We start from the raw sequence: 57,671 nt of genomic DNA on the forward strand, positions 1-57,671 counted from the left end.
GAAGAATAATAAATCTCTTTTGGTATACTTTCTTTAGTTTGGAAATGTGCTTTAGAGTACTTTACATAATGGTTTTTAACAACTTTTGCTTCTGGAACAATAGTGTTTTTTTGTTCTAATTTTGGCCTAGCACTAGAAGGGGGTATGAATTTTACATTGTCTTGGTAATTAGGATCTAAGGTGTCAGCTTGTACACTGTGTGACGAAACAAAGGTGCTTAGACTACTTCCCGCGATTAAAGTTGCAAATACTAACTTTGAGAATTTTGTTAATCTACTCATTCTATAATCTCCTTTTTATTATTTTGTAAGGTATCTCCTTACACCTCACAGTCTATATCCACTACAAAAGGGTGTACATACATATTGATAGACAAAATTCTACAAAATACCGCATGTTTTTGGGATTTATGTATAATAATCCAATGTCTAATAATCTATTAAAAGTAAGAAGATAGGTCTTATATAAAAGAAAATGAATAATTTATGCAGGTAATGTATATGGGATTATTGTTTAAATATTCTAAAATGAGTTGATAAAGATGTTGGTAGGTTTTTTGGAAAACAAATAATTCCCTAGGTGAAATTTGGAAGGAAGATTCTCTGTTAGAGTTTTTATAAGGGAATTCATTTTCGTAGATTCAAAATGTAAAAATAACTAAAAGAGCAAGTGTTTCAATGGGTAAAAAGCTATGTTGAGTCTTTTTTCTCTGTCGGTGGTCGTCTAATCAATGAAATGACGGATGCTTATGATAGTTTGTGTCTAGCAACATTCGTGTATAAACGAATGAATTAAGAAAAGGGTGAAATATTGGATAACTCGAAATGGATGCCTTTAAGTAATGTTGATGAGGAAATTTGGATAGGAGCAAGAGTTAGGTTGTACAATGTTGGTATGAATAGAGAAGATAAAGAAAATAATTTCTATGAATATATTATTTCTTATATCTACGACAACACTAACTACTTACAACTAACTAATTTAACAACAGGAAAAGCAGGTTATATTATTTGTGTCATTGAAAAAGAATTACCAAATAATTATGCTTTGGGCAGAACATTAAAGCAAAGAATAGGTTTAGAAAATACCTATTTTAGATTTGAATAATCAACAAATAAGGGAAGCACCAACTCTAAGGTGTCTTCCCTTATTTTATACTTTTTATCAATAATCAATATTAACAGACCCTAATTGATGAAAGTGAGAAAAATGATAAACACTCTTCTCACTTTCATCAATTAGGGTGGCATATACATAAATATGCGTTTGGGTGGATTTTGGATGAAAAATCCACATGCATAGTATAACAAAAAAATTATGGCTTTTCGCATGTAATATTGCATATGAAAAATAGTAAAGTTTTAAATTTTAATATTAACAACTTATATATATGTGTTACAATGTAATTCTCTAATTTATTTTATTCTCCTATTTAGAATTTATAGTTTAGTGATTCAATAATACAAAAGTGGTTGTAATAAATAGATAAAACGATGAAATAATACAGTTAGAATGGTTAAAAGGCAGTTAAATATAAGTATTGAAAGAAATAAATTTACTTATTTATGTTTAGTGAATGTAATATGGTAAGAATTTCATCCGATTGGATTAGCGCTAAACTAGATTTTTATCCAAACAAATCCAATAATTATTTTTTAAATGAAGTATATGTTGCATCAAGTTTATTTGGAATAATTCGTAGTCTAATAATTGCTGAATCTAGAAAAATAACATATTCGAAAGGAGAGCAGATAAAACTCTGTCTGTGAAAATTAAATCTCTAAATTATAAAGTACGGATAATAGGATGTAATTGTGGTTTCATTTCGAATGGTACCATAAATGAATGTGGAAAAGTAAAGGAGAAAAATTTAAATAAACTATATAAGTAGTAAAAATGAAAAGGAGAAGTAGCTAGTGTTTAATATAAAAGAAAGATTGGGGCAAATAAAGCTTAAAACGAAGTTGTCTATGGCATTTATAGCAATATTAATTATACCAAGCCTTATCGTAGGAGTATCATCTTATAATAAAGCAAAAACAGATCTTAATGAAACAATTCTACAATCAGCAAAAGATAATATAAGTATTTTAGATAAGATTGTTGATGATGAATTAGAAAATAAGCATACAGATATCACTCATTTTGCAAAGGTACTCACACAAGGGGATTATAATCCTGAACAATCGCAAAATGTACAGAATAAATTTGATCAATATATACAGTTACATCCAGAGATAGAAACGATTTATACGGCATCCAGTAACAATCAATTTATTCATGCACCTGTTGGAAAAATACCAGAAGGGTTTAATCCGCTAGAAAGCAGTTGGTACAAGGATGCAGTAAAAGCAGATGGAGAGATTATTGTTTCATCTCCATATAAATCAAAGTCTACAGGAAATATGGTAATTGCAATTGCAAAGCAGAATGCAGATAAAAGTGGTGTCATTGGCGTAGATTTGAATATTAAAGATATCGTAAAAACATCCAAAATGATAAAAATTGGGAAGCAAGGATTTGTATCTATAGTTAGTCAAGATAAAACTATAGTTGTTCATCCATCACTAAAACCTGGAGAGAAATTAGATAAAACTTTAGTGGATGAATTGTACAAGACAGAAGATGGAGTAATTACTTATAGCCTCAATGGTGAAGATCGAAACATAAGCTTTAAGACAAATAAAAAAACAGGTTGGAAAATAGCTGGCGTAATGCCTACGAAAGAAATTGAAGAAGCTACCAATCCTATTTTTTATAAAACGCTCACTATAATAGGTGCTTCATTATTGTTAGGTGGAATTGTAATTCTATTCATACTCAAATCTATAATTACTCCACTAAGACAATTAGTCATTTCAGCTCAAAGAATTAGTCAAGGAGATTTAACCGAGAAAATAGATATTCGTTCAAAGGATGAACTTGGTCAATTAGGTGGTAGTTTCAATACAATGGCAGAGTCGTTACGTAATATTATTTCTCAAATTAACACATCTGCAGGACATGTAGCTGCGTCTTCTGAGGAACTAACTGCTAGCGTAGAGCAAGCAAGTGTTGCGACAGAACAAATTACAAAAGAGATGGAAGAAATCTCGAACAGTGCAGAGGTTCAAAATAATGAAGTTGAGTCTGGAGCTGAATTAATTGGTGAGGTAACACGAAATATTCAATACGTAGCTGAGAATGCTTCTGAAGTATCGGCTTCATCCATATACACTAAACAAAAAGCCAATGAAGGTGAACAATTAGTAGAACAAACTGTAACACAAATGCAGTCTATCCATCACTCTGTTTCTCAATCCGATAATGTCATAAAATTATTAGATAAGAAATCACAGCAAATTGGCAGTATATTAGAAGCGATTCAAAATATTGCGGAACAAACAAATTTATTAGCATTAAATGCAGCGATTGAAGCAGCTAGAGCTGGGGAACAGGGGAGAGGGTTTGCAATTGTTGCCGATGAAGTTAGAAAGTTGGCGGAGCAATCATCCGGATCTTCAATGGAAATTGGAAGTTTAATTAAGGAAATACAAGCAGACGTACATGAGACTGTAAAAGCTATGAATGAAGTAGGCGTAGAAGTACAGTCGGGAATTAAAGTTGCTAACGATACAAAACAAAGTTTTTATGAGATTTCAAAATCTGCAAATGATATTGTGTCAAAAGTGCATGATATGGTGGAACTATCTAATACAATGACTACTGATGCAATGAAAGTCGATACATCGATTGATCAAATAGCTATGGCTGTAAAAGAAAATTCTTCAAGTATGCAAACGATAGCTGGTTCATCTGAGGAACAACATGCTTCTATGGAAGAGATAAATTCTTCAGCAATACAATTAGCACAGATGGCGGAAGAACTTCAAGAGTTAATTGGTGGATTTAAGATTTAAGTTGAGATTCTAGGAGAGAATGCTAGAATCTTGTTACAGAGTGGAAATGAAAAATCTTATAACATAGTAAATAAGTATAATATGTACTCTCTATGCGTATTGAACAGGCAGATAAGCCATTTAAAAACCCTCCATTTGGAGGGTTTTTAAATACATTTACATTAAATTTGTGGTGGTGCACCACCATAATCGCCAACACTATATGAAGGAGCAGGATAATGCCCATGAGTAGCAAGCTGATCTGTTTTAGAAAACTGAAAAATTCCCACCGTTAATACCCCAATAAAAGCAATGCTTGATAATAATAAGCTAATTTTTTTCATTATTTTAACACTCCTTTTGCGATTGATTTTTGTCTTGCTTGATAACAAATATGGAAATAGTCACTTACTTTTTGGTGGTTCTCTAATTGTCTACATTTTGTGGCAAATAATTCGGCGTATTCGACAACATATTCCCATAATTCTTCTTCCTCAAAGTATAAGATTCCTTCTTGAATGATTTTTTCTAATTCTTCCAATGGAATATTTTCATTTAATTTTTTTAAAATAGAGAAGTGGTGTGTATATTCTTCGTTATGAATCTCTCTGCAAATCTGTAGTCCCTTATCAATGAGTTGGCTGGCCGTTGATTGTTCTCCTAACTTATAATGTTCCTTAGCTTGTAGGAAGATGGCCTTGAAGTGTGTAGGGATTTTCTCTGTTACTTCTGAAAGGTGACGAATAGCTAAAGTAGACATACTTTGATCAGAATACAGCCACCCCATAGTATTTTTTACGTATAACAAGGAATCTTCTTCCCTATTTTTTTGTAGTAAATCAATTGCACAATGTAGATATTCTTCTGCTTGTTCGTACTGTTTTAAATAGATGCAGCAACCACCTAGCAAACTATTACAAAAGGCTGTTTTTACTTCATAACCTTCGTACTTTGAAAAGATTGCTCTCGATTTATTTGCGTATTCGATAGAAGCGAGATTGTTATAGGTATGGTGATAGAAAGTAGCAATTCTATAGTAAAATTCGGCGTGTTCAATTTCATCTGGTATAGCTACCAATATTTTTTCTGCTAGTTTATAATGTTCCTCTGCCTCAGTATAATTTGATATAAAAGTGGAATGAATGGATTTGAAAAAATGATAATAGAATTGTAGAAATTGATCTGTAGGCATATCATAATCGCTAATAGTATCAAAACTATTTTGTTGAATACCAAGGCTATCTGTTAAGACCTTGTAACGAAATTCGAGTAGTGAATAGTATAGTAACAAATTTTGATCCTGATGCTCTTGATTCGGTTCAATGCTTAACTTATTAATTTTTTCATCAATTTTCTTTTTTAGATTAGTAGCTTTTATAACTTGCTGAGATAGCATAGATCGATACCAGTCGTTCAATAGAGAGGTTAATTGCTCATTTCCTTTTACTGAGACACTCATAATATACGCCCCCATTTTCTAAAAAAATCCTAATCCAATTTAATTATAAACATCATAACAAAATAGAAGAAAAAATGGAGTGATATTACAATATTTTTCAAGAAAATTCATAAAAAACAATCAATTTGTGTCGAATATACGTAGAATAAAACATCCAAAAATAATCAAAAGATGATATGAGTCTTTATACGTTCTATTAGGTGAACTAAGAAACTGTGATTGAAGATTTATGAAATTTCTTTTTCTTAAAACGATCAATTATGTGTTAATTTTTAGATTATTTTATCGGATAAATATAGTATGTATCACCACCAAATGTATAAATCTTGCGTATGTAAATAAGAAGAGAATAAAGGAAATAAAAAAGAACTTGTAAGAATTCCTACAAGTTCTTTTTTAGATAATGTAAAAGGTGAAACAGACTATGTCATTATTTGTAATAGTAAAATTATCTTACGTATGGTTTTATTTTATAGAAGATGTACTATATTGAAGATTTGTTCTTATTGTTGATTAAAGGGAAATTTAAGACTGGTAAGGGGAAAGTGCATAAAAGAGAAAGTCTCCTTTATTTATTCTGAAAAGATAATTCAAAAAGCTATTTGTGTATAGAATAAGCTATGCATAAATTTATCAACATTGGTGATAATAAATAAGAGAATCAATATATAAGCATAAACTTGTTAAAGCTCAGTGTAATTCTATAAATAGTAGATATAATTATCTGAAAAATAACATTATTTACTTTTCAAGTAGGATAAGTGAAAAAAAAAGGAAGTTTTTCTTTGAAGAAAGCTCTTTTGACAGGAATAGATTTTTTCATAACTAGAACAAATAAATTAATAATCACATATACTGTATTGTCGTTAAAGCAAGACATTATTTTCTCAGAACAAGGGAATCACTAGAAAAATACGTGATTCCTTTATTCTTCAATATAATGTAAATAGTTGATTTGAAATAACCGAAGAAATAAAATTTTTGTTAATGGACAATCACATAATTTTAGGTATAGTAGGTTTATAATTTAGACTATAAAAATTAATGTATCTTTTATTATTTTAGCCAAGAAGACTCCCTGCATAAGGAACTCACAGCAAGTATGGGTAAGTGGGAGTAGTTCAAAGCATGCAATATTGTTTGATTTGGCTAATACATAGATTTCTCATCTCAGAACTGGTGTAAGAATTATAATGTTTATACCATTCTATTGTATTTTCTAAAGTCTGTTGTAGGGACCATTTTGGCTGCCAATTAAGATTGAATTTTGCTTTGCTAATGTCAAGGTTTAGTAAATTTGCTTCATGAAAATTTATTGGACCTATATTTTCTGCTGTCCAATCCCCGCAGCCCCAAATATCTAGTAAACTGGTCACTAATTTTTCTACTGAAACAATATTGCTTAGGGATGGCCCGAAGTTCCATGCTCCTGAAAAAAGGATACCATTATTTATAATTTTTTCTGTAAGGAGTAAATACCCGCTTAAAGGTTCTAGTACATGTTGCCAGGGTCTAATAGCAGTAGGATTTCTAATAATAATCTTTTTGTTTGATTCTAATGCTCGTATACAATCGGGAATAATTCTATCTATTGACCAATCACCACCACCAATTACATTACCAGCTCGAACACTTGCAATTATTTTCTTGTGTTGAGAAAATTTTTCTTCTGAAAAGTAAGAATTACGATAGGAAGAAATTAAAAGTTCGCAGCATCCTTTGCTTGAGCTATATATGTCATGGCCGCCCATAGGGTCAATTTCACGATAACCCCAAGGCCATTCTTTATTTTCATAGCACTTGTCACTTGTCACCATAATTCCTATTTTAGCTGATTCATGTAATCGAATTGCCTCTAGTACATTCATAGTTCCTACAACGTTTACCTCGTATGTTTCTCTAGGATATTCATATGAATACTTAACTAGAGGTTGGGCAGCTAAATGGAATACAATTTCAGGTTTATAATCTGTAAAAACCTTATTTAATTTATTAAAATCTCTAATGTCTCCACGAATATCAATTATATTATTTTGAAGGTTAGTAATGTTAAAGTTATCATTTTTATTTTTAGGATCTAATGAATATCCGATTACAGCAGCACCTAATTCATTCAACCATAGGGATAACCAAGAACCTTTAAAACCAGTATGTCCAGTAATTAAAATTCTTTTTCCGTAAAAAGCATTATTAAAGTTTTGGTTTAACAATTAGTCCACCTCCTTTAGTACCCTATTTTTAGGGAGTTAGGTATAAATGTTTATTATTTTTATACCAATTAACAGTTTTTATAATTCCTTCTTCAATATTAATTCTAGGTTCCCAGGAAAGAGAGTTTTTTATTTTTTGCACATCCGCTTCAGGAACCCATCTTTCATTTGTTCTAGAGGAAATTGCACCGTAATTTGGTCTGGAATTGGTTTTCAAATGTTTGAATAATAATTCTACATAATGTTTCAAGGGGTGAATAGTGCCGCTCCCAATATTAAAGATTTCATTTTGTACAGTAGTATTTTCTACTGCTAGGATACAGGCATCTATTACATTTTCTATATAACAATAATCTCTTAATTGATTACATAAAGTTAAATTTACATCTTTGTTTTGTAATACTCGCAAGATTATATAGCTAAAAATTTTATGCGGCTCTTCGCCTTCTCCGAATATGCCAAAAGGTCTTAATGTTATAAGATTAATATTGTTTTCGCTAGAAATTTGATGGGCCAGTATAGTAGCAGCAGCTTTGGTACTTCCATAGATGTCCACAGGAGTTAGTAACATATTTTCATGAATAGGTTCCATCTTGTTACCGTATTCAGAACTACTCCCAAAATTGATGATTTTTTTACAATTCACCAATTTTGCTGCTTGAATAATGTTACAAGTCCCTATAACATTTGTTTCTATAGCATGGATGTAATCTGTATGGGCAGAATTTACACCATAGGCTGCCAGGTGAAAGATATAATCGGGATTAATTTTCTTTATTGCATCTTGTACTTGTTTTTTATCTCGTATATCTATTTCATAGGTTTCAATATATTTTAGAATATCCTTTAGTCTCCAAGAGTTTGATGGTGTTCTTATGAAAAGAACAATTTTTGCTTGTAAATTTAAAAGTCTTCGTGCCAAGTGAGAACCAATAAAACCGTATCCACCAGTAATAAGGAAAGTTTTATTTTTAAATGAAGCAATCATAGTGATAATCTATCCTTTATTAAGATGTATTTTTAGTTGCTGAAATAAATAGATTTATTTTTAAATAAGGAAAGTATCAGTCTTAATTGTGATGAGGGGAGGGGTATTTAAAATAATTTTTTATTGTTGTTGTATCAATTTGGTCAGCAAATAAAGAGGAGGGAGATTTTTGAAAAGTATTATGAAGGGTATGACATGTCTTGTTCAATTGTTCAATATAAGGAATGTATATATAATCTAAAACTGCTGGAGGTAATTCTAAAGTTTCTTGTTTCCATAAATCGAACTCATTTGGATTAATAATTTGCATACTTCCAAAATGAAAAGCTATTAATTCATCTTGATCAATAAAAACTTTATTATCTGTTTTGGATATAGAACTGCTATTTAAAATGACATTCCAAGGTGCTGCATCAATACCTTTATGAGTCATGATTTTTATATTAGAAAAGATGTTAGGAATGTGATTTAAATATTTTTGGTCACCCCATCTATTCATTTCAACATCATATTGATTATTGCAATATTCTAGGCATTTATCTTTCCACCATGTTAAAATTTCTTTACTATTTTGATCATTTTTGAAGCCTACTAAACCAGCTTGGTATATACCGTGTATGCTTTCAATTTCAGTAGAGCTTCTTTGAGGGCAAAGGAATACAGAGTACTTCCACCATTCATCAAGAATGATATTAGGTGCTGTAAAGAAATACATATCAGCATCACAATATATAATGTGATCAACTTCCGGATAAAGACTAAGGACATGTAGACATAGGGGCGCTTTTAATGTCCAACAATACTCTTGTAAACTTCTATCATTTTTTATACTGAGGAGTTCATGATTTTCAATTTCTTTTACCGGAATTAGTATGGCGTGCTTTAATTTTAATTTCTCTAATATTTGATAAGTTAAATCATCCATACAACAGATCCATACAGTAAATTTAGCGTTGAAATTTTCTAAGGAATAATAAGAGGTCAATCCTTGAATTAATCGTTCTTTACTTATAATCATGGAAAAGTTCATAAAATGATTGGATTGATTCATTTTTCTTCTTAATTGTGAATCTTTATATAAAGTTTGAGCTTTATTTATATCTTTTTTACTTAAAAATTGTTTAGTATCTTTATTGAATTTATCCTTTAATTGCTTTAAAACAAATTGAATTCTCTCTAAATACGGAGTGTAAATATGGTTTAATATATTATTGGGTATTGAAATTTCTCCCAAAGACCAAAGATCAAAATCATTTTCAGTAAAGATAGTAATACATGCAAAATGGTAAACAACTAGTTTGTCGTTTTCAATAAATATATCGTTTTTAGTCTTGTCAATTTTATAATCGTTATTATATATACAGTTCCAAGGCGCAGCATTTATACCTAAGTTATTTGAAATTTTTACTTTTGGAAAATATATAGGGATATAATCTAAATACTTTTGGTCTCCAAATTTCCCCTCCTCAGCCTCGGCACTGCACCAATCTATACATTTATTTTTCCACCATCTTACACTTTTTAGTCCATAGAGATCATTCTTAAATCCAATTAGACCAGCCTGATATTTTCCATACATTTTTTCTACCCAATCACGATCTCTTTGGGGGGTTAGGAAAATAGAATGGTCACCCCATTCCTCAAAAATAATATTAGGGTCAGAGAAAAAGCATAAATCACCATCACAATATAGAATAGATGGTAAATCATAATTGACCAATAAATATTCTATCAAGACAGATTTTAAAGTCCAACAATATTCATTTACTTTTCTTTTTCTCTTAATTGCTTTTAATTCACGATCTTCCAATTCTTCAACTTGTAAAAGGTTTACATTAATTAAACTCATTTCTTTTAATAGTGAATATACAAAAGGATCTATACAACAAATCCACAATGTGAATTTTTCTGAGTACTGCATTAATGATTGCTGTAAAGCAATAATTTTCAAGACATACTCACTACCTACAATGACGCAGAAATGATTATTTAGATCATGTTGTTGATTATAGAATTGGGGATCAATTCTTTTTTGAGTATTTTTTTTGGAGAGATTTGAAGCTTTAATTCCTGTTGAAAGTGGGTTAACTATTTTCTCATTAGAGGGGATATACAATCGAGGTAAACTTATTTTTTTATCATTAGAGTTCAATGCTTATTCAGTCCTCTCCACTAAAATTTATTTGGATTCCAACTTTCATTTACAGTTTTTAAATCTTTAGGTGTATCGACACTAGCCCAAAAGTCATTGTGTTCATAGACTGCGAGCTCATTGTCTTTTATTAAATTTCGAAGAGGATCTTCTTCTAGAACACAATCATCATTATTACTTAAATAATCGAATATTTCTTTGTTAAATACAAAAAAACCGCCATTAATTACTTCATCAAGTAATGGTTTTTCTTTAAAATCAATAGCAATTCCATCTTCGACCGCCAATAGGCCGTATTGACTATTTTTTTTAATTCCAGTTAATGTAGCAATTTTTCCTTTTTCTTTATGGAATGCTATTAGTTGATCAATATCTATATTGGCTAATCCGTCACCATAAGTTAATAAAAAGGTTTCACCCTGTACAAAGGATTCAAGTTTTTTTAGTCTTGCCCCGGTCATTGTATCAATTCCTGTATCTATAAAGTGTATATTCCAATTTTCTAATTTCTGAAGTAGCGTATATTGACTGGTTTTAAAATTCAAACTAAAGTCATTCTCTTTCCAGCTAAAGTCCATAAAATATTCCTTAATTTTCTCACCTTTATATCCTAAGGGCAAAATGAAATCAGAATGTCCATATTTTCTATACCAATTCATTATATGCAAGAGGAGAGGCTTTCCTTGAACTCGAACTAATGGTTTGGGAATGTCCTCTAAAATTCCTTGCATCCGAAGCCCTTTTCCGCCACACAAAATTATGACTTTCATAGATTTATTTCCTTCCTCTCTATATATTTTACTAATTTAAACTATGTAGTTTGTTTGGTAAATGTATACACGGTTGTACCATAATGACAATCAACTAAAAAAATATGTTAGATTTATAATTCAGATGCTGATTAAACGTGGAGAATACACATTGTAGTTTATCATTAATTATATGTAAATTAGGTTCTTTTAAAATCTATGCTTTAGTTTATTTAATATTAATGAAAGAAATTGCTTGTTCTTAAGATAAAAGAAGGGGAAGGAAATCAAGGGAATTGAAGAAGCTTATAATGAAATATCCAAGAAGACAAAATATAAGATAAAGTATGGAAGTAAGTAGTCGTGAATGCACTACATAAGCAGAATATGCTGATCGCATAAATGATTATACAGAAATCAACAGAAGAATAACAAAGGGAATTAGTCATTTGAAGGAAAATGGAACAACTATTTTTACATTTTATAAATTCAAAAAAGAGCACCGCATAAAGGTGCTCTAGTGATGGAACTAATTTTGTAAAGAACTATTTATTCAATAAAGAAGGACTTACGAATTATTATATGAACGTTTTGTTAATTAAGTGTGTATCAATTAGACAGGAATTTTATTTCTCTACACCTATTTGATTTTACGGGCCAAATCATGTTAAAAGTAAGAAGGAAATTATTAAGTTAATGTTATTTTGTTTAAAATAACATCCCAATCGGAATCATCACCTTCCCATCTATCCTGATAACGTGGGAGTTCAATTGAACAAACCCGCGATATTCCCCAATTTTGTTCAACAATATTAGATATACCCTCCTTGAAATTAACAATAAGGATATTAAAATCCTTATTTGTAATTTTAGATAATACGTTTTGTAATTCAACCGCTTCATCTCGATTTCCCCAAATTCTAATGAATAAAATGGATTCACTACTATTTATTTTTTCAAGGAATTGATTAATTCTAGTGTCTAATTTAGCTTTAAAAGAAGGATAGGTTGATTTCAAATCCTTTTCTGAATTAATAGGAAAATCATGCATTGAAAAACAATTATAATAAGTGTCCTTTATACAGTAGGTAATTCGTTCTGCCCATTTAATTTGATTATCAAATTCTGATTCAATAAGACCGTAACTTTCTGAACCTTCTATAATCATATTTTCCAACTTCATAAATTTTTTAAATCGATTTTGAAGTAATCTGTTTACATCTGAAAGTGATGGATAATAAAACCAATCTAAAGGTCCAGAAAATGTTCTTAAATTGTGTCTTTTGATTTGGTTGGTGACTTGACACAATCCTCCTAAACTTACAATTACGCCATAGGATTTTTGTATATCTTCTAGGTTCATCCTCATCATCCTTTATAAAAGTAATTTAAATTATCTGTTCAGTATATGATGCAATAACATATTGATGTGGACCTATATATCACAGTACATAGAGCTAAGACATTTGTATAAATTTAAAAAGTCAAATACCTAAGTTGAGGGATTTCATCTTTGATGTTATATCATGGAGTTACTATTGGAATGAAAGCTGGTAGGGATATTGCGCCAGAGTTATATTTTCTGCAGTAACTTAATTTAGAAAACTGTTCTTGATTACTGTAGTAAAATTGTTGTTTTTTAAACATTACTTATCCGGATTCATGAAAAGTATTTTAATGTATTATTTTATATAACAATATTTAGTTTTAATATTAAAACTAAAATATGGAAGTAACATAGGGGATTCACGCATATAGTAATGTTAATGGTAAAATTAACAAAATTTTCATTTAAATCAGATAAAACTATGATGTTTTTAACTTATAATAATGTTACTACGATGAAAAAATGGCTACTAATTAGTTAATTTAAAAATCAATTTTAGATAGGAAGAGGATAATGAAGACCAGAGATAGTTATAAAATTATTGTAATTGGTGCTGGGACAGCAGGACTATCTTCTACTGCACATTTATTACGAAATGTACCCCTATTGAAAGAAAGTATAGCAATTATTGATCCATCAAAAAAACATTACTTTCAGCCACTATGGAGTTTAGTGGGGGGAGGAATTGTTTCAAAGGAAAGTACGATGCGTAATCAGGAATCGCTTATTCCAAAAGGGGCAACGTGGATCCCTAAAAGTGTTGTTAAGTTATTTCCATCTGAAAATAAGATACTTTTAGATGACGGACTGCTACTTGAGTATGAAATTCTTATTGTAGCAGCTGGTATACAAATAAATTGGGACAGTATTAAAGGCTTAAAAGAGTCTATTGGCACTAATGGGGTATGTAGCAATTATTCTTATACATATGTTGATTCTACTTGGAGAGAAATCGAAAAATTTAAAGGAGGAAATGCGCTTTTTACCCACCCTAATACTCCTATTAAATGCGGTGGTGCTCCACAAAAAATTATGTACTTAGCAGAGGAGTATTTTTGTAATAGTGGTGTAAGAAACAGAAGTAAAGTAATATTTTATTCTGCAAACAATAACATATTTCAGGTTCCACGATATGCAAATACTTTAGAACAAGTACTAGAAAGAAAGCAAATTATAACGAATTATAATAAAAATCTAGTGGAAATTATCGCCGAAAAGAGAGAGGCAATTTTTGAAGATACGCAAACACTAAAAAGAGAAACCGTACCATATAGTATGATACATGTTGTTCCGCCAATGGGGCCACCTAATTTTATTAAAGAGAGTGAGATAAGTGATCATCAGGGGTGGGTAGATATAAGCCCTTATACTTTGCAGCATGTGCAATATAAAAATATTTTTGGACTTGGAGATTGTACCAATTTACCTACCTCTAAAACTGGAGCAGCAATTCGAAAACAAATACCCGTCTTAAAACAAAATATTATGGACGTACTTAGCGGAAGAGATTTACAGGCTAAATATGATGGATATACATCATGTCCGATTGTTACAGGATATAAAAGTCTTATACTTGCTGAATTTAACTATGAACATGAGCCTCAAGAAACGTTTCCATTTAATCAAGCGAAAGAACGGTATAGTATGTTTTTACTTAAAAGATATATGTTGCCATATATGTATTGGAATTTAATGCTGAAAGGGATTCTATAGGAGAAGATAAAAAGTGGTTACAAAAATTGAAAATTAATTTGAAATAACTAATTGGAGGGAATAGCTATGCTTTTAAAATATTTTTATGATGAAAAATTAGCACATGCTTCCTATTTAGTCGGTTGTCAGAAAGAAGGCGTAGCAATCGTTATTGATCCTAGTCGCTATATAGAACAATATATAGAATTTGCTAAGAAAGAGGGGATGGAAGTAATTGCTGCGGCTGAGACTCATATTCATGCTGATTTTCTTTCTGGGTCTAGAGAATTTTCTAATCTTTACCATGCAAATTTATATGTATCTGATGAAGGAGATTGTGATTGGAAATATCAATATCTTAACGAAGGTCGATACAAATTGGTTAGAGAGGGCACAGAGTTTAAAGTAGGTCATATAAAATTTAATGTAATTCACACCCCAGGGCATACGCCTGAAAGTATTTCTTTTTTAGTAACTGATACAAGTCAAAATAATTATACGAATGATAAACCGATAGGAATATTCACAGGTGATTTTATATTTGTAGGAGATATAGGAAGACCGGATTTATTAGAAACTGCAGTCGGTATTAAAGATACTGCAAAAATAGGAGCGAAACAATTATTTGATTCTATACAAAAAATAAAAATACTTCCTGATTATTTGCAAATATGGCCATCACATGGTGCGGGAAGCGCATGTGGAAAAGCATTAGGAGCAATTCCAACTTCTACATTAGGTTATGAAAAGATGTTCAATTGGGCATTTCGGTGTAATGAAGAAAGTGATTTTATATCGACTTTATTGACGGGACAGCCAGAGCCTCCAAAGTATTTTTCATTAATGAAGAATTTAAATAAGTATGGTCCGCCAATTCGTAAGAAGAGAAAAAGTACTGCTATTAATACAGTAGAAGAACTTCAAGAAATTTTGAAGAGCGTTTATCAAATAGTTGATATAAGGGATGTAGAGAGTTTTGCTGCAGGTCATATCGAGAAGTCAATTAACATACCTTATAACAATTCTTTCACAACTTGGTGTGGATGGTTATTAGATTATAAAAAAGAAACTTTAATAATTCTAGATGAGGAAAAAGTTAAAGTAGAGGCAGTTATTAGAGAATTTGAATCTATTGGGTTAGATAATATTATTGCTTTTGCACCTTTAAAAGTAATACAAAGACTTGATAGATTTGAAAGTTACAAAGAAAAAACATCGATTGAATTATATCCGCATATAAAAGGTGGAAGCGTTAAGGTTATCGATGTGCGTAGTAAAAAAGAGTGGGAGGAAGGACACCTTCATGATGCAATACATATCACTTTAGGTAATCTATTTGAACAACTAGATTATATACCGAAAGATTTTCCAATAGTTTTGCAATGTCGAACCGGATTACGTTCCGCTATAGCAGCTAGTATTTTACAAAGAGCTGGTATAAAGGAAGTAGTGAATTTAAAGGGAGGATTTCTTGCATGGAAAGAAGAAGGGCTTCCTTATACAACATGCAATCTCAATGTGTAGGAAAATATTATATGCTAGGTAAGAATAATTAAAAGAAGTTATAGATGACGTGTTAGAAAAGGGAATCATAATTGTCGCAGATTCAGGAAATACATTAGGATTATTAATTGATTATCCAGTTAAATATGAAAATGTAATATTTGTTTTAGCATTAAATAATTTAACATTGGATCCATCTTTTATGGAATGGCAGTGTTGGAAGTACTTAGGTATTATCAATAAGAACCCAATTTAAAATTCTCTTGGATGCAAGAGAATTTTTTTATTGGGAATAGTAAGGGGGAGGGGAGGTGCATTACATATGGGAAAAGGTAGAAGTAATAATGCTGGTAAAAAGCAACCGAATTTTGATGATTCATCTAATTTTGCTAAACAAAGCCAACCGACAGAAAAGAAGAAGAAATAAGAACAGGAGCTCTCTTGATAAAGGGAGCTCCTGTTAAAAGTGGACTGACGTTTCAGAATAACATATCGATGGATTAACCCAATAGCCATAAATACAAGGTTTTAATTTTTCGAAGGGCACCTAATTTAATATTATTGTCCCGCTTTTTTATACTTATTGACGCGTTAAATCCATTTAAAATGCTCCTTAATGGCGTTGGGCGTGACCTTCATTAAAATTTTTTAAACCTAATGGGACTTACCATTAAGAGGGCGAGGATTAAAGTAATCCATGCATTACTATATGAAAACAATGCCATACCAGCCAATGATAATCCTGCAGCTGGAATAGGTAATCCCTTAAAATATCCAATAGTTGGTTTAATACTAAATTTAGCTAATCTTAAAGCACCCATTGTTGGGAATAGGATAAATGCCAAAGAAGTTAAAATAGAAGGTGTTGCTATCGTATGAAATAAAAGCGCAGGAGCGACGCCGAAACTAACAATATCAGCTAAGGAATCCAATTCTACGCCAAACTCACTGTTCACTTTTAATTTTCTTGCAATTCTTCCATCAAGAAAATCTAAAACAGCTGAAAAGAAAATGAGAATGGAGGCTGCTCCTAAATATTCACTCATATTCAAGGTGATTGAGAAAACACCGCACAATAAATTTCCAATCGTAAATAAATTCGGTATAACTTTTACAAGCTGATTAAACAAGTTTGTTCCTCCTAAATTAATTAAACTTCACATTTCTGTAGCAATTTCTATATATTCTTCCGTTATTCTTAAAAATATATGACCACTGTATTACTGTAAGCTAATTAAATTTCGATAAGAGAAAAATTGATTTCTTAAATGTTCCACGGGTTTATAAAAATGTTTAATCATTTTCAGTACGCGTTATTGAATATTAGCACCTGATAGTTGATATTTCGAGTAGTCAGGGATTTTCCGGTTCTGGTGCAAAAAATTAAAGGTAATTAAAAATAATCTCTAAAAAGGAGACATAATGATACTATTATTTTAAAAAGGTTCGTGGTTGGTATCGAATATAAAAAAATAGAATTTTTATACAAAAATCACCCGAAAGGGTGCCTTTTGTACCTCTTAAAATGACTGAAGATGTGTTTACTTGAGTTCATTAGGTAGTTAGAGGTTGATAGACTATCTTTAACGAAAATGTTGAGTAGTTCATCTTCATTATATATCAATTTAATAATGATTGGGGATTTAGAAAGTTCCATGGAAAGTACATATCAACCTGATTGGAAGATTGGAAATTTAATAACTGGTGATACATTTTACTTAACGCAACATTTTGGTGCGCAAATGAAAATTTTTAAAGTCCACACAAATGGTACCCTAGAACGATTCCAAACAATAGAACCAGAATTAAAATAAAATTTTTGTAGCATCAATTAAATTCATTTCTTTTTATGCAAACACACTTTCAGCGGAACTAACTTCTTCACTATTTTGCGCTGGAAAGACTGTATAAAAAATGGTTACGTTTTCTGATCTTGAAATAACCCTCTCAAATTGCAATCCTGCTTTTTCTAAAAGCTTTACTGCATCAACAATAGAAGTAATTGCTACAAAAGTTTTTCAAATAAAATTTATAAAAGCTTGATAGGTAATACCAAGGGAAAAGACCGTAGCTACTATATGTGCAGTCCATTTAGGCATATTTAAATTTAATACGGTATTGTACAACATTCCATATACGATACAAATGATTAATATGAATGCAATGAATTGAAGAACTAATAAAAATAGCGGTTGTTCCATTTATTCTCACTTCCTTTATTTGATATATTAATATAATTTATTTAAATGTGAAAGTTTTATTTCTATGAATTTCCAAAAAATGTGATATGAAAGGCATAGTAGTAATCACAAGAATTACTGCAAAACTATAAATGGAACTAAAAGTATTATGACGAGATCAGTAAAATAGTAAAGAAGGTCACCATTCACGGCGACCTTCTTTACTATGCGTTATACCCAAATAATTTTAAATCTTCTCCTGAATCTGAAATGATTTTCTCAAATCGTAATCCTACTTTTTCTAAAAGCTTTCCTGAGGCGATGTTATCTACAGAAGTAATTGCTACAATTCGTTTCATGCCGAGCTTTTGTACACCGTATTCGATTATCGCAGAAGCTGACTCGTAGCCATATCCTTTTGAACGGAATGTCTCTAAAAAGGCAAACCCGATATCAACGTCTTCTAATGAATCTCTTTTAATAAGGCCACACATACCAAGTGGAGTGAGATCTTTTTTTCGTTCTACTAAGTAAAGGCCGAATCCAAGTTTGTTATACATATCGATGGGACCGTTTACAATATAATTTTTTGCATCTTCTAAGTTACTAACTCCTTTGTCACCGATAAACTGAATCCATGCAGGATCGTTTACTAACTCAAGAATAAAAGGAGCGTCTTTTATATCAAACCAGCGAAGATTAAGACGTTCAGTTTCAAGAACTATCAATAATTACACCACCTTTAAAAAGTTATAACAATTAGTATGGATTGTGTAAAACAAAAGTGCAACATATTTTAATGGGGGTGTTTGTTCACATAAAGTTCGTTTGTTTTGTATAGAGAGATATCTTATAATTAGGATTAATTGTAAAGAGTGAGATGCTTATACAATGACTCCTAGGTGACTAGGAGTTTTTACTATATAACTATCATTATTACTAAATATGACACACTATACATTCTACTCAAGGAGGTACATAATGAAGAAATTATATAATGCATCGTTTACGTATTTGATTATCGGTTTATTATCAGGGATTTTCGCTAGGGAGTATGGTAAGTATAAAGGGATTTTAGGGTCTACTTTGTTAAATCTTTTGCATACGCATACACTTGTACTTGGCTTTTTCTTTTTTTTAATTGCTTTAGGATTAGCAAAAGTATTCGCGTTTCATGAAGTGCAAGGGTTTAATAAGTGGTTTGTTTTACATAATATTGCATTAACATTAATGTTAGGTTCGCTAGCAGCGAGAGGGCTTCTTCAGTTAAATGGAGCTGACTTTAAAGGGTTAACTTATATTGTAGGATTTTCTCATTCGTTGATGGCAGTTACTTTAATTTGGTTTATGTTGTTAATAAAGAAATCGTTTAAAATGTAGTGAAAAAGAACTTGTAGCGTGTGCTGCAGGTTCTTTTTTGTATGTTCAGGTTTAATAATCTTATTTTTCTAATTATTTTGTGTAAAGATGGTATACTTGTTTTAAAATCAAAAAGGAGAGTTGATTATGGAAATAACAATTGAACATGTAGTAAATGAATTAAAAGGCATACTTCCTGAAGATCGAGTAGTAATAAATATGACAGTACGAGAGTTACATAGTAAAGATGAATCTTACCATAGTAGTAGTTTACCTGATGTAGTTGTTTTTCCAAAAACGACCGAAGAAGTTAGCGCGATAATGAAAATAGCGATTCAGCACGGAACAGCTGTCGTTCCATTTGGAGTAGGGTCCAGTTTAGAGGGACATGTAATTCCTTACGAAAAAGGAATTACAATGGACTTTTCTCTTATGAACAAAATACTTGAAATAAGAGAAAAGGATTTTCTTGTGAGAGTACAGCCAGGGGTGACGCGCTCTCAGCTTAATAAAGAATTGAAAAAGTATGGATTATTTTTTAGTGTAGACCCAGGAGCTGATGCAACGTTAGGAGGAATGGCTGCTACAAATGCGAGCGGAACGACAGCGGTAAAGTATGGGGTAATGCGTGATCAAGTTCGAGATTTAGAAGTCGTTCTTGCTGATGGAGGAGTAATACATACCGGGAATTTAGCAGCGAAGTCATCATCAGGTTATCATTTAAATGGTATTTTCGTAGGCTCAGAAGGAACACTTGGATGTTTCACGGAGTTAACTTTAAAAGTATACGGTATACCAGAACATGTTATGGCTGCGAGGGCATCGTTTCCAACTATAAATGATGCAGTAGAAGCTGTAATTAACATATTACAAGCAGGTATTCCAATCGCGAGAATTGAACTCGTTGATGAATTATCTATGAAACAAGTAAATTATTACAATGAAACAAGTTACAGAGAAGAACCGACACTGTTTTTAGAGTTTCACGGCAATGAAGCAGGGTTAAAGCAAGATATTGAATTTACGAAAGAAATCGTTCTTGATCATAAATGTATAGAAATTGCGTTTGAGACGGAAACAGCAGCGAGAAATAAGCTGTGGGATGCAAGACATAACTTAGCGTACTCTTACGTGCATAGTTATCCTGGTAAAAAGCTAATGAGTACAGACGTATGTGTACCAATTTCGGAATTAGCTGGAGCGATTCAACATGCGAAAGAGGTATTACATAAAGTAGGGCTTATTGGCGGTATTCTCGGTCATGTTGGGGATGGGAATTTCCATGTACTCTTAATGATTGACACAAATGATAAGGAGGAAGTGAAGAAGGCAGACGAAATAAATGAAAGTATCGTTCAGTATGCTCTTAAACGAGGAGGAACGTGTACAGGAGAACATGGCGTTGGAATCGGGAAACGAAAGTATCAAGAAGAAGAACATGGGGCGGCATTATTTGTAATGGAGAAAATAAAGAAAGTTCTTGATCCGCAAAATATTTTGAATCCGAAAAAGGTGTTTCAATTAAAAGATAGGGGCTGAGTGGATGAAAGTACTAGAAGCGATAAGTAATATAGCTGGAAAGTATTTTGCATTTTGGGTTATTTGTATTGCAGCTATTGCATATTTCATTCCCGCGCCATTTCTCGGGTTAACTAGTTACATAACGATTTTACTTGGGGTTATCATGTTTGGGATGAGATTAACATTGAAGGCTGTTGATTTCAAAATCATAGCTACAAAACCATTACCAGTTATTATCGGTGTATGTGCTCAGTTTATTATTATGCCACTTGTCGCATACGTACTAGCCTACGTTATGAATCTGCCAGCGGAATTAGCAGCTGGGTTAGTGTTGCTCGGTTCAGTACCGGGTGGCACTGCATCAAATGTTATGGTTTATTTAGCAAAAGGGAACTTAGCGTTGTCTATTGCAATGACTTCAGTATCAACGTTACTAGCACCAATTGCTACACCGCTCATTCTACTATTACTTGCAGGGCAATGGATGCCAGTAAATGCTATGTCCATGTTTCTTTCTATCGTACAAGTCATTATTGTGCCTATTATTTTAGGACTAGTAGTGAAAAAGTTTTTCCCTCATATCGTTAATAAAGGAATGACTGTTATTCCTTTAATATCAGTTGTAGCAATTATCATAATTGTTTCTGCAGTTGTTTCAGCAAATGTAAGTAGCATTACTTCTTCAGGACTTCTTATCTTTATTGGAGTGATGCTCCATAATGCTTTCGGTTTTTTGCTCGGATATATAACTGCGTTCGTACTTGGACTAGACGAAGGGACAAGAAGGGCTATTTCAATAGAAGTAGGAATGCAAAATTCAGGTTTAGGTGTTGCGCTGGCGACAGCACATTTTGGACCGGTTGCTGCACTCCCAAGTGTATTAGCGGCAGTATGGCATAACATTGCAGGGCCAATATTAGCAACCATCTGGTCAAAAAATACAAAGAATACTTTCAGCGATGAAAATGTATCAATAAATATAGAAAAATAGGAATGATAAATAATGCAAAAACGTATTGTACATTTTGAAGGAATGGTTGTATTTTTAGCCACGATTTATATGTATTCGATATATGAGTTTAGTTGGATTATATTTTTTGTATTCCTTTTAGCGCCGGATATATCAATGTTAGCATATGGGATTAATAATCACGTTGGTGCGAAAATATATAATGTATGTCACACATATATCATATCCATATTAATTGTTCTAATAGGTGTCTATTTTAAGATGGATATCGTTATAATGATTGGCTTAATATGGACAGCACATATTGGAATGGATCGAATGTTTGGATATGGATTGAAATATGAGACGGATTTTAAGGATACTCATATTCAGAGGTTATAAGAAAAAGTATTCATATTTACAGCGGGTCTATTAAAATATTGAACAAAATTCAGTGAATGAATTTCGTTCAATTGTTGAGAAATATATAGATAGATATAAATAATCGAATTATGTTATTTTTATGATAATTAAAAGAAGGAGAGTGGATTTGATGAATATACAAATCACTGGCAATGAATTAATTAATAAGATGCTGAATGATTGGTATCGAGATATTAGAGCTCAACGTATAAGTGAAGCAAAAAAATTAAAAGAAGAGATCGATAAAAAGCTTTATATTATCGAATCAGATATAAAGGTTTCATTTCACTATTATCTGTTAGAATTTCGATATAAAGTGCTAATAGATGGTTTAGGTAATTTGAAAAAAGCTTTTGATAAAATAGATGCATTGCCTAAACCAAATGATGAATATTCTAATTATTATTATTATTTATTCAAAGCCATTCATTATACAATTCTTACTAATTATAGTGAAGCTAGCAACTATTTTGAAAAAGCTGAAGGGTTATTAGAGCATATTTCAGATGAAATTGAATATACAGAGTTTAATTATAGAGTTGCTATATTAAAATACCACTTGCATTACGCATATTCAGCTATTGAATACGCTTCAAAGGCAAGAGATATCTTTGTTAAACAAGCAGGGTATGAAGTGAACATAGCGCTGTGCGAAAATATATTAGGATTATCTTTTTCGGAATTAAAGCAGCATGATAAAGGTGAGGAATATATTGCGTCAGCAATAAACATTTTACAAAAAAATGATGCAGAAATGTTAGTATTAAGAATCAGACATAATTTAGGTTTATTGTATGCGAGTCAAAATCTTTCAGTTTTAGCAATTAGACACTTATCTGAGGTTTCTAAAAAAATGCCTACTCATTATAAGGCAATCTTTTTAGAGGCAAGAGAATATTATAAATTAGGTGAAATAGAAAAAGCGAAGGAATTAATTGAAAGTGGATTGAAGGTTTGTGAGGAATTAAAAAATGATGAATATAGATATCACTTTTTAATTCTAAAGGGATTTTGTCAGCATTTAGAGGTAGAAAAAATAGAAAAAATTATTCTTGAAGGTTTTTCTTACTTTGAAAGAAAAAATTTATCGGAGTATATTCACGAATATACTGAAAGTCTGGCATTAGAGTTTCATAAAGTAGGTAATATAGAAAAAGCAGAAAAGTATTTTTTTATGAGTTATGAAATAAAAAAGAGAATATTTGAAAAAGAAGCATTAAAATAAAGAAAAAACTGGGATTATCTATAATGGGAATAGCAGCTGGAGTTATGGGGTTTTATGGTAGAAGGTCTTTGCAATAAATTAGCTCACAGTGGATATGGTGGAACGTTTATAATTATAAAACCTAATGAAAATCCATATGCTGTCTCTGAAGATACAACGATGCCTGCAAAACAAACCTTCTATTGAACGTGGGTAATTAAACAAGTCACAAATTATAATTTGTGACTTGTTTAAGGTTGGATACTAAATGTGTTGCTTTCAATATTGAAAGCAACTTTTAAGTTTGTGATTAATAGTTAACTTAATAAATTTTGGGTTAAAATAAAAACAAATTTTTAATCAAGTCCCACAAAAAGTACGATAAGGGCGATTCGTCGGTGCAGGCGGAATGCAGTATTCTTCTTGATCTGTAGAATACGCATAAGGATTTGATAAAGCTTCAAGAAGTTTCTCCATTACGCTATAGTCGTCATTTGTAACAGCTGCTTCTAGTGCTTCTTCTACACGGTGGTTCCTCGGGATGATTGATGGGTTATTATTTTTCATCATCTCGTAGGCGTTTTCTTTCGATTCTTCTTGTTTTTCTAATCGAGATTGCCACAGTTTGTACCATTCTTTAAATTCAGGACTATCGAATAGAGGGATATTTTCTAACGTATCAAGAGTTAATGAACGGAATGTATTAGTGTAATCTGCTTTATATTTCTCCATCATTTTTAAAAGTTGCTCAATAAGTGATTGATCTTGTTCTTCGTTGCTAAATAGTCCTAATTTCTTTTTCATTCCAAGGAACCAATTGTTTTCATACTGTACGCTAAATTTCGAAATTTCGTCTTGAGCGATTTTTAGTGCTTCTTCATCATCTTCGTGCAGAATCGGTATTAAAGATTCTGCTAGTCGTGCGAGATCCCATGCGGCCATATATGGTTGATTTCCATATGCATAACGACCTTGTGTGTCAATAGAGCTAAATACGGTTCCTTGGTCGTAATTGTCCATAAATGCACAAGGACCGTAATCAATTGTTTCGCCACTGATCGTTATATTGTCAGTGTTCATTACACCGTGAATAAATCCAACAAGTTGCCATTTTGCGATAAGACTAGCTTGTCTTTTAATGACTGCTTGTAGTAATGCAGTATATCGGTTTTCATGGGATTCAATTTCTGGGTAATGCCTTTTTATCGTATAGTCAGCTAGTGATTTCAGGTCCTCTATTGAACCACGAGCTGCAGCATATTGAAATGTACCGACGCGTATATGGCTACTAGCTACTCTAGTTAAAATTGCTCCAGGTAACTTTGTTTCACGATATGTTGGTTCACCGGTTGTGACAACTGCTAAACTGCGGGTAGTTGGAATATCGAGTGCATACATTGCTTCGCTAATAATATATTCACGTAGCATCGGACCGAGTGCAGCACGACCATCTCCTCGGCGTGAATAGGGAGTAGGGCCAGAACCTTTCAGTTGAATATCGAAACGCTTACCTGAAGGAGTAATTTGTTCGCCAATTAAAAGAGCACGACCGTCGCCTAACATATTAAAATGTCCGAATTGATGGCCAGCATATGCTTGAGCTAATGGATGAGCTCCTTCTGGGAGTGCATTACCAGCGAAAATAGCAATTTCAGCTTCCTTTTTCAGTTCTTCAGGGGTCAAGCCAAGAGATATCGCTAATGAATGGTTTAGTTTAACTAACTCCGGTGAACTTACGGGAGTAGGGGGGATTTCTGTATAAAATGATTGTGGTAAAGTCGTATAACTATTATCTAAATTCCAACCTGTTTCATTATTTTTAGTCATTGTATCTCCTCCTTTTTGTATTTTAAGTTATGTATTTGTACGTATGTATTCTTTGTAAAGTTAACTAAAAGTATAATATAATATTTCCCCTTGCAATCTATTGTAAGGACTTCATTGCACTATGTCTATTTAACAGCAAATTTAAAACCTCCATTTTAAGAAAATGGAGGTTTTTATTATTATTTAATTTTTACAATTATTTTTCCTTTTGCTCTTCCAGACTCTGAATATTCCATTGCTTTTTGCGCATCTTCAAAAGGGAAAACTCGATCGATTACCGGTTTGATTTTTCCGGCTTCAATATAGTTTGCAATAGTACGTAATTGATCCCCGCTTGGCTTCATAAATAAAAATGAATATTGAGCATTATGCTTTTTTTCAAGTGCAGTAAGTTTTTTGCTGGCTAATGAAAATAAGAGAGTTTTAAAGAATCCTGAACCAAATTCTTTACCGAAGCGAGCATTCGGCATACCTGAAACTGAAACAATGTTTCCTCCGCTTTTTATAATATTGAATGATTTTTCAAGTGTTGCACCGCCGATTGTATCAAATACCGCATCATAATTTTTTAGTATATCTTCAAATTTTTCTGTTTTGTAATTAATAATTTCATCTGCGCCAAGAGACGTTACTAAATTTGCACCAGCTTCACTAGCAGTCGTTGTAACAGTAGCACCCATTATTTTTGCTAACTGAATTGCGAAAGTACCAACTCCACCGGATCCAGCGTGAATTAAAATCTTTTGTCCTTTTTGTAATTGCATGATGTCATGTAAAGCTTGATAGGAAGTTAAGCCAACGAGTGGAATCGAAGCCGCTTCCTCAAAACTTAGATTTTTTGGTTTTAAAGCAATATCATCTTCATGAATGGCTATATACTCCGCGAAAGTACCAATCTTATTTTTTCTTGGACGAGCATATATTTCATCACCGACTTTAAAACGAGTCACTTTTGATCCAACCTTCGTGATGACACCGGAAAAGTCATTCCCAAGGATTAGAGGCATTTCATATTTCAGTAACATTTTAACTTTTCCATCACGTATTTTAAAATCAATTGGGTTAATGCTAGCTGCATGAATTTCTGCGAGCACTTCATACTCATTAATTTCAGGAGTAGGTACCTCTGCCATACACATTGGGACTTTTCCATATCTATCAATTATCATTGCTTTCATTTCTTATACCTCCAAGTTTTAATAAAAGTTTTGCAATAGCTTCTCAATATCTAATACAAGATTTTTTAATAAACCTAATTTTGTACGTATATCAATATAATAAAAATTCTTTGTACCTTCTTTTCTCATTAAAATAATGCCAGCTTCTCGTAAAATCTTAAGGTGATGTGATACGGCTGGACGGGAAAGGTGTGTTTGCTTCGTAATTTCTCCTACACGTAATCCTGTTTGACATTCTGTTTCCATTAGCACTAATAAAATAGCTTGACGTGTTTCATCACCAATTGCCAATAATACTTTTTGAGAATCAATAAAATCTTTTTTTATAATATTTAATTGTTCTTGTTTATTCATTTCAATCACTTTGCCTCCAGGTAATTAGTCGAAAGGTTTAAGATGATGAACCATTACTTCGATACGGTAATGCTACATGATTGTTGTACGAGGTGCAATATTGAGAAAGAAAATCGAGACGAATGAATTTTTTATTGTTGAAAATTATAGGGAGATAGAAAAGGGATTGGCAGGATTACATAACAAAATAGATGAAGTTTTAAAAAAAATGATGTAACAATAAAATAAGCGGTCGTAACCTTGTATAATCCATAAGGTTACGACCGCTTATAATGTTTGTATTATTTTTGATTTTTACGATAGAACATGGTTCAACGTAAAGTACGTTCTTTTGTTTTACACTTTCATACAGACACAATTCAGGTGGATTATAGATGTATGAAAAGGTAAAAGGAATTTTGGGGCGTAATCTATCCATATGATAATTCAAAATGAAATATAAGTCTATATTTTAATGTTTTTTTTGATTATATTTATGTCACTGAGCTCAGAACAATGATGTGGAGGGTAAATATATGAAATCGAATTATGTACCAGTTTTAATTGTTGGAGGGGGATTATCTGGGTTAGCGTCTGCGTTATTTCTTGCAAAACATAACATTGAGTACTTACTTATTGAAAGGCATCCGTCTACTGCCATTCATCCGAAAGCAGGCGGTCTTACTTTACGTACAATGGAGTTATTTCGAGAATTAGGCTTGGAAAAAAGAATTAAATTGGCAGGTAAAGCATTAGAGAACTGCAGAGGAAGAATAGCGGTTCATACAATAGCTGAGGCGAATAAAGAAGAATTGGAACAAATGAGAGCGACGCAATACGGAAACGATGAAGAGTTACTTCAAAAAATAGAAAAGATTAGTCCATCAAAACAAACTGCGTGTTATCAAATTATTTTAGAAGAGATGATGTTACAAGAAGCGAAAATATTAGGCGAGCAACTATCTTTTTATCATGAATTAGTTTCATTTGAACAAAATGAAAACGGGGTAAAAGCAACGATTCGAAATCGTGAAACAGAAAAAGAAAGTGTCATACATTGTGACTATGTAATTGCAGCGGATGGAGCGAAAAGTAAAATACGTGAGCAGTTAGGGATTAAAACTGAGGGTCGTGGAACCATTGGTGGCTATTATATGAATATTTATTTTGAAGCTGATTTAAGAGAGCTTATACAAGGAGATGCATTCGGTTTTTCGATGGTACTTCATCCGGAGGTTCTTGGTGCACTTATCCCGGTTGATAACGTAAAAAAATGGATTTATCATGTAGCCTACGATCCATTAAAAGGAGAGGGGCTAGAGGACTTCACTATAGAACGTTGTAAACAAATTATTCAAATAGCAATTGGAAGTACAAATGTTGAATCAAAAATATTAAGTGTTTTACCGTGGGAAGCGGCCGAAAGTACAGCGGTGAAATTTCAAGAAAATCGAATTTTTTTAGTTGGAGATTCTGCACATATTATGCCGCCAACAGGAGGATTTGGTTCAAATACAGGAATACAAGATGCACATAACTTAGCCTGGAAATTAGCGGCTGTTATAAAAGGGAAGGCAAAACCAAAATTGTTAGAAACATATCATGAGGAGAGACACTCTGTTGCAAAATTAACGACAGCTTATGCAAGTAGTTTACTGTTTCGTGCTGCGAATAGAGAGGAAGGCAGTTTGAATAATATGGATGGTTTAGCTGTTACAGTTGGATATCAGTATTGTTCAGAGGCGATTATAGATGATTCAGTCACTCCGCATAGAATGGATAGCATAGAGTTGAACGGAAGACCTGGAACGCGAGCGCCACATTTATGGGGAACGTATGAGGGGAAGAAAGTTTCTACATTAGACTTATTCGGTAACAGTTTTGTATTACTTACAGGAGTAGAAAATAGTTCTTGGGCTGAGGCAGCACATGCTGTTTCAGCTAAATTAGGAATACATCTAAAAGGGTATCGTGTTGGCTTAAGTGGAGACTTTATTGCTCCAGAAGATATTTTTAGTAAATTATATGGTATAGAGAATGGAGGTGCTGTATTAATTAGACCAGATGGCTTTATCGGATGGCGTTCGGAAAAAACGGTAGTAAATCCAGATATAGTATTGGAAGAGGTAATGAGAAATTTATTATGTGATTTTTAAGTAACTACAGAAATATTGTTTTATGTGCTTCACTGTACTGAAAAAAATATTCACAAATTTCAATAGGTTTGATATGATTAAATTCGACAAGTTAATAGAGGCCGGAGATATTTGAGAAAAGCCATAAATTTATTTAGGGACACAGGAGTGTATTCTAAATAATTTATGGCTTTTTTTATTGAATGAACCGTACAAAATAGGGAGTTACATGTGAAAAGGAGGGCTATAGAAATTAAATAGGATAATACTAGTTTTCTATATTAATAATATAGAGAAAGTATATTTGTAAGATTGGAATTTTAATATAGGTTTATAAAAATAATGAAAGTGTGTCTTCTATTTCGTGTAAATCTCATTAGCTTGTTGAAATTTGCAACGTAGGAAGGGTTTGAAGGATGAGAAAGATTATTAGCGTTTTAGTTATTTTCTTTATGACGGGAAGCATCTTTGCTGGGGGAGCTGTTCATGCGAAAGCAGAAGGAAAGCATGAGTGGAATACGAATAAGCTTTTAAATATTGCACATCGCGGAGCAAGTGGACATGCACCTGAGCATACTTTTGCTTCTTATGATTTAGTTAAAAAAATGAAAGCGGATTATTTAGAGTTAGATATTCAATTAACAAAGGATGGCCAATTAATTGCAATGCATGATACAGCAGTTGATCGCACTACAAATGGAACAGGCGAAGTACGCGATAAAACGTTAAGCGAAATAAAGAGTTTAGATGCTGGATCATGGTTTAATAAAGCGTATCCAGAAAAGGCTAAGCAAGAGTATGTTGGGCAAAAGGTTCCAACTCTTGAAGAAATCTTCCAAAAGTATGGAAGAAGTATGAAGTATTATATTGAAACAAAATCACCAGATGTGTATCCAGGAATGGAAGAGAAATTGTTGGCGTTGTTACAAAAATATAATTTAGTAGGCCAAAACATGTCTTCTAGCCGTGTTATGATTCAATCATTTAGTAAAGATAGTTTGAAAAAGATTCATAGTATGAATGAAAATATTCCGTTAGTTCAATTGCTTTGGTATTATCCAAATGAAAACAATGAAATTGTTGAATGGTCTGGCATTACACATGAACCGAAAAGTGTAACAAATGATGATTTTCAAGAAATTAAAAAGTATGCAGCTGGTATTGGACCAAACTTACGTAATGATAACGGAGAACTAATTATTGATGAGTCATATATGAAAATGGCTAGGAAAAATGGACTGTTAATTCACCCTTATACAATTAATGAGAAACCCGATATGAGACTGTTAATCAAATGGGGTGCTACAGGAATGTTTACAAATTATCCGGATCGATTACATAGTGTATTGAAGGAAAAATAAGTGGAAAAGGGTATACCAGTGTTTTAGGTATACCCTTTGTAATTTAACTCCCCGATAAACGTAATCTCTTTTTCATAGCATTCATCTGCATCATAAATAATTTCTTGAAAGTGAAGCGTTTTGAAGGAATGACAAACTGAAATTTCCCATGTCTCCCAAAAATCAATTTCATTTGAAAGAAGAATCCATTTTTGAAATTCACTATCTCTATTAAAGAAATTATGAAAGTAGTCCTCATTTTTAAATATAATGATTTGCGAATCCCACAAATTATTTATAGAAATCAAAACAACAACTCGATATGTATGTGTATCCCTAGGTTTTATATTTATTAAATGATTTGCTTGATTTAATAAGGTTTGAATACATAATCGTTTTACTTTTCTAGGCGTTTTACACGAATCGATAAAAGCTTGAGAAACTGGTAAAGGCATATTCCAGTATTCATCGTTATAGAAAGTAGAAGGGAACGTTTTTGTATGTTCCTCAATTCGCTTTATCATAGTGTTTGTTTTTCGTTTCATACCACGTATTTTCTTTTCACGCATTGCGAGTCATCTCCATAAATTTTTGTAATGCAGCAGAGTGATATATATCTTTTCTAGTAATAAAAGTAGTAGGAACTTTTTTGAAGCTATTTGGTAAAGGATTGAATGATATGTCATGTTTATGACCATTTAAAATAGACTTCATCATAATTGCTATGCCCATACCTGATTTTACACATGCGAGTATCGCTTCAATTGTTCCAAACTCAAATACTCGCTTAGGTGAAATTCCTTCTTCTTGAAGCCAATCTTCTAATAAATTTCTATAATAGCACCCGTGACTAAATGCAAGTAAATTCATGTCTCCTATGTCTTTAAAGGAAGATAAAGGCTTTTTGCTAATGAGAACTAATTCTTCTTCACGAAATATATTTGTATGAAGTTCGGCATGCTGAGTAGAGCCAGCTATAAACGCTCCGTCCAGTTTTCGTTCTAGTACAAGCCTAATTAATTGTTCCGTCGTATTTGATTCTAAAATTAATTCGACTTTTGGGTATTTCTCATAATAGGCCATTAATATAGATGGAAGTCTTACAGGGGTTGTAGATTCTGTACATCCAATTTTTAAAGTGCCTCTTGGTTCGATCCCATTACTTTGAACTGCTTTAACAGATTGATCCATTAAGTGGATAATTTGTTTGGCGTATGTTAATAAAATCTCACCGTTAGAAGTTAAAGTTACACCTTTTCCGTTTCGATAAAATAAAGGCACACCTAATTCGTTTTCTAGTTGTTTCATACGCATTGTTACGCCAGACTGTACATAGTTTAAATTTTTAGCTGCATGAGATATGTTTTTTTCTTTCGCAACTTCGTAAAATACAGTTAAATCTTTTATATCCAAGTATCATCCCTCCAGACAAGGTATCATTTTTTTTGATGGATTACATGATAAATCTTTATTTTATATGATATCAGAACTTTCATACAATGGAAGGGGATGGAGGGATTATTATGTTAATGGAAGAAAGGGTGAATAGTACTTATAAGTGGATTATGTTAATTTTTGCGACGGTTGCTCAAACAACAGCGACACTTATAACGTATGGTGTTGGAGCGTTTGCTTTATTTTGGAAAGAAGAATATGCACTTACAAATACGGAGATTGGATTGTTAGTAAGTGTTGTAAATATGGGACCGCTATTTTGTATGCTTTTTGTCGGGCGGCTACTTGATCAATACAATGAAAAGTTGTTAATTTCGATAAGTTCATTTTTACTAGGAGGTTCGTTTTTACTGACTAATATGGTCAATGGATTTAATGGGTTACTCTTTGTACTCTTATTAGTAGGAACGTTTTATAGTGTTTCGCAGCCAGGAGGAAGTAAGGTGATAATGAAGTGGTTCTCAAAAGAAAATCGCGGGTTAGCGATGGGGATTAGACAAGCCGGTATACCGATTGGTGGTACATTAGCGGGAGTATTGATCCCGTTTCTTACAATAAAATATAATATGGCTTATGCGGTAAATAGCATTGCATGCATTTGTATAATTGGAGGGTTTTTATTTTTTATATTTTATAAGGAACCATATACTCAAGAGAAAGTTAAACAAGAACGTAGTAAACTTTCTTTTTGGATGCAGTTAAAAGAAGTGATGTGTAAAAAAGAATTGTATGCAATTTATATAACTGGCATTTGTATGATTTCATTGCAAATGGTGTTAGTTGCACACTTTATAAAATTTTTAGTATTGGAACAATCAATCACGCCAATTTTAGCTGGAAAAGTATTTTCCGTTATGTTCTTTTCTGGAATGGTTGGTAGGGTTATATTAGCAGCTACTAGTGATTTATTTTATAAGGGGAATAGGCGTACCCTCTTATTTATAACTGTTTGTATTTCTATTTTCTTCATTCTAATATTAGTAATGAGCATACATACAATAATGAATGTATTGTATGGTGTAAGTGCATTGTTAGGGTTCTTTTCAATTGGATGGTTTAGTCTTTTTATAACTGAAGTTGCGGAATCAGCAAGTGAAGAATCGGTAGGGATGACAGTGAGTTTTGCACTTACATTAAATCAAATTGCCATTATTGCTGCGCCTGCTTTATTTGGTTATATTGTAGATAAGAAGGGATATACGTATGCGTGGTTATGCATAGTTGTATTACTAACTATTTCAGCGGTTAGCTTATATAGGAAATATAGAAAATGAAGGAATGTTAGCAATGTAAATTTTTTATGAAGAAAATCTAAAGAAATGTTGAATGAGCGACATTTCTTTTTTTATTTGTTGTATAATCAAAATGTAAATGAGATTCGTTTTCAATTTCGTTCATTACCTCTTTTGAAATTACCTGTAATTTTAGCCATAATTAGCTGTTTTTCTTTATTGTTATTTGCATGATTTATTTTATTTAAAAATTTTTCAGCATCATTTCCTTTTAATGTCATAATCTGTTTTCTGTAATATTCGATTAATAACATGTTGTTTTTTGTTATCCGATAATGAAACATCTTATCATCTAAACGATTGTGTTTATCGGTGTTTTTCATATTACATCTCCATTCTTTTTAGTATGTAACAAATGTTACAAAAGAATTTGAAATTATATTGTAATGCATCCGATTGTATGTTGGAAATTTTGCAAGAAAGAAATACAATAGAGAGTAGTCAAAATTGAAAGTGAGAAAAAGGAATCTAGTTTTAACAGAGTGAATATTAAATAATATTATAATATACTTGATAATTAAAAGATATAAAATAGAATGGATGTACGTTAAGTGAAACTAGATAAAAGAGGGCTCCTAGTATGTTAAAGAAATGGTTAATCATTTTCTTTATTTTTGCTGTTTTTTGTGGAAGTGTTGTTACACTAATACATGCAAATAAAGGAAAAAAATATGATGCAAAGGCATTTTCTAATGTAAATAGTAAGCAAAAAGATGTTAAGCAGGAAATTGATGCGAATGAGAAAAAGCGTTATGAAATTGCAGCTAGAAAACTAGATCAGTACTTAAAAGATAAAGGATTTAATGGGAGTGTTCTTGTAGCAAGTAAAGGTCATGTCATTTTACGAAAAGGCTACGGTTATGCGAATGTGAAAGATCAAGTATTAACAACGCCAAGAACGAAATATCGCATTGGCTCTATTACGAAAACAGTTGTTGCAATATCTATTATGCAACTAAAAGAAAAAGGGAAGTTGAACATTGAAGACAATGTAAATAAATATATCCCATCGTTTCCAGCAGATAAAAACATTACGTTACGAAACTTGTTAACACATACGTCTGGATTACCAGAACAGGGACAAGGTAGTGTTGACGCAGCATCACGGTTAAAATTAGTAACGTGGATTGGGGCACAAACGTTACAATTTCCAGCAGGGACAGGATGGAAATATACAGATTATAATTATATGGTGCTTGCATATATTGTAGAAAAAATATCAAATAAACCACTTGCTGAATATGTGAAAGAAAATATTTTGAATCCTGTTGAAATGCATGAATCTGGAATGGGCGCAACACTCCCAGAAGATATTTTCTTAGCAGAAGGGTATACGAAAAAAGATAATAAGTTAATAGCCACACCTCGCTTAAAAATGAACTGGCTGTATGGTTGTGGTGAAATGTATACGACTGTTGAAGATATGAAAAAGTTAGATGAAGCTATTATGGATGGTAAACTACTTTCTAAACAAAGTGTATCAGATATGTTTTCTGCATCACCTGCAAGAAAATATGGATTTAGTTTCTATATTTACCCAGATTATTATCATAACCACGGTGTATTAGCTGGCTGGAACACATTTAATAATTTTAACTGGGATAAACGAACGTTTGTCATATTATTTTCTAACGTCCAAAATGGTATGAATGATGCATTTAATCAAGAATTTAGGAAAATGGCGAATGATTTAATAGAAGGAAAATAATTATAAAAAATCGGTATTGATATGGAATTATCAATACCGATTTTTTTATTTTGTAAAGTGTTACTTACTGAATAAAGTGAAACTTTACTCAGTGGAGAGGCTTTGTTCATCCCCCACTGAGTAGAAGCCCTCATCAATCGGGCTTTTACGGGCAGCAGGGCCCCCACTTAACTTCTTTGCTTCCGCTGAATTTTGAGGTGGGGGTCTTACTGCCCATAAATAGCGGGATAAATAGGTAAGAAAGGTGATTGGCATTTGAATAAATCTAAATAGGTAGTTAAATGTTAAGTAATGCAAAGAACAATTGGTAATTTTTACATTGATAAAAAAGCTTGAGCTTCACACTATGTGAAGCTTTACATTATTGGAGACAAGAACAGGAGGTTGAAAAAATGAAAAAAGCAATAAAGTTTTGTTTAATAGCTACATTATCTACAACGATTATTAGTGGATGCTCTTTTGAGGGGAACAATGAAAACGTTAAAGGGAAAGAAGGAGAAAAAGTAGAGGTACAGAAAAATACTGGAAAATATTCGATGCCAGATGAAAAAGATAAACATGAAGGTACATGGCTACAATGGCCACATGAATACACATATGGTGAAGAGTATAAGAAGGAAGTTGAACCTATTTGGGTTAAGATGGCAAGTGCTTTAACTGAGGGTGAGAAAGTCCACATTGTTGCATATGACCAGGAAGAAAAAGAAAGAATCAATAACCTTTTAACAGATGAAGGGTTAAATATGGAGAAGATTGATTTCTTTATCGCGCCTACTGATGATGTATGGGCAAGGGACAGTGGACCAATTTTTATTTATGACAGCAATAAAAATGTCAAAATATTAGATCCAGCATTTAATGGTTGGGGGAAGAAAACACCGTATAAAAATGATGCTCAAATACGTAAAAATGTTAGTAAACAATCAGGAATTGAAAGAGTTGATTGGGGGAAATTTGTCCTTGAAGGCGGCGCTATTGAATTAGACAGCAATGGGACTGCTTTATTAACTCGAAGTGCGGTGACGAATAAAAATAGAAATCCTGATTTATCAGAAAAGGAAATTGAAAAATATATAAGTGACCTTGGGGTATCAAACTTTATTTGGTTAGACGGAGTACCTAATTTAGATATTACGGACTTTCATATTGATGGATTTGCTAAATTCCATAATAAATCTACCATTGTAACGATGAAAGAAGATGACCTAGCCGAATGGGGTTTATCTAATAAAGATATGGATACATTGTTAGATGCAAAAAATGCTTCAGGACAGAAATATAAGTATGAATACTTGCCGCTTAGTAAAGAAAAGGTTGCTTTAGAAAATGGAAAAACTCTCGATTATAAGGGGTCGTATATCAATTATTATATTGGAAATACAGTTGTATTAGTGCCTAATTATAATGATCCGAATGATAAAATCGCAAACGATACGATTCAGAAGTTATACCCAGATCGTAAAGTAGTCGGTATTGATGTGAGAGAGTTGTATAAAAACGGCGGTATGATTCATTGTGTGACACAACAACAACCCATTGCATTGAAGTAATTGATTGTAATTTCGTTGTGCTGCTATATAGACAAAATAGGTGGAATCTTATCTTTACCTATTTTGTCGTTCCTTATTATTTGTGAAAATAAAGTTTAAATATAATGATAATTGAATTGTAGTGTATGTTCGCTTTTCGTTTTATATGGTAGAGGAGAAAAATGTTTGTGTTAAAGAATTTTAAAATATTGTTTTCGTATTTCCCTATCGTTTTACAGTACATTTTAAATGTAGCTTTAATTTGCTTAGGGGTTGTTCTAAGTGTGTTTCTTATGAAAGAAGTCATTCAGTTTATACAAGAACTGAAATTGGATGGTAATGAATCTAGTTATCATTTAATCATTTATTGTTGTTTTAAAATATGGTATTTAAAAAACTTGTCAAGAGTCAATTTAAGGCTTAACGTCAGCTTTATATTTTTTATATAAATATATAATATTTCTCCATGCTATAATCCATTCATGAAATGTACATGTTGCATGAGTTGTAATGAAAAAAGACATAAATTGAGGAATAGTTGGCTTTGTAAAATCAGTTATGTAACTACTATTAAAAAGTGAGGTAAATAATATGGAACAAAAACATAATGGCATTATTTTTACTGCAATACCAGACGAATCAAATGAATATTATCAACCATTTTATGAAGACTTGATTTACTTTAATGAATGTTTAAATGAAAAGAAATCAATTGCGGATCAACTTATATCTTTATCTGTTGAAGAACAAGACTTTCATACGAGCTGTTTTGAGTATGATGATATTTGGCTAAGAGATGTTGCACCGGTTGTCACAAATCATCTAGTTAAATTTAAATATCGACCAAATTATTTGCTAGATGATCAAGGGCGATATTTAGATCAACAATTTAATAAATGGTTGAAAAAGAATGACTTTGAATATGTAAAATCCCCATTAATATTAGATGGTGGTAATCTTATTTGGAATAAAAAAGATACTGTAATATTAACAGAACGCATATTTGATGATAACGATGATTGGACAGAAGAGGAAATTATTGAGCAGTTAGAATGGGATTTAGATGTGAGCCGAGTTATTATTATTCCTGCTGAAGAAGGGGATGTACTAGCACACGCAGACGGAATGGTTAAATTTATTGATGAACATACAATGTTTATTAGTGATTTTTTAGGGGATCATGAATTTACATATAGTGTTCAAGAGATTATTAAAGAACAAATGCCAGAAGCTGAATTTATAGTTGTTCCTTCATCATATACAGAGAAAGGACAATATGATCAAGAGATAGCATCGGCAAAAGGGTTGTATATAAATATGTTAGAATCATGTGATGCTCTTTATGTTCCTAAGTTTGGATTAGCTAAAGATGAGGAAGTTTTACGATATATTCAACAGTATACGGAGAAACAAGTTATTCAAATTCATGTAGGAGAAATATCAACAATGGGAGGCGCGATGAATTGTTTAACGTGGTATTGTCCAAGTCATTTGTTACCTTCGAAAATGAGAAGATTGAAAAATCAGAATGGAAATTTTTCAATGAAGAAGATTTTTGATTGGTTTTAATAAATAAGTAATGAAAAGAAAATATATTCAAGGAGTATTGATATGTATACCATCGCTGAGTTTTCTCGGATTTGTAAAATGAGTACGCGGATGTTAAGACATTATGACAAAGAGGAGATATTAAAACCGGCATATGTGAATCCGGTTAATGGGTATAGGTATTATGAACAAGAGCAGCTGGAAGTAGCGCTGAAAATAAAAAAGCTAAGGGAGTATAAATTTCCTCTTCCAAAAATTAAAATTGTTTTGCAGTCATCGGATCAAGATTCGTTTGTTCAACATATACAATCACAAATTATCGAGTTGTCTCAGGAAGTGAAGCAAAATTTACAGGTTATTTCAGAAATGAATGAAATGGTAATGGTGAATAGTAGTCTAAATACTGCTCGCCATAGAAGTTACGATATATTAATGGGAATGAGGAACGAAGTAACGTTAATTACTCAAAGAGTAAAAATAGATATAGATGATATGGATGATTATTTTTATGACTTATATGAAGAGGTACAAAAAAATAACTTTCAAATAGTTGGTTCTCCATCTGCAGTCTTTTATGATGAAGAATATATTCCAAGTAACAGTGATATTGAGTTAAGAATTCCGGTTATGCAGGGGAATGATGAAGACGTAGCACAAGAGTATGAAATGAAACAACTAAGTCCACATCATATCGTTACTACTATGCATTATGGAAGTTACGACTATATAGGTTACGCTTATATAGCGTTAGAAGAATGGATTGAAAGAAATGGGTATGTAATAATTAATTCGCCATATGAGGTTTATATAAAGGGACCTGAATGTGATTGTTTAGCAGAAGAGTATGTGACACAAATTTGTTTTTTAGTTACGAAAATAGAATGAGAATAAGGATTGACATTAACATTATGTCAATCCTTATTCTATGTATGAAAGCAATTTATCATAATAAAAAGGAGAAGTAAAGAATCACCTTATAAAGTTGCTACAAGTAAATGAAGATATTCCTGTTGACTTTAACACGATGTCAAAGTATAGACTGTACGTACATTCATATAAGGGGTGAACACGTATGAGAAATATAGAGAATAGTTTGTTTTATATGCCTGCGGAATGGGAGAAACATGAAGGTACATGGCTCCAATGGCCACATGATAAAGCACATAGAGGTGAAGGCTACAGAGCTAAGTTAGATGAAATTTGGATATCGATGGCAAAGGAGCTTCACTATGGAGAAAATGTCCATATTGTTGTATGTGATGAAGAAGAGAAAATACATGTCCAATCGAAGCTAATTGAAGCTAATGTAAATATGGATAAAATTGATTTCTTAATTCAAGAAACTGATGATATTTGGATACGAGATAACGGACCAATCTTTGTAACGGATAAGGAAGGGAATCGCTGCCTAACGCACTGGATATTTAATGGTTGGGGAAATAAATATCCGTACGAAAAAGACGCTAATATTCCGAATAAAATAAGTGAAGTGTATCGCATTCCAAAAGCTGAATCTAGTGTCTGTCTAGAGGGTGGGGGAATTGAGATAAACGGAAACGGGACCTTAATGGCGGCGAAAACGTCTATTATAAATGAAAATCGAAATCCCACACTAAGTCAGAAAGAAATTGAAATGGAGTTAACGAAATATTTAGGAGTAACAAATTTTATATGGATAACTGGTATACGCGGAGAAGATAATTATGATGAAGATACGGATTATCATATTGATGGCGCGGCACGGTTTGTAAATGAAAATACGATACTGTATGAATATGATCCTTTCGATGAAGGAGAGCCATACCTTTTGGAGGCGTACGAAAAGCATTATCAAGAATTGCGGCAAGCGAAAAATATAGATGGAAAGCCATTTCAGCTCATTCCAGTACCAGTAACAAGAAAAGTGGTAAAAGAAGCAGATTGTAAAGGATCGTACTTAAATTTTTACATTGGTAATGAAGTTGTATTGGTACCTATATACGGTGATGAACATGATAAATTAGGGCTTCAAATCATTGAAGGTCAATTTCCAGGGAGAAGAATTGTCGGTATATATGTTAACGAATTGTATGCATACGGTGGTATGATTCATTGTGTGACGCAGCAGCATATAGAATAGAGTAATTCAAATAAAAAGCATGCAGAGCATATACTCTGCATGCTTTTTATAATGTTGAAAACTCCTCAACAAGTTGAGTGAATTGTTTTAATGCACTTTCAATCGGTTCTGGCGTTGTTAAATCGACGCCAGTTTTTTTCAATAAGTTTAATGGGTAGTCTGAACTTCCGCCTTTAAGGAATTCAATATAATTTTTCTGAGCATTCGGATCACGGCTTAATAGTTTATCAGCGATTTGAATGGCAGATGCGAATCCAGTTGCATATTTGTATACGTAAAACGGGCGATAGAAATGAGGGATTCTAGCCCATCCGTATTTTACTTCTTCATCAAATACAAGTGAATCACCGTTATATTCTTTAAATAGCTTTTCATAAATTTCACTGAAGACTTGTGCATGTAATGGTTTACCTTGTTCAGCCATTTCATGTGTGATTTTTTCAAATTCTGCAAACATAATTTGTGTAAAGAAAGTACCTTTAAATTTCTCAATAAAATGGTTAACTAAATGGTTACGCACGTTCGTATCTTTTGCTTCTTTTAATAAATAGTGAATTAATAACACTTCATTTACTGTAGAAGCGACTTCTGCGACAAAGATAGAATAATGTGCAGAAATTCTTGGTTGGTATCCATGTGAATAGTGCGTATGCATACCGTGACCGCATTCATGAGTAAGAGTGAACAGGCTGTTTAAATCATCGTGATGATTTAAAAGAATGAAAGGATGAACGCCGTATACACCAAAGTTATAAGCACCAGAACGTTTCCCTGGTGTTTCTCTTACGTCTATATATCTTTTATCTTTAAAACTTTTTAATGTCTCAATATATTCTTCTCCTAAAGGAGCTAGTGATGCAATCATAATGTCAAATGCTTCACTATATGGGATGTCTTGTTTTGCACCTTCTACTAAATCGACGCCTAAGTCGTATTGTCTTAGTTCATCTACGTTTAATTTTTCTTTTCGAATTTCATTGTATGTATGTAATGTTTGAATGTTTTTTTTCGTTGTATCAATTAGGTTTTCATATACTTCTTTCGGAACCATATCGCCAAATAATGATTTCTCTAGCGCTGATGGATAGTTTCTTAATTTCGAAACAGTAACATTATTTTTAATAGCAGCGGATAAAGTAGATGCGATGGAATTCTTTAACTGAACATATGGTTTGTAATATGCTTTATAAGCTTCTTTACGCTTTTCACGATTCGTATCTTCTATTAACTTTGCATACATTCCGCGTGTTAAGTTCACTTTTTCTCCATCGTCAGTCGTCACTTCACCAAATAATATATCTGCATTATTTAACATACCAAATGTGTGCTGTGGAGAAGAAAGAGCTTCACCCATTTGTGATAAAATTTCTTCTTGGTCCTTATTTAATACGTGTTTTTTATAACGGTATAATTCAAATAAGTCTTCTTTATAATATTGTAAGCCTTCTGTTTCTTCTATGTAAGAATGTAATGTGTTTTCGTCTATGCTAAGTAAGAAGGGGGAAAAGAAAGATTTCGCTGCACTTACTTTCACGTGTAATTGTGATACTTTATCGACAAGAGATTGCGCGTCAGTATCGCGTGTATCAAGGTCAGATTGTAATCGTGCATAAGCGAACATTAAAGATATTATGCTAGAAACTTCTTCACTCTTCGTTAAATAAGCTAATAAACTATTGCCATCGTGAATATTTCCATTAAACTCGTGTAATTTCTTCGTTAATACTTCAATTTTATGAAAATCACTTTCCCAATCTTCAATTGTATGGTAAATGTCTGTTAAATCCCATTTTTCTATATCAGCTACTTGTAATCGATCTTTAAGTTCTGTCATAATCATTTCCTTTCTAAACATGTAGTTATATTTCTATATAACTATGAAATACAACAAATTGCAAAAAATCCCTGCTGAAAATTGAAAAGCCCTGCTGAAATAACAAGGCTTACTTACTTATAGTGTAATTCCGAATTTTGAATGTAAAAGGTTTGTATATTGCATGTCTGTAACGGTTTCTTTCGTTTTTTTACCATTTTTTGCTACTGTAAGGCTATCTTTCGTTAAAGAGGCATGCCCATCTTCAGTTAGTTTTACAATAAGAGGTACTTTATTAAAGGGTGATCCTTCATGTTCAACGATAATTTTTTGTGCTGTATTTGCTTTTTCTTCATCCACTTCTTCTATATAAAATGCATAGCCTAACGTCCAATCATCAGCAGAAGATTGATCCAAGAACTCATTGTTTTTCCGCATCTCTAAAATGTAGTTTCCCTTTTCGGTCATTTCTTTACGAATACGATAATCTCCTGTAATAGAGTGAATGACTTCACCTGAGAAAGGGACAGGGGCAAGAGGTAAGTATGATCCGAATCCTACTTCAATTAAATAAAGTTCATTATGATGTGTTAAAACGGTTGCGATATGGCCAGAATCAACAGCCCATATGGAGTTTGCAGCGTTATAAACTGTTCCTGAAACGAGATGAACATCGAATCCAGAATCTTTCAGGAAGTAATACATAGTAGGGTTGAGTTCATAACAAAGACCGCCACGGTTATTTACTAAAATTTTCTCTTTCAAATTTTCTTTTGATATTTCTTTAAAATTCTTTTCGAGAATATTTAAGTTTTCAAAAGGAACAGTTTGTGCCATTGCGTACATAATGTTAGATAAATCTTCAAATGAAACTGTGTCTTTTTCTTCTATATGTAATCGTGCGAAAAATTGTTTTTGAAAGTCTGTCATCGAAATCCCTCCGTTATGCTTTTATAGGTAAATTGTAAACAATCTTGAATAGGATGTGAAATTAAAACTACGTTGAATATTTGAAATTAGATTAAAAATAATATGAGAGAGTGAGAGATTGCTACTTTACTAACGGTGGGACGAATATTATAATAATTCTGATAAACAATGCAAACGCTTTCTTGGAAGGGGATGGTGTACAGATGTTTAAAAGAATAACAATAGTCGGATTGTCAGTTGTTATGTTTTTACCTAGTATATATGACGGGAGTAAAGCATATGCAGACACAGTTAACAATGGAACGTTAATGCAGTATTTTGAGTGGTATGCTCCGAATGATGGGAATCATTGGAATCGTTTGCGTACTGATGCTGAAAATTTAGCGGAAAAAGGAATTACATCTGTTTGGATACCACCTGCATATAAAGGAACTACGCAAAATGACGTAGGATATGGAGCATATGATTTATATGATCTGGGGGAATTCAATCAAAAGGGAACAGTGCGGACGAAATATGGGACGAAAGCACAATTGAAATCTGCAATTGACGCTTTACATAAGAAAAACATCGATGTATACGGTGATGTAGTTATGAATCATAAAGGTGGGGCTGATTATACAGAAACTGTCACAGCAGTTGAGGTAGACCCGAGCAATCGGAATATTGAAGTATCAGGTGATTATGAAATTAGTGCGTGGACGGGATTTAACTTTCCAGGGCGTGGAGATTCTTATTCTAATTTCAAATGGAAATGGTATCATTTTGACGGAACGGATTGGGATGAAGGAAGGAAATTAAACCGAATTTATAAATTTAGGGGCATAGGTAAAGCATGGGACTGGGAAGTGTCTAGCGAGAATGGGAATTATGATTATTTGATGTATGCGGATCTTGATTTTGATCATCCAGATGTTGCGAATGAAATGAAAAAATGGGGAACGTGGTATGCGAATGAATTAAATTTAGATGGTTTTCGTTTAGATGCTGTTAAACATATTGATCATGAATATTTGCGCGATTGGGTAAATCACGTTAGACAGCAAACAGGGAAAGAAATGTTTACAGTAGCTGAATATTGGCAAAATGATATCCAGACTTTAAATAATTATTTAGCGAAGGTTAATTATAATCAATCTGTGTTCGATGCACCACTTCATTATAATTTTCATTATGCTTCAACAGGAAATGGAAATTATGATATGAGAAATATTTTAAAAGGAACGGTAGTTGCGAATCATCCTACACTTGCGGTTACTCTAGTTGAAAATCATGATTCACAGCCTGGTCAGTCATTGGAATCTGTAGTGAGCCCTTGGTTCAAGCCGCTGGCATATGCATTTATTTTAACGCGTGCAGAGGGGTATCCTTCTGTTTTCTATGGTGATTACTATGGTACAAAAGGAAATAGTAACTATGAAATTCCAGCGTTAAAGGACAAAATTGATCCGATTTTGACGGCACGAAAAAACTTTGCATATGGTACGCAGCGTGATTATTTTGATCATCCAGATGTGATTGGCTGGACAAGAGAAGGTGATAGTGTACATGCTAATTCTGGTTTAGCAACATTAATCTCTGATGGACCAGGAGGGGCAAAGTGGATGGATGTTGGAAAGAATAACGCAGGGGAAGTATGGTACGATATTACGGGTAATCAAACGAATACTGTAACAATTAATAAGGACGGATGGGGACAGTTTCAAGTAAGTGGAGGATCAGTTTCCATATATGTTCAGCAGTAATTTGGTGATGAAAAAGAAGAGGTAGACTGAAATATAAGTTTTCCTATTCCTTTTTATATTGTTATCCTTCCTAAATCTTTATGTTTATAAATGAACTAGTCGGCTTTTGAAACACCAAGAGATGCATTGGAATAAATAATGTCATCTTATTCGTACTCGAGGAACATCTCCTTACTGTGATTGCTATAGAACTAAATATTAATATGTTTTTAATGTGATTTTAATAGATATTATATTTGCTTTACGATAAAATTATTATAATGCAAAATTACACTATTATTATAAAATGATAGTTAATGGGTATTTTTATACTTGTGGTTATTAGTGTTTTCTAAAGCAAGATGATGAGTTTTTATTATTCAAGTTAGCGAAGATAGTTTGATGTAGCGCTTTTTAGAAGAAGTTCTTTATATAAATCGTAATTTAAAATCCATAGGCACATTTCTGTATAGGTGGTAGTAGCAAAAGGAGAGGCAATATGAAAAGAACAATAATGAAATATAGCATAATGTTTAGTTTATTACTATTAACATCATGTGATATATCGGATGAAGAAATTGAACAAAAAGCACAAAGTTATACAAAATCGGAGTATGGTATGGTTGTTAAATTAAACGGAGTTGAAACTCTGGATAACGGAAAGGACTTCCTTGGTCCAAAGGGGCGGATAGTTACTGTGCAGCAAGTAAATGAACCGCACTTGCAATTTCAACTGTACTTCGAGGGGCAAATCTCTCCAGAAGTAAATAATGATAACTATGAAAAGAAAAAGGAAGCAAATAATTTACAAGGAAGATTTAATACATATTATGGAGAGAAAAACACTATATTTACTTTTGATCAAATGCAGACTGGGGATAATGTTTCCGATAAGAATACTGAGGAACAAATAGCGAAGAAAAATTTGCAACAGTATTATACGGCAGTTTTTAAAAGTAATACTGTTTTAGATGTAAACAATTCTGTACATATGGAAACATTAGCGGGGGTTGCAAGAAGTATTCAGGAATTTAATAAAACGATTGAAAATAGTAAAAGTAATGTAGAAGATATAACGATTCAGTTGCCAAATATTAATAAGGATGTACTACAAAATATTCCTGTAGATTATATAGTAACGGCTGAAGATGCGAAAAAGACCCTTGAGAAAAAGGTTGATTATATGAACATTTTACAGTCTGCAAGGAAATAGTTTGACACCTTTACTTCTTACAAAACATATAGTATGATGATTTCAATAAATTAGATTTCAATGACTATAATATAACTTAATGAGAGGTGCTTTTTGTGAGTGCGGTAGGTATTAAATAGGAAAAATTTAATGAAATAAATCAGATAAGACCAGGGGATTTTTATGTACATCATACCCCTAATTTTGTCATGCATTTATTTCAAAACCTATGAAGATACCTACAATACTTTATAAAGCGTGTAATAAGGGACTGCCATCTATTTTTTATGGCTTATTTCCTCATATGTTATTACAAATGCCTTGTAAATGTAAAAGCTGCGGTATCCCCGCAGCTTTTTTGTATATATTTTTATTGTATAATTATGGAATTTCATGTATGACTCATTGGAATCTAATGAGTAGGTATCTTCATTTATGATAAAAATCAATCATAGTGAGGAGAAACAAAATGAATACGATGACTTTTGAAAAGCTACAATATAACGAATTAAAGGATATAGTGAAATCTTATTGTGTAAGTGGATTAGGTAAGGAATTATTAAACAAATTAGAGCCGAGTACGAGTATAAAAGTAGTGAGAAATCGGTTGAATGAAACGACAGAAGCACGAGCTATATTAGATGCAGAAGGGCATGTTCCTTTCTTCGGCATTTCTAATATTGCTAGTACAATTCAAAAATTAGAAAAAGGGATGATTTTAGATCCAGAAGAATTAGTCAGTGTCTCAGACTTTTTACGCGGATGTAGAAAGATTAAAAAGTTTATGTTAGATAAAGAATTTTTTGCACCAGTATTAGCTTCTTATGCAAATTCAATGACTGAATATAAAAGTATTGAAGAGGAAATTAACTTTTCAATTAAAGGAAATAGTATTGATGCAGCTGTAAGTAAAGAGTTAAAACGAATTCGAAATAATATCGATTCTGTAGATGGGAAAATAAAAGAACGTTTAACGAAGTTTTTAAATAGTAGTGCAAATAAGAAATTCATTCAGGAATTCTTTATTAGTAAAAAGGATGACCGTTATACGATTCCAATTAAATCTTCCTATAAAAACCAAGTTGCTGGAAGTATTATTGAAGCCTCGGCAAAAGGTTCTACTGTATTTATAGAACCGCATACGGTTACGAAATTGAATGCGGAACTAGCGGGTTTGAAAGCAGAAGAAGCGGTTGAAGAATATCAAATTTTAGCGACTTTATCAGGAATGGTGTTAGAAAACATTTATAGTATAAAGATTAATATGGAGCTAATTAGTCAGTATGATATGGTATTTGCAAAAGCGAAGTTTAGTAAATCGATTGATGGAATAGAACCGAAGTTAAATGATCATGGCTACATTCATTTAGTGAATTGTAAGCATCCGCTTTTAACAGGGCAAGTTGTACCCTTAAATTTTAAAATTGGTCAAGAGTATCGTAGTTTAATTATTACAGGGCCGAATGCGGGCGGAAAGACAATTGTGTTAAAAACGATTGGATTGTTAACATTAGCTACAATGTCAGGTCTTCATATTGCAGGAGATAAAGGTACAGAAATCGCTATTTTTGAAAATGTATTTGTAGATATTGGTGATAATCAAAGTATCGAAAACGCATTAAGTACATTTTCATCTCATATGAAAAATCTTTCTGAGATTATGAGGATGTCAAATAATAATACGTTACTTTTATTTGATGAAATAGGAAGCGGTACAGAACCGAATGAAGGTGCAGCACTTGCAATATCTATTTTAGAAGAGTTGTACCTTACGGGATGTATTACCGTTGCGAGTACGCATTACGGAGAAATTAAACGATTCTCAGAAATGCACGATGACTTTATGAATGCAGCGATGCAGTTTAATAGTGAAACGCTAGAGCCGCTTTATAAATTAGTTATCGGAAAATCAGGAGAAAGTAATGCACTTTGGATTGCGAATAAAATGAGCGTAAAAGAACATGTGCTGAAAAGAGCGAAAGAGTACATGGGAAATAAAGAGTACGCTTTAGAAAAAGTGAATGAAAGTAAAATTAGAAAACCGAAATTTGTACAAGAAAAAAGAGAATTTCATTATGAGTACAAAATCGGCGATCGTGTGAATTTATTAGATTATGATGATTTTGGTATCATCTATAAGGAAAAAGATAATTTTTATAACGTCGCTGTATATTATAACGGTGAATTCGTTGAAGTAAATGTAAAACGTATTACTTTAGAGGTAGCAGCGAAGGAGTTATATCCAGAGGGATACGATTTAAATACACTATTTGTCGATTATAAAGAGAGAAAAATGCAACACGATATTGAGCGCGGATCGAAAAAAGCACTTCGTAAAATTCAAAAAGAAATAAGAAAGAATAGAGGATAAGTTAAAATGGTAACGATTAGACAAGAACAAAAAAATGATTATAGAAAAACAGAAGAAGTTGTAAAAGAAGCATTTTTACATGAAGAGTTTAGTGATAAAAAAGAACATGAACTTGTAAAACGTATTAGAAAAAGTGACGCGTTTGTTCCTGAGTTATCTATCGTTGCGATAGATGAAGAAATAGTCGGTCACATTATGTTATCGAACATTACAATAGAACAAGGTGGAACTTCTGTAGAATCGTTAGCACTTGCACCAGTTTCAGTTGCTAGGGGCCATCAGAAGAAAGGAATTGGTGGAAAACTGATCACGGCTGCTTTAGAAAAAGCGAAACAACTTGGATACGGATCAGTTGTAGTATTAGGACATCCAGAGTACTACCCGAAATTTGGTTTTAAGAAAGCAAGTGAGTGGAATGTAAAAGCACCGTTTGAAGTGCCTGAAGAGGTATTTATGATAATGGAATTAACAGAAAATTCTCTTCGAGGTGTAGAAGGAATTGTACAATATTCGAGTGCTTTTGCTGAGTAGGAGTACCGGTTAAGAAATGTAATCATAAAAGATGCTATCTTTTTGTATGGATATACAGAAAGATAGCTTTTTTTATTAAGCGGATCTACTGACGTATATTTTGCTCAATGAATAATTGAGGTGGTAAAATTGATATAGAAACGTAAAGGGAGAGAATGAAATGAATAAGCGAGAAACACATAGCAATGAGAATGTAGTGACGTTATATGTTACAAGACACGGTAAAACAATATTAAATACGAATCATCGCGCGCAAGGTTGGGCAGATTCTCCTTTAGTAGAAAGAGGTGTTGAAGTTGCCACAAATTTAGGAACAGGATTAAAAGATATTCATTTTATGAATGCGTATAGTAGTGATAGCGGCCGCGCAATTGAAACTGCTAATTTAGTATTAAAATATAGTGAGCAATCAAAATTAAAACTTGAGCAAAGAAAAGATTTGCGAGAATTAAATTTCGGTATTTTTGAAGGTGAAAAACTTGAGAATATGTGGGATGTGGTTGGAAAAGCTGCAGGCGTTGCATCACCAGAAGAACTTATGAAGTTTTCTATTCAAGAAGTGATTAATCTTATTAGAGTAGCAGATCCTACAAAACAGGCGGAAGATTGGGAATTATTTTCTACTCGTATAAAAACAGAGATAGATAAAATTAGTGAAGAAGCTGCTGAAAATGGTGGCGGTAACGTCTTAGTTGTCGTTCATGGGCTTTTGATTACTACCTTAATAGAAATGTTAGACAGTAGCAAAACAAAACTTGGAGTGGAAAATGCTAGCGTGACGAAGATTGTATATCAAGATGGAACATACACAGTGGAGTCGGTTGGAGATATGAGTTATGTTGCAAAAGGGAAAGAAAGTGTGGAAATATAATACTATCTTAAATAGATATAAGAAAAGGAAGTTAGTAAAATCTAGCTTCCTTTTTATTTTTTAGTGCATCATTTATAAGGTTATATTGGGATATTATAATGAAACTTTCTATTGTGTAGAACGTTTCTTTGTTCAACAATCGGGTCATTTAATTGAATAAGGGCGTATTTTTTTGAATAGGACCACTTTGTTAAAAAGGATACATCCAATTTTTAGCGAATACAGGGTTATAAATAAGAAAAAGTGGTGAGATAAATAGGAAAAGAATGTAATTCCTTTTTGGACAATAAAACGGAAAAATGTATAATTAACAGACTTCAGAGCGCGGGTTGTGTTTTCGCAGAAGAAGAGACCCGGTTACTTATTTCAGCAGCCCGAACTCCAGAGGAGCTCAAGAGAATGGTGGAAATGCGAGCCAATGGTTTGCCACTTGAATATGTTGTTGGATACGCAGAATTTTGTGGGTTGCGGATAGAAGTGGACCGAGGTGTTTTCGTACCTCGTCAACGTACCGAGTTTCTTGTTCGCCAAGCAGAAGCTCTGTTATGCTTTGGTGATATCGTCGTTGATCTATGTTGCGGTTCAGGTGCTGTGGGTGTAGCTCTGGCGGCAGCTTTAGGACGAATTGAATTGTATTCTGTTGACATTGATCCTGTCGCAGTACGATGTGCTAGCCGCAACGTAACAAATTTCGGTGGCCATGTTTTTGAAGGTGACTTGTATAAAGCTTTGCCTCACGCACTTAAAGGCCATGTGAATACCATAGTTGCAAACGTACCTTATGTTCCTACCGAGACAATAAAGCTGCTTCCACAGGAGGCCCGTCTACATGAACCGAAAATGGCGCTAGACGGAGGAGAGGATGGACTCGACATTCAGCGAAGAGTAGCAAAAGAAGCATTTCTCTGGCTCGCATTGGGAGGGCATCTTTTAATAGAGACGAGTGAAATGCAGGCAACTCAGACCTTTGAAATCTTTGCTGGTGCTGGGCTTACCACGAAAGTGACTAGAGATGAGGAATTAGATGCCACTGTTGTTATAGGATCAAAATCTAGTTTTTAGCTTAAATCGGTACGTAGCCTTATTCATAAATAAAAATGATAATTTTCTAGCAATATACAAATAAAAGAACATATGCAATTAAAGGTAGTTTTAATTGAGAAAAGAGCTCAAAAATTATTCGAGTGATACATGGGATCGTTATTTGAAGAAGTAAGGACATAACATATTAGTTATATAAAATATGTTATGTCCTTTCATTTATCAATTTTTTTCACTATAGGTCTTCACAAAATTTTAATCTAGCTTTCTTTTCATTTTATGAATTATGGATCAATAAAATCTTCCCAGTACTTTTTCTGCTCTCTAATAATTCATGTGCACGGGCACCGTCTTGTAAAGAGAATGTAGTAGGACTTGCAATGTTCAATTTTCCAGTAGCGATCCAATCAAATAATTGAGTAGAGCGCTGCTTACGTTCTTCAAAAGTAGTAAGTACGTTCCAAAGGTCTCCGCCAGTTAAAGTTTTCGAAGTATCCATAAGCATACGTGGATCAATGGGCGCAGGATTACCACCGGCCATTCCGTAAAATACGACAGTACCACCGATTTTAGTAGCGTTAAAACTTTCCTCAAGTGTAGAGCCTACTGATTCATATACAACATTTACTCCAGTACCGTTTGTTATTTCAAGTACTTTTGAATGCCATTTTTCAGTATATAAAAATACGTGATCAGCCCCAACTAACGTGGCTACTTTGGTTTTTTCGGTTGATGACGTAAGACCGATTACTGTTCCACCCTGTAGTTTAATCATTTGAATAAGAAGTTGACCAACGCCACCAGCCGCAGCATGGACTAAAGCTGTATCACCTTGTTTTATTTGATAGCTATCTTTCGTTAAATAATGTGCCGTTAGACCTTGCAATAAGGTAGAAGCGGCTGTTTCAAAAGAAATTGAATCTGGAAGCGGGATTGCTTTTTCTGCTGGAACGGCAACTAATTCTGCATTTGCGAATGGAACGTCAGCAAATGCAATACGGTCTCCAGGATTGATAGTAGTAACGTTAGCACCTACTTCTTCAACGATACCAGCGCCTTCATAACCTAATATATAAGGAGGGTTACCAGCGAGGTGATAATCACCACGGCGTCTATAAATATCTGCGAAATTTAGACCGATTGCTTTCGTGCGGATAAGAATTTCATTTGGATTAATGATTGGATCAGGGATTTCTTTATATTGAAGTACATCAGCATCTCCGAATGTTTCGAAACAAAGTGCTTTCATATGGAATACCTCCATTTTATTGTTTGTCGATGCTCTTTATCATACAATATAAATATCAATAGACAAAGAGGATTATTTCGATGAAATCAATCGGAAATATCGATTGAAAAAGAGGGATGATAAATGGAGATAAAACAATTAATTACATTTAAAGTAGCAGCAGATACTTTGAACTTTACACAAACTGCGAAGAAATTAAACTTTGCTCAATCGAGCGTTACAGCACAAATTAAAACGTTAGAGGCTGAGCTCGGTACACCACTATTTGAGAGATTAGGGAAACGTCTTTTCTTAACTGAAGCAGGAAGAAAGTTTCAACTATATGCAGACAAGATAATCGCACTTAGTAACGAAGCAAAGACGGCCGTGAAAGATGATGAGGAAATAGCAGGCACGTTAATAATTGGTGCACAAGAAAGTCAATGTACATACAGACTGCCTTCTATATTAAAGAGGTTTAAAATACAATTCCCCAAAATAAAGCTTATATTTAGACCAGCACATTCCAATAAAGATGCGAAGGAACAATTGATGGAGGGAAAAGTAGATCTTGCATTTATTTTGGACGAATGTAAAACAGAAGATGTTTTACATGTGGAACCACTTATAAAAGAAGAATTAAAAGTAGTAGCTGCTCCAGGGCATATTTTACTTGAACAGACTACTGTTTCTATAAAAGATTTAGAGAGTGAAACACTTTTATTAACAGAATTAGGCTGCTCATATAGAACTTTATTTGAAGAGCTATTTCGCGGGGAAGATCTATATCCAACAAATAAAATTGAGTTTGTTAGTGTGGAAGCAATTAAACAATGTGTTATTGCAGATTTAGGTATAGCCGTTTTACCAGCGATAGTAGTAGAAAAAGATATACGGGAAGGGACGTTAAAGGAGTTAATGTTAAACGAAACAATACCTCCAATTTATACACAAATTGCTTGGCATAAAGATAAATGGATGACAGCACCACTGCAGCAATTTATTGATGTAACGAGGGAGTTTTTTACAACAAATTAAGTGGAGAAATATTTATTTTATATAAAAGAAAAAATGGCAATTTTGTATAAAGAACCGATGCTTGAATATAACAAGTATCGGTTCTTTTATGTTTTAAATAAAGGATGCTATAAAATGTGTATTTCTCAACTTTTTTTCTTACAAGGATAAGTAAAGTTCTTCGTATATTCCAATAATCATAAGGGAATTTACAACGTTAATTCGTTTTTGTAAGATGCCTCTAGGAAGCATGGAAGGAGGGCTGACACAGCAGTATAGGTTGTGTTTAGTATACATAATCATTTTGAGGGGGAATTAAAAATGTTTAAAAAGTTAATGAAAGTATGTGTGTTAAGTGTAGCGAGTGTAGGGGTATTATTTAGTTTTCAAGAAAGTACATTTGCAGCTACTGATCTGAGTAGCTATTATGACGGAAAAAATCCAGCAACAACGAAAGTATACGGGGGAAGTACAACATGTGATGCAGATGGATTTAATGCAAAGTCTACAGCAGTTTATGAAGGTAGTAAAAAAGTAGGAACAGTGTATTTACGTTACAGTAATACATGTCATGCGGCATGGTCTAAGCTTGTTTTAGATCAACCAGCACCTTCTGTTTCTGGAGGAGTATATGCTTACGCTGTTATTAATAAATATAAAAATGGTGTATTCCAAAAATCAGTAGATTCTAATAGTGGTAATGGAGCAATTAAAACGGGGCAAACGAGCACTTATACAGGAATGGTGTTTGATTTAACTGCTGATTTTGGTTATACAGCTGATGCCGAAGCAGTGACGATTAATAATGGTTACGGGAAAACTGGACGTTATTAATAAAGGAGTGGAATCCTGTGAAACTTATTAAAAAGGTAAGCGCATGTCTTTGTCTGGCATTGCTCGTCGTAACTAGTGTGTTTAGTACGACCAATAATGATAAAGCATTTGCAGAAGACCATTCGTATGATGGGAAAAGTCCGTATTACAATAGTTGTGATCAATCAGCAGTAACGAAAGAAAAGAAGTGGATTGATTCAAATTCTTATGTGGAATTAAAATTTAGCACGACGTGTAAAACAGCGTGGGCAAAAGTTACTGTAACTCGCCTGGCAGTTTATAATAATGAAGCTGATGCAAGGATTGTTAGAAAAACAGATGGAAAGGCATACACTTGCGGAAGTGCTGGAGGAAATGGTGTTGTAAATAAAGGGCAAACATCATGCTATACGCCAATGGTATATGATTTAGATCCAAGAAAAGCACAAGCGCAGGGGAAACATGCAATTCCGAATAGTGATGCATATAATTATGCGGAGACTATTTGGTATTGATACGATTATACATGTTTTAAGAGCTGTTATTTGATATAAAAATGAAAGAGCCTTACTGCATTTTATTGTGGTAAGGTTCTTTAAAATTGTTTAATAGATTAAGTACATTCATTTACAAAGGTCTCTCTATATAATCGCTTTTAAGTATGGCCATAATAATTTCATCTGAGTATGTATCGTTATAAAATAAAGATTGACGTAAGGTTCCTTCTTTTGCAAAACCAACTTTTTCATAAGCTTTAATTCCGCGTAAATTATGGCTAAATACTTCTAACTGTAAACGATTTAATGATAGTTGTTCAAAAACAAATCTTAAAACTATTTTAATAGCTTCAGTTCCATAACCTTGTCCTGTTAATGCTATTGAAAGCATTGATATTCTGAATCCTGCTCTTTTGTTCTCCTCATCGATATCTAAAATCGACAACTCTCCAATCATCTCTTCAGTACTTTGTAAACAAATAGCGAAATCATAGCGACTTGAATCATTATTTATATGATCTATATGTTTCGTAATTTGCTCCAATGAAAAAGTGGACTTAGTTCCAGTCATATATCTTATTTCATCATCCATTGTACTTTCTAATATAATAGGAGCATCTAGCTGGCAAAGAGGCCTTAAATAAATTCTTTCGCTCTCTAATCTCATTATAATTTTCTCCTTTAGTTAGTAATTGAATGTATAAATACTTAAACTTTCTTCAATGAGTTACATAAAAAATATGAACCTTAATTCGATGTTACATGAATTTTATAATGGTATGGTATACCTAAAACAAATAATAAAAGTTTTATACACAACAAAATGTATCAACGAGTTTTTTGATCATACTATTATTCTTGCTGCTCATTCCGCTTTGAAATGAACACGAATGTATTAACTAAGGTCTGTATCAGGAGGAGTATATCCAAGGTGCCTAGCCATTGATACAATTTGTCCTTTGTGATGAAACTCATGAGTTTCCGTATGAGTTAAAAGCCATAGCGGAGTTGTACTCCAAGGCTCTTTTTGCCACTTTACTTCATTTGCAATATTTTCGAGCCAACGGTCATTGTATTCATCTAAAAAACGTTGTACAGTCTCATCTACTAACTTAAATCTAGCGCGAACTTTTTTCACATCTGCATGCTCAATTTCGTAATCGCTAGCAAATGAAAAGTCTACTCGCTTTTGTTTAAATGCGAATGATCCAAGCCAGTATCGGTAGCAATCGGCTACATGAATATGAGTCTTTATAATGCTACCGCTCCCGAAATTAGGAACTGTGCTATGTAATTTTTCTACTGGGATTTCTTCCAAAAACGAAAATAGAGTTTCTCTTGTAGAGCTAATAAGATTATATTGCTGTTTTAAAACATGTAACATGAAATTAACACTCCTCTTTTATTTACTAAACTATTTGTGTAATAAGTAATTCTATATGTACGAGAGGTGAACCTTTTTATTATTTTTACTAAGCATATTAGATGTATTTCTTCATTGTTTCTGATAGATTAAACAAAGTGAAACTTTAATGAATTGAACATTCTTAGTTCATAATAAAATGTACATGAAGAAGGAGAACGATAAAATGAATAGAATAATTGGTTTAAAACAATTTGAAATAACGCGCGGGGCATTACTTAAATTTATGGAGACGCTAGATGATAAAACTGTGGATACGCAGCCAGAGGGTTTTAACAATACAATTCGTTGGCATATCGGTCATGTATTAACGGCAGCAGAAGTTTTCATGTTTGGAAAAGAATTCAAACAATTACCAACTGAATATCCAGGTATGTTTGGATATGGATCAAGACCATCTAAATGGACAACAGAAGGACCATCATTAGAAGTGTTAACGGTCCAATTAAAAGAACAAGCAAAACGTATTAAAGAAATTCCAGCAGAAGCATTTGAAAATAAACTGCCAGAGCCATTTCTAGGATTGGAAACAGTTGGTGAGCTTTACGGTATGATGCTTTATCATGAAGCTGATCATATTGGACAAATGAAGGCGATGGAACGTATTATTAAAGCTCTTTAGTCTTAATTGCATATAACAAGCAATACAGGTGTAATGTTAAATGATATAAACAAAAAAGGTAGATAAATTATTATCTACCTTTTTTGTTTAACTTCTTGAAGGATTAGGGATTATCATCGTGATGCTGATGAAGAAGGATAAGAGGATTTTATAATTTTTATGGTGTGATTATTAATTGTAGTATTCCTAAATATGGAATATAAGTATAATGATAGAGAAGAACTAGAAATAGGGGTGAATACTATGATTACATTAGAGCAAAAGTTGGAGCAATATAAACATACATATGTACAGTTAAAGGGAGAACTAAAATGGAAAACGAGCGATTCTCGAACAGGAATGATGATTGCTGCTATGTATGCAGGTAGTGATAAACTGTTTGATCTCGGACGTTTTTTAGAAATTAGTAGTTATATTAAGAATCAGGTAGGGATGTTTTCATACTTAAAGTCTTATCATCGTTTTGTAGTGGCCGCAACATTAGATATTCACTTTACAGATTACCAGAAAGCTTTTCGGGAGTTTTTAGATTTATATGAACAATTGGTCACTGGTGGGTTTAGCCGGAGTATATTTACTTATCTCGCAGCAGCTGTACTTTTAACAGAAGAAAATGAACAGCATGGCGCGCACATTCAACGCTCGATGCAAGTATATAAACGCATGAAAAAGGATCACCTCTTTCTTACAAGTACAAATGATTATCCGCTCGCGGTTTTATTAGCAGGACAATCAGAGAATGTAGACACACTTATGGACCGAGTGGAACGCCTTTATCAGAAACTAGCGACAGCTGGTTTGCATAAAGGGAATGATCTTCAATTTTTGAGTCATATTCTTTCACTAAAGAAGGATGTCAGGGAAGAACTGTTAGTCGCAAAATGCACAAATATATGGAATTTGTTAAAGCAAGAAAAGGTAAAAGTAAAACAGATACATTACCCAGCTATCGGGTTACTAGCGTTACTCGAGGATGGAGAAAAAGAGATTCATTCTATTAGAGCATTTATTGAAAAATTGCAGGGGGATAAATTGTTCCGTTGGCATACAGATACAAATATTCTTATTGCTATTCAACTGTTCGTAAGTCAGAAAGGTGAGGAAAGTAAAACTACCAACACAGGTTTACAAACAATGATAGAAGTCCTCATACAAGCACAACAGGCTGCTATGATGGCAACGATTGCCGCTTCATCTGCAGCAACATCTTCTGCTAGTAGTAGTTCATAATGTGCAACTGCCTATACTCTTGTAAATTATAACTCCTTTGATAAGGTTGGTTTAAAAAATATTACTAAAAAAAAAGCCCATCACTCTCTAATGATTGATGGGCTAACTGTTTTTACATAATTAGCATTATCTTTTTGATTGCTTCAAATGTTTGAGCTGCGTGACAATCATAATGCTAATAACAACGAGTAAAAACCATGAACTAATTTTGCTTAAGTGAACGAGATTCCATGTTTCCCGTTGATTTGGA

General features: G+C 32.8%; 52 protein-coding genes and 1 pseudogene (1 of these 53 running past the window's edge). 30 read left to right on the forward strand and 23 right to left on the reverse strand.

Features of this window, described 5'->3' with window-relative positions:
- Positions 1-281 (reverse strand): hypothetical protein (locus QO049_RS19545; protein WP_284489408.1); only part of this gene is annotated, 281 nt, incomplete at its 3' end.
- A gap of 547 nt (positions 282-828) precedes the next feature.
- On the opposite strand from QO049_RS19545, the gene QO049_RS19550 reads away from it, so the two are divergent.
- Positions 829-1,107, forward strand: a complete 279-nt coding sequence (locus QO049_RS19550; protein WP_033689314.1) for a hypothetical protein — start codon at positions 829-831, stop codon at positions 1,105-1,107.
- A gap of 809 nt (positions 1,108-1,916) precedes the next feature.
- A complete protein-coding gene (locus tag QO049_RS19555; RefSeq protein WP_000481856.1) occupies positions 1,917-3,899 on the forward strand; it encodes a methyl-accepting chemotaxis protein in 1,983 nt (660 codons plus the stop codon).
- A 161-nt stretch (positions 3,900-4,060) separates the two neighbouring features.
- On the opposite strand, the gene QO049_RS19560 is transcribed toward QO049_RS19555, so the two are convergent.
- The 7 genes from QO049_RS19560 to QO049_RS19590 form a co-directional block, all read right to left on the reverse strand.
- A complete protein-coding gene (locus tag QO049_RS19560; protein WP_000724116.1) occupies positions 4,061-4,222 on the reverse strand; it encodes a hypothetical protein in 162 nt (53 codons plus the stop codon).
- Positions 4,222-5,337 (reverse strand): Rap family tetratricopeptide repeat protein, encoded by a 1,116-nt coding sequence (locus QO049_RS19565; RefSeq protein WP_000116962.1) that lies wholly within the window; start codon positions 5,335-5,337, stop codon positions 4,222-4,224. The genes QO049_RS19560 and QO049_RS19565 overlap by 1 nt, the downstream gene beginning before the upstream one ends.
- 1,121 nt (positions 5,338-6,458) lie before the next feature.
- Entirely contained in the window at positions 6,459-7,547 is a 1,089-nt protein-coding gene (rfbG, locus tag QO049_RS19570; RefSeq protein WP_000934338.1) for a CDP-glucose 4,6-dehydratase, read from the reverse strand.
- A gap of 28 nt (positions 7,548-7,575) precedes the next feature.
- Positions 7,576-8,535: an NAD-dependent epimerase/dehydratase family protein gene (locus QO049_RS19575; RefSeq protein WP_246960811.1), complete on the reverse strand. Its 960-nt coding sequence runs from the start codon at positions 8,533-8,535 to the stop codon at positions 7,576-7,578.
- Positions 8,536-8,617: 82 nt separating this feature from the next.
- A complete protein-coding gene (locus tag QO049_RS19580; RefSeq protein WP_001087526.1) occupies positions 8,618-10,687 on the reverse strand; it encodes a hypothetical protein in 2,070 nt (689 codons plus the stop codon).
- A 20-nt stretch (positions 10,688-10,707) separates the two neighbouring features.
- Positions 10,708-11,457 carry a sugar phosphate nucleotidyltransferase gene (locus QO049_RS19585; protein ID WP_000864432.1) on the reverse strand — a complete coding sequence of 250 codons (750 nt, stop codon included), beginning with the start codon at positions 11,455-11,457 and terminating at the stop codon, positions 10,708-10,710.
- 667 nt (positions 11,458-12,124) lie between these two features.
- A complete protein-coding gene (locus QO049_RS19590; protein WP_001047148.1) occupies positions 12,125-12,799 on the reverse strand; it encodes a papain-like cysteine peptidase in 675 nt (224 codons plus the stop codon).
- Between the two features lie 537 nt (positions 12,800-13,336).
- Here QO049_RS19590 and QO049_RS19595 point away from each other — a divergent pair.
- Together QO049_RS19595 and QO049_RS19600 are read left to right on the forward strand one after the other, a co-directional pair.
- A complete protein-coding gene (locus QO049_RS19595) occupies positions 13,337-14,536 on the forward strand; it encodes an FAD/NAD(P)-binding oxidoreductase (protein WP_000857316.1) in 1,200 nt (399 codons plus the stop codon).
- A 66-nt stretch (positions 14,537-14,602) separates the two neighbouring features.
- A complete protein-coding gene (locus QO049_RS19600; protein ID WP_246960807.1) occupies positions 14,603-16,039 on the forward strand; it encodes an MBL fold metallo-hydrolase in 1,437 nt (478 codons plus the stop codon).
- 617 nt (positions 16,040-16,656) lie between these two features.
- On the opposite strand, the gene pssA is transcribed toward QO049_RS19600, so the two are convergent.
- Positions 16,657-17,148: a CDP-diacylglycerol--serine O-phosphatidyltransferase gene (pssA, locus tag QO049_RS19605; RefSeq protein ID WP_000483080.1), complete on the reverse strand. Its 492-nt coding sequence runs from the start codon at positions 17,146-17,148 to the stop codon at positions 16,657-16,659.
- A gap of 501 nt (positions 17,149-17,649) precedes the next feature.
- Between pssA and QO049_RS19610 the strand changes: the two genes are divergently transcribed.
- On the forward strand, positions 17,650-17,832 hold the full coding sequence (locus tag QO049_RS19610) for a DUF5065 family protein (RefSeq protein ID WP_002000399.1): 183 nt from the start codon (positions 17,650-17,652) through the stop codon (positions 17,830-17,832).
- Positions 17,833-18,036: 204 nt separating this feature from the next.
- Here the strand turns inward: QO049_RS19610 and QO049_RS19615 are convergent, their stop codons facing one another.
- Both QO049_RS19615 and QO049_RS19620 read right to left on the reverse strand, forming a co-directional pair.
- Entirely contained in the window at positions 18,037-18,219 is a 183-nt protein-coding gene (locus tag QO049_RS19615; protein ID WP_000437513.1) for a hypothetical protein, read from the reverse strand.
- Between the two features lie 203 nt (positions 18,220-18,422).
- A complete protein-coding gene (locus QO049_RS19620) occupies positions 18,423-18,926 on the reverse strand; it encodes a GNAT family N-acetyltransferase (protein WP_000636208.1) in 504 nt (167 codons plus the stop codon).
- Positions 18,927-19,179: 253 nt separating this feature from the next.
- Between QO049_RS19620 and QO049_RS19625 the strand changes: the two genes are divergently transcribed.
- The 6 genes from QO049_RS19625 to QO049_RS19650 all read left to right on the forward strand — a co-directional run bounded on the left by QO049_RS19625 (position 19,180) and on the right by QO049_RS19650 (position 23,861).
- On the forward strand, positions 19,180-19,578 hold the full coding sequence (locus tag QO049_RS19625) for a DUF2871 family protein (RefSeq protein ID WP_000737896.1): 399 nt from the start codon (positions 19,180-19,182) through the stop codon (positions 19,576-19,578).
- A 126-nt stretch (positions 19,579-19,704) separates the two neighbouring features.
- Entirely contained in the window at positions 19,705-21,096 is a 1,392-nt protein-coding gene (locus tag QO049_RS19630; RefSeq protein WP_000406571.1) for an FAD-binding oxidoreductase, read from the forward strand.
- Between the two features lie 4 nt (positions 21,097-21,100).
- A complete protein-coding gene (locus tag QO049_RS19635; RefSeq protein ID WP_246960801.1) occupies positions 21,101-22,069 on the forward strand; it encodes a bile acid:sodium symporter family protein in 969 nt (322 codons plus the stop codon).
- A gap of 12 nt (positions 22,070-22,081) precedes the next feature.
- On the forward strand, positions 22,082-22,429 hold the full coding sequence (locus QO049_RS19640) for a DUF4260 domain-containing protein (protein ID WP_246960798.1): 348 nt from the start codon (positions 22,082-22,084) through the stop codon (positions 22,427-22,429).
- Positions 22,430-22,580: 151 nt separating this feature from the next.
- On the forward strand, positions 22,581-23,675 hold the full coding sequence (locus QO049_RS19645) for a response regulator aspartate phosphatase (RefSeq protein WP_246960795.1): 1,095 nt from the start codon (positions 22,581-22,583) through the stop codon (positions 23,673-23,675).
- 54 nt (positions 23,676-23,729) lie between these two features.
- Positions 23,730-23,861, forward strand: a complete 132-nt coding sequence (locus QO049_RS19650) for a hypothetical protein (protein ID WP_000229164.1) — start codon at positions 23,730-23,732, stop codon at positions 23,859-23,861.
- A 153-nt stretch (positions 23,862-24,014) separates the two neighbouring features.
- On the opposite strand, the gene QO049_RS19655 is transcribed toward QO049_RS19650, so the two are convergent.
- From QO049_RS19655 to QO049_RS19665, 3 genes are all read right to left on the reverse strand, one after another.
- Entirely contained in the window at positions 24,015-25,481 is a 1,467-nt protein-coding gene (locus QO049_RS19655; RefSeq protein WP_016111437.1) for a protein adenylyltransferase SelO, read from the reverse strand.
- A gap of 179 nt (positions 25,482-25,660) precedes the next feature.
- Positions 25,661-26,659, reverse strand: a complete 999-nt coding sequence (locus tag QO049_RS19660) for an NADP-dependent oxidoreductase (RefSeq protein WP_246960792.1) — start codon at positions 26,657-26,659, stop codon at positions 25,661-25,663.
- Positions 26,660-26,677: 18 nt separating this feature from the next.
- A complete protein-coding gene (locus tag QO049_RS19665; RefSeq protein WP_000571870.1) occupies positions 26,678-27,022 on the reverse strand; it encodes an ArsR/SmtB family transcription factor in 345 nt (114 codons plus the stop codon).
- A gap of 506 nt (positions 27,023-27,528) precedes the next feature.
- On the opposite strand from QO049_RS19665, the gene QO049_RS19670 reads away from it, so the two are divergent.
- Entirely contained in the window at positions 27,529-29,148 is a 1,620-nt protein-coding gene (locus QO049_RS19670) for an FAD-dependent oxidoreductase (protein WP_246960790.1), read from the forward strand.
- A gap of 395 nt (positions 29,149-29,543) precedes the next feature.
- Positions 29,544-30,488: a glycerophosphodiester phosphodiesterase gene (locus QO049_RS19675; RefSeq protein WP_001226349.1), complete on the forward strand. Its 945-nt coding sequence runs from the start codon at positions 29,544-29,546 to the stop codon at positions 30,486-30,488.
- A gap of 23 nt (positions 30,489-30,511) precedes the next feature.
- On the opposite strand, the gene QO049_RS19680 is transcribed toward QO049_RS19675, so the two are convergent.
- Together QO049_RS19680 and QO049_RS19685 are read right to left on the reverse strand one after the other, a co-directional pair.
- On the reverse strand, positions 30,512-31,036 hold the full coding sequence (locus QO049_RS19680) for a DUF3916 domain-containing protein (protein WP_246960787.1): 525 nt from the start codon (positions 31,034-31,036) through the stop codon (positions 30,512-30,514).
- On the reverse strand, positions 31,029-31,880 hold the full coding sequence (locus QO049_RS19685; RefSeq protein ID WP_246960769.1) for a LysR family transcriptional regulator: 852 nt from the start codon (positions 31,878-31,880) through the stop codon (positions 31,029-31,031). The genes QO049_RS19680 and QO049_RS19685 overlap by 8 nt, the downstream gene beginning before the upstream one ends.
- A 110-nt stretch (positions 31,881-31,990) precedes the next feature.
- Between QO049_RS19685 and QO049_RS19690 the strand changes: the two genes are divergently transcribed.
- Entirely contained in the window at positions 31,991-33,196 is a 1,206-nt protein-coding gene (locus QO049_RS19690; RefSeq protein ID WP_246960766.1) for an MFS transporter, read from the forward strand.
- Between the two features lie 110 nt (positions 33,197-33,306).
- Here the strand turns inward: QO049_RS19690 and QO049_RS19695 are convergent, their stop codons facing one another.
- Complete coding sequence (locus tag QO049_RS19695) at positions 33,307-33,537, reverse strand: hypothetical protein (RefSeq protein WP_246960762.1); 231 nt, start codon at positions 33,535-33,537, stop codon at positions 33,307-33,309.
- 257 nt (positions 33,538-33,794) lie between these two features.
- Between QO049_RS19695 and QO049_RS19700 the strand changes: the two genes are divergently transcribed.
- The 5 genes from QO049_RS19700 to QO049_RS19720 all read left to right on the forward strand — a co-directional run bounded on the left by QO049_RS19700 (position 33,795) and on the right by QO049_RS19720 (position 40,118).
- The gene (locus tag QO049_RS19700; protein ID WP_246960759.1) at positions 33,795-34,922 is read left to right on the forward strand and encodes a serine hydrolase domain-containing protein; all 1,128 of its coding nucleotides are present in this window, start codon (positions 33,795-33,797) and stop codon (positions 34,920-34,922) included.
- A gap of 392 nt (positions 34,923-35,314) precedes the next feature.
- Positions 35,315-36,472 carry an agmatine deiminase family protein gene (locus QO049_RS19705; protein WP_246960757.1) on the forward strand — a complete coding sequence of 386 codons (1,158 nt, stop codon included), beginning with the start codon at positions 35,315-35,317 and terminating at the stop codon, positions 36,470-36,472.
- 570 nt (positions 36,473-37,042) lie between these two features.
- Positions 37,043-38,020 carry an agmatine deiminase family protein gene (locus QO049_RS19710; protein ID WP_246960754.1) on the forward strand — a complete coding sequence of 326 codons (978 nt, stop codon included), beginning with the start codon at positions 37,043-37,045 and terminating at the stop codon, positions 38,018-38,020.
- A 42-nt stretch (positions 38,021-38,062) separates the two neighbouring features.
- Positions 38,063-38,884, forward strand: a complete 822-nt coding sequence (locus QO049_RS19715) for a MerR family transcriptional regulator (protein ID WP_246960753.1) — start codon at positions 38,063-38,065, stop codon at positions 38,882-38,884.
- A gap of 187 nt (positions 38,885-39,071) precedes the next feature.
- A complete protein-coding gene (locus QO049_RS19720; protein WP_246960750.1) occupies positions 39,072-40,118 on the forward strand; it encodes an agmatine deiminase family protein in 1,047 nt (348 codons plus the stop codon).
- A gap of 46 nt (positions 40,119-40,164) precedes the next feature.
- On the opposite strand, the gene pepF is transcribed toward QO049_RS19720, so the two are convergent.
- Positions 40,165-41,952 (reverse strand): oligoendopeptidase F, encoded by a 1,788-nt coding sequence (gene pepF / locus QO049_RS19725; protein ID WP_284489409.1) that lies wholly within the window; start codon positions 41,950-41,952, stop codon positions 40,165-40,167.
- 117 nt (positions 41,953-42,069) lie between these two features.
- The gene (locus QO049_RS19730; RefSeq protein WP_000129195.1) at positions 42,070-42,861 is read right to left on the reverse strand and encodes an arylamine N-acetyltransferase family protein; all 792 of its coding nucleotides are present in this window, start codon (positions 42,859-42,861) and stop codon (positions 42,070-42,072) included.
- Positions 42,862-43,064: 203 nt separating this feature from the next.
- Between QO049_RS19730 and amyS the strand changes: the two genes are divergently transcribed.
- The 6 genes from amyS (at position 43,065) to QO049_RS19760 (ending at position 50,612) form a co-directional block, all read left to right on the forward strand.
- A complete protein-coding gene (amyS, locus tag QO049_RS19735; RefSeq protein ID WP_000476399.1) occupies positions 43,065-44,606 on the forward strand; it encodes an alpha-amylase in 1,542 nt (513 codons plus the stop codon).
- Positions 44,607-45,084: 478 nt separating this feature from the next.
- Positions 45,085-45,798 carry a hypothetical protein gene (locus QO049_RS19740; RefSeq protein WP_000831439.1) on the forward strand — a complete coding sequence of 238 codons (714 nt, stop codon included), beginning with the start codon at positions 45,085-45,087 and terminating at the stop codon, positions 45,796-45,798.
- A gap of 448 nt (positions 45,799-46,246) precedes the next feature.
- On the forward strand, positions 46,247-48,148 hold the full coding sequence (locus QO049_RS19745; protein ID WP_246960744.1) for an endonuclease MutS2: 1,902 nt from the start codon (positions 46,247-46,249) through the stop codon (positions 48,146-48,148).
- A gap of 6 nt (positions 48,149-48,154) precedes the next feature.
- Complete coding sequence (locus QO049_RS19750) at positions 48,155-48,679, forward strand: GNAT family N-acetyltransferase (protein ID WP_069604838.1); 525 nt, start codon at positions 48,155-48,157, stop codon at positions 48,677-48,679.
- Positions 48,680-48,839: 160 nt separating this feature from the next.
- Positions 48,840-49,550 carry a histidine phosphatase family protein gene (locus tag QO049_RS19755; RefSeq protein WP_098592560.1) on the forward strand — a complete coding sequence of 237 codons (711 nt, stop codon included), beginning with the start codon at positions 48,840-48,842 and terminating at the stop codon, positions 49,548-49,550.
- A 279-nt stretch (positions 49,551-49,829) separates the two neighbouring features.
- The gene (locus QO049_RS19760) at positions 49,830-50,612 is read left to right on the forward strand and encodes a putative protein N(5)-glutamine methyltransferase (protein ID WP_246960741.1); all 783 of its coding nucleotides are present in this window, start codon (positions 49,830-49,832) and stop codon (positions 50,610-50,612) included.
- Positions 50,613-50,868: 256 nt separating this feature from the next.
- Here the strand turns inward: QO049_RS19760 and QO049_RS19765 are convergent, their stop codons facing one another.
- On the reverse strand, positions 50,869-51,840 hold the full coding sequence (locus QO049_RS19765; RefSeq protein ID WP_246960724.1) for a quinone oxidoreductase family protein: 972 nt from the start codon (positions 51,838-51,840) through the stop codon (positions 50,869-50,871).
- Between the two features lie 123 nt (positions 51,841-51,963).
- Between QO049_RS19765 and QO049_RS19770 the strand changes: the two genes are divergently transcribed.
- From QO049_RS19770 to QO049_RS19780, 3 genes are all read left to right on the forward strand, one after another.
- Positions 51,964-52,857, forward strand: a complete 894-nt coding sequence (locus tag QO049_RS19770; protein ID WP_246960722.1) for a LysR family transcriptional regulator — start codon at positions 51,964-51,966, stop codon at positions 52,855-52,857.
- Between the two features lie 300 nt (positions 52,858-53,157).
- Positions 53,158-53,670 (forward strand): DUF2690 domain-containing protein, encoded by a 513-nt coding sequence (locus tag QO049_RS19775; RefSeq protein WP_000473748.1) that lies wholly within the window; start codon positions 53,158-53,160, stop codon positions 53,668-53,670.
- Between the two features lie 17 nt (positions 53,671-53,687).
- Complete coding sequence (locus QO049_RS19780; RefSeq protein WP_000767004.1) at positions 53,688-54,164, forward strand: DUF2690 domain-containing protein; 477 nt, start codon at positions 53,688-53,690, stop codon at positions 54,162-54,164.
- Between the two features lie 112 nt (positions 54,165-54,276).
- Here the strand turns inward: QO049_RS19780 and QO049_RS19785 are convergent, their stop codons facing one another.
- Positions 54,277-54,813, reverse strand: coding sequence for a GNAT family N-acetyltransferase (locus QO049_RS19785; RefSeq protein WP_001235431.1), 537 nt, complete (start codon positions 54,811-54,813; stop codon positions 54,277-54,279).
- A gap of 228 nt (positions 54,814-55,041) precedes the next feature.
- Positions 55,042-55,530, reverse strand: a complete 489-nt coding sequence (locus tag QO049_RS19790; protein ID WP_000903460.1) for a DinB family protein — start codon at positions 55,528-55,530, stop codon at positions 55,042-55,044.
- 184 nt (positions 55,531-55,714) lie between these two features.
- Here QO049_RS19790 and QO049_RS19795 point away from each other — a divergent pair, with 184 nt between their 5' ends.
- Positions 55,715-56,191, forward strand: a complete 477-nt coding sequence (locus tag QO049_RS19795; protein ID WP_113623480.1) for a DinB family protein — start codon at positions 55,715-55,717, stop codon at positions 56,189-56,191.
- 192 nt (positions 56,192-56,383) lie between these two features.
- Positions 56,384-57,421, forward strand: a complete 1,038-nt coding sequence (locus QO049_RS19800; protein WP_246960719.1) for a DUF4003 domain-containing protein — start codon at positions 56,384-56,386, stop codon at positions 57,419-57,421.
- 126 nt (positions 57,422-57,547) lie between these two features.
- On the opposite strand, the pseudogene QO049_RS19805 reads toward QO049_RS19800, so the two are convergent.
- Positions 57,548-57,671 (reverse strand): annotated as a pseudogene (locus tag QO049_RS19805) (DUF817 family protein) (its annotated part continues 164 nt past the right edge of the window); the annotation flags it as partial.

Origin of the sequence: Bacillus sp. RB3 (genome assembly GCF_030164735.1) — a bacterium.
GTDB lineage: Bacteria > Bacillota > Bacilli > Bacillales > Bacillaceae_G > Bacillus_A > Bacillus_A cereus.

Excerpts from the sequence above, each read along its gene's own strand:
- QO049_RS19550 (WP_033689314.1), top strand. The coding sequence starts at position 829 with ATGCCTTTAAGTAATGTTGATGAGGAAATTTGGATAGGAGCAAGAGTT.
- QO049_RS19560 (WP_000724116.1), bottom strand. The coding sequence starts at position 4,222 with ATGAAAAAAATTAGCTTATTATTATCAAGCATTGCTTTTATTGGGGTA.
- QO049_RS19565 (WP_000116962.1), bottom strand. The coding sequence starts at position 5,337 with ATGAGTGTCTCAGTAAAAGGAAATGAGCAATTAACCTCTCTATTGAAC.
- QO049_RS19575 (WP_246960811.1), bottom strand. The coding sequence starts at position 8,535 with ATGATTGCTTCATTTAAAAATAAAACTTTCCTTATTACTGGTGGATAC.
- QO049_RS19585 (WP_000864432.1), bottom strand. The coding sequence starts at position 11,457 with ATGAAAGTCATAATTTTGTGTGGCGGAAAAGGGCTTCGGATGCAAGGA.
- QO049_RS19590 (WP_001047148.1), bottom strand. The coding sequence starts at position 12,799 with ATGAACCTAGAAGATATACAAAAATCCTATGGCGTAATTGTAAGTTTA.
- QO049_RS19595 (WP_000857316.1), top strand. The coding sequence starts at position 13,337 with ATGAAGACCAGAGATAGTTATAAAATTATTGTAATTGGTGCTGGGACA.
- QO049_RS19600 (WP_246960807.1), top strand. The coding sequence starts at position 14,603 with ATGCTTTTAAAATATTTTTATGATGAAAAATTAGCACATGCTTCCTAT.
- QO049_RS19610 (WP_002000399.1), top strand. The coding sequence starts at position 17,650 with ATGATTGGGGATTTAGAAAGTTCCATGGAAAGTACATATCAACCTGAT.
- QO049_RS19615 (WP_000437513.1), bottom strand. The coding sequence starts at position 18,219 with ATGGAACAACCGCTATTTTTATTAGTTCTTCAATTCATTGCATTCATA.
- QO049_RS19625 (WP_000737896.1), top strand. The coding sequence starts at position 19,180 with ATGAAGAAATTATATAATGCATCGTTTACGTATTTGATTATCGGTTTA.
- QO049_RS19630 (WP_000406571.1), top strand. The coding sequence starts at position 19,705 with ATGGAAATAACAATTGAACATGTAGTAAATGAATTAAAAGGCATACTT.
- QO049_RS19635 (WP_246960801.1), top strand. The coding sequence starts at position 21,101 with ATGAAAGTACTAGAAGCGATAAGTAATATAGCTGGAAAGTATTTTGCA.
- QO049_RS19640 (WP_246960798.1), top strand. The coding sequence starts at position 22,082 with ATGCAAAAACGTATTGTACATTTTGAAGGAATGGTTGTATTTTTAGCC.
- QO049_RS19645 (WP_246960795.1), top strand. The coding sequence starts at position 22,581 with ATGAATATACAAATCACTGGCAATGAATTAATTAATAAGATGCTGAAT.
- QO049_RS19650 (WP_000229164.1), top strand. The coding sequence starts at position 23,730 with ATGGTAGAAGGTCTTTGCAATAAATTAGCTCACAGTGGATATGGTGGA.
- QO049_RS19655 (WP_016111437.1), bottom strand. The coding sequence starts at position 25,481 with ATGACTAAAAATAATGAAACAGGTTGGAATTTAGATAATAGTTATACG.
- QO049_RS19660 (WP_246960792.1), bottom strand. The coding sequence starts at position 26,659 with ATGAAAGCAATGATAATTGATAGATATGGAAAAGTCCCAATGTGTATG.
- QO049_RS19670 (WP_246960790.1), top strand. The coding sequence starts at position 27,529 with ATGAAATCGAATTATGTACCAGTTTTAATTGTTGGAGGGGGATTATCT.
- QO049_RS19675 (WP_001226349.1), top strand. The coding sequence starts at position 29,544 with ATGAGAAAGATTATTAGCGTTTTAGTTATTTTCTTTATGACGGGAAGC.
- QO049_RS19680 (WP_246960787.1), bottom strand. The coding sequence starts at position 31,036 with ATGCGTGAAAAGAAAATACGTGGTATGAAACGAAAAACAAACACTATG.
- QO049_RS19690 (WP_246960766.1), top strand. The coding sequence starts at position 31,991 with ATGTTAATGGAAGAAAGGGTGAATAGTACTTATAAGTGGATTATGTTA.
- QO049_RS19695 (WP_246960762.1), bottom strand. The coding sequence starts at position 33,537 with ATGAAAAACACCGATAAACACAATCGTTTAGATGATAAGATGTTTCAT.
- QO049_RS19700 (WP_246960759.1), top strand. The coding sequence starts at position 33,795 with ATGTTAAAGAAATGGTTAATCATTTTCTTTATTTTTGCTGTTTTTTGT.
- QO049_RS19705 (WP_246960757.1), top strand. The coding sequence starts at position 35,315 with ATGAAAAAAGCAATAAAGTTTTGTTTAATAGCTACATTATCTACAACG.
- QO049_RS19710 (WP_246960754.1), top strand. The coding sequence starts at position 37,043 with ATGGAACAAAAACATAATGGCATTATTTTTACTGCAATACCAGACGAA.
- QO049_RS19715 (WP_246960753.1), top strand. The coding sequence starts at position 38,063 with ATGTATACCATCGCTGAGTTTTCTCGGATTTGTAAAATGAGTACGCGG.
- QO049_RS19720 (WP_246960750.1), top strand. The coding sequence starts at position 39,072 with ATGAGAAATATAGAGAATAGTTTGTTTTATATGCCTGCGGAATGGGAG.
- pepF (WP_284489409.1), bottom strand. The coding sequence starts at position 41,952 with ATGACAGAACTTAAAGATCGATTACAAGTAGCTGATATAGAAAAATGG.
- QO049_RS19730 (WP_000129195.1), bottom strand. The coding sequence starts at position 42,861 with ATGACAGACTTTCAAAAACAATTTTTCGCACGATTACATATAGAAGAA.
- amyS (WP_000476399.1), top strand. The coding sequence starts at position 43,065 with ATGTTTAAAAGAATAACAATAGTCGGATTGTCAGTTGTTATGTTTTTA.
- QO049_RS19740 (WP_000831439.1), top strand. The coding sequence starts at position 45,085 with ATGAAAAGAACAATAATGAAATATAGCATAATGTTTAGTTTATTACTA.
- QO049_RS19745 (WP_246960744.1), top strand. The coding sequence starts at position 46,247 with ATGAATACGATGACTTTTGAAAAGCTACAATATAACGAATTAAAGGAT.
- QO049_RS19750 (WP_069604838.1), top strand. The coding sequence starts at position 48,155 with ATGGTAACGATTAGACAAGAACAAAAAAATGATTATAGAAAAACAGAA.
- QO049_RS19755 (WP_098592560.1), top strand. The coding sequence starts at position 48,840 with ATGAATAAGCGAGAAACACATAGCAATGAGAATGTAGTGACGTTATAT.
- QO049_RS19765 (WP_246960724.1), bottom strand. The coding sequence starts at position 51,840 with ATGAAAGCACTTTGTTTCGAAACATTCGGAGATGCTGATGTACTTCAA.
- QO049_RS19770 (WP_246960722.1), top strand. The coding sequence starts at position 51,964 with ATGGAGATAAAACAATTAATTACATTTAAAGTAGCAGCAGATACTTTG.
- QO049_RS19775 (WP_000473748.1), top strand. The coding sequence starts at position 53,158 with ATGTTTAAAAAGTTAATGAAAGTATGTGTGTTAAGTGTAGCGAGTGTA.
- QO049_RS19785 (WP_001235431.1), bottom strand. The coding sequence starts at position 54,813 with ATGAGATTAGAGAGCGAAAGAATTTATTTAAGGCCTCTTTGCCAGCTA.
- QO049_RS19790 (WP_000903460.1), bottom strand. The coding sequence starts at position 55,530 with ATGTTACATGTTTTAAAACAGCAATATAATCTTATTAGCTCTACAAGA.
- QO049_RS19795 (WP_113623480.1), top strand. The coding sequence starts at position 55,715 with ATGAAGAAGGAGAACGATAAAATGAATAGAATAATTGGTTTAAAACAA.
- QO049_RS19800 (WP_246960719.1), top strand. The coding sequence starts at position 56,384 with ATGGAATATAAGTATAATGATAGAGAAGAACTAGAAATAGGGGTGAAT.